The following is a 57,671-nucleotide window of genomic DNA, read 5'->3' on the forward strand; positions in this document are numbered from 1 at the left end:
TGGGCGAGATGGCTGAAGGGTGTGTTCCCGGCGATCCGGGTGAACCGCTGCACGGAGTGCAGCCCCGCGAACACCACCTTCGCTCTGCCGGGCGAGTCCTCGCCGAGTCCGCGCAGCCGACGGGTCTCGGTGAACTCGGGGGCGTCGGCCTCAAAGAAGCGGTCACACTCATCCAGGAGAACAAGCAGCCGCCGTCCGCTGTCCTGCTCCAGCCAGCGGGCGATGCCGTCGGTGACCCGCCGCCACGCCTCTCTGCCGCGTTCCCGATGCGTGGGTTCGGCGAGGACCTCGACCTGGATCAAGGCCCGTTCGAGCGTGGGCCAGATCGCCTCGGAGCCGATGGCGGTGCCGCTGCTGATGCCGACCTTGTCGAGGTTGAGATACAACTTGCGGTAGTGGTCAGGGCGCTGCCTCTCGAACCTCTCTCCCGCGTCGGCGAGCAGCGCGGACTTGCCGAGCCCGCGACCGCCGTAGATGATCTGTGTCCCGTTGTGGGCGATGATGCTCTGCCGTTCGGCATCGCGTCCGTAAAACATCTCCCAGCCGATCCGCCCGCGCTTCTCCTTGATGTACGGGTTCACGGCTGAGAACGGCAGCAGTACTTTCGTCGATGCGTCGGCCCGCCGGTTTCCGTGGGCGACCAGGTAGGCCAGAGCGGCGTCGTCCACGACCACGACCGGTCTGCCTCCCCGCGCGGCGACCGCGAACTCGTTCCTGGTCCGGGCGCTCATGGTGCCGAAGTACACGACGAGCAGGCTGCTGTCGTCTCGGTCCTTGGCAATGCACGCGTGCAAGAATTCCGCGGTGGGACGGTCCCAGACCAGCAAGGCCCGTAGCTTGCGCCCATTGTCGGCGATCTGGGAGCCGAACGCGGGGGCCCAAGCGCGGCCGGTGACCTCGACCTCGGCCAGTTCGAAGAACCGGTGGTCCTTTCCGTACGGAAGGTCGGTCAGTGGGCGGGCGCGCTTCGCCCCGTATCCCAGGAGCAAGAGAGCCGGGTTGAGATCCTCGCGCGGATTGATCTGCCCGCGGCTCCGCACGGATGCAATCTTATGCCAGCCCCGCAGCGCGCTCGCGGCATGTGCGGCCTCCTCCTCGGTCAGATGCGCGTAGTCGAGCAATGGGTGATCCTCGTACCTGCTACGGCTGCATACCGCCTCGATCAGCTCCTCACCGAGGCCATGGGGCAACGCCTCGGGCACTCCCGGGAAGAACGCCTCCAGATGAGAGTCCTGGGAGTGGACCTCGGGGACGGATTCGCCCAGTTCGAGGAAGTACACCAGCTCGGCAGCGACGGCCAGGTTGTCGATCTTCACGTTGTGCAGGACGCGATCACGGTCCGCATCAGTCACACCGGTCAGACTGTCGAGCCTCTTGAGTAGCCGGTCAGCCGCCTCTCGCCGGTAGCCGGGCAGCAGCTCCGCCACCTGGTCCAGACCCGCGCGTACGGCGATCAGGTCGCACCGTTCGCTGTCGGCCAGTCGCAACTCGGCGTCCGCGAGCGTCTCCTGGAGCCGGACATCCTGCTCGACGGTGAGCGTGCCATCGGCTTGGGCCCGGCGGAGGTCGGCGGCCAGCTGACTGGCACGTGTGGTGAGGACTTGGTGACGGCCTCGCTCCTGCTCCGCCAGGCTGGTCCGGCACGCGCCGTCCAGCGTCAAGGTGTGCCGCTCGGGCAGGACTCCAGCGTCAGCGAGTTCGATGACGCGGCGCAGCGCGGCGAATCCGTCGCGCCGGACCTGAAGCTCGACCGCCTCGTCCCACGTCCGGTCCACCGCCAGCAACAGGTCGGACGCGTCGACGTCTCGGCCAGGCGTCCGCTCCACCTTGTGCAGCTCGGAGTCCAGGATGTCGTCCACCGTCAAGGTGGAGTCGGTGGTGCCTTGGGGCCGGATGCCCTCCTGAAGCTCGGTGAAGATCTCTCCGAATGCCACCTTGGCGTGGAGGGCGGAGGCCCGTGTCAGCGGAGTGGTGCTGCGCGCGGCGCCGACCAGATCCTGGTCCACCCTGTCCTTGAGGGTGAGCAGGTCCTGCCGCAGCGCCGTCACTGCTTCGTACGCCCACGCGTTCGCCTGCGTGGGCGTGGCGGCCAGCTCACGCCGTGCCGAGCGCCATTCACCTACGCTGTCCCGTACCCGCTCGAGGAGCTGGCGTACGCATGTCCGGCCGACACCGTCGATCCGGGCACCGCCACTACCCCGCAGGGCAGTGTCCATCTCGTCGATCAGCGACTCGATCCTTGCACGGGAGGCCAGCTTCTCCAGCAATTGCTCCGCCTGTGCCTCCGCGGCGGACGATCCCTGGACGATCGAGGTCAGCACCGAGCCCAGCAGTTTGTGGGGCTTCAGCCATTGTTGGGCCATACGGGAGGCCCGCTGGAAATTCATCCGCGGCGGGCTGAGCTGGGCGCGGCAACTCTCCACCGCCTCTCGTAGCCGGTTCTCCGTCTGAGAGACGTCGGAGATGACCGTGTGGGGCGGCACGCTCAGTAGAGCGGTGGACAGCGCCCGCTCCGCCACTGCAGTGGCCACCGTCTGGAGATTTTCCGGCAACTGCGGTGCCATCGCCTTGAGATGGGCGCCAGCCACCGGAAGTCCGGTCAGGAGCGCCGTACGGACGAGGACGGGCAGCATTAGCAGTGCTACGCCGTGGGGTTCAGAGCCCTCGTGGGGCTCCCAGTCCCGTAGCTCCAGTTCGAGGGCGAGGGCGGCCTGCCGCGACCGGGACGTGAGCAGCGCGGAGACAGCGGACATGCGAAGCACCCCGCTCTCGGACTCGGGCCGGGCGGCTGCCCGCGAAATGTGAGCGCCGAGCCCGAAGCGCTTCTCCTCGATGAGGCGCGCGAGTACCGCGTCGATGTGCTGTGTGGATAGATCGTCGTGACTCTCGGACCTCTCGTGGCCAGAGCCGGCGGAAGTGTCGGACGCGTCGGTCCCGGCGGCCGGCTCGGAACCCGGGGGCGCGTCAGAGTGCTCTGTCCGGTCAGTGCTGCCCGCTGTCGTGGGCACGGTTCCGCTGGGGTCCCCGGGAAGGATGTCCAAGGCCCCTGCTTCCATTCCCGGTTCCGGCTTCATGCCGCTGTCCGCCCCATCGGCGACGGCCGACTCCTCGGGGGCCTCGGCGCACTCTCCCGATCCGGGCCGCCCGGGATCCGGCTCAAGGGCGTCCGACGCTGGAGGGCCGGGGACGACAGGCTGGGCGTCAGGGCTGGGTAGCACTTCCGGCGCGGCAGACGCCAGGGTGATCTGCTCGTGCAGGACCGCCGCCACGGCGTACCGCGCGTTCCCCTCCCCGATGCGCTTCATGATCTCTTGCCGGCGCGCCTCCTGCTGTGGCTGGTCCCGCAGTTCGACCAGTTCGGCGAGGAGGGCCAGGAAGGCCGCCTCCTCGCGGTCTCGGTCGTCCCAGGTCTGTTTGCCGAGCAGGCTGTCGGCCCGGGAGCGAGCGTCGTCCAGGACGTCCGCTACCGCTCCGCCCTGAGGGCACCTCAGGGCCAGAACACTGTCGAGTGCGCGGCGTGCCGCTTCCTGCTCCCGCGCAGTCCGAACATGTGCGTCTACGGCGGTGGCGACCGCTTCGAGGCTGCGCGGTGGCCTGGCGACACCGGCGTTGTCAAAGGCGCCCTCCACCGCGTGAAAGGCGGGAGACACTGCTCGCAGCGTGTCCAGGTCTCCCTCGTCGGGAGGAAACCCCGCCTCCACCGCGTCGCGGACCTGCTGGGCCGCCGGGCGCGCCTGGGCCAGTGCCCTGGTGAGCTGCTCACGTGCCGTGGTCAGCATGAGTACGTTTCCCTCCGGGGCAGGTGGCGCGGCGGGTTCCTGGTCTGCGGCCTCGGGAGAAGCCGTTACTTCAGGGAGCGGCAGGGCAGACAGCCCGGCTGTCTGCGCCGCGGCCATGTCCGTGGCGGGGGCGGGCGCGCCGAACCCGGGGATAGCGTCGATCACCGCGCAGGCTGCGTCGCGCGCGGCCCGCCCCTCGGGGGCGTCGCCCAGCCAGCCCTTCTCCGCCAGCCATCGGACGAGGTGGGCGTGCAGGGCCGAGGAATCAACGTCGCAGAAGACGGCGATCCGCAGCAGGGTGGGGCCCCATCGGCCGACTAAGTCGCGTGCGTCTGTGCCCGGTTCGCCGGAGAACACCTCTTCCTCGATCTCGTGCCGGATGCGCCACGTGATGTAGGCGATGGCATCTTTGCGTTCCACTTCCGTGGGACGAGCGCGTAGCCGCTTGAGAATCTGCTCGGTGAGCACTGTGCCGAAGCGGCGCGGCACTACCTGCCGGAAGCCGAGGTTGCGCATGACCCTTGATCGATGTTTGGGCTCAAGCGAGTTCAGCGCACGCTCCATCTCCGCACCGGTCAGCGTAGCGAGATCCGTCGCGAACACGGGACCGAGCCCGGAGAGAGCGGTGGCGAGGCCCTTGAGCAGATCGACGGGAATGTCAGGCGGGGAGTTCGGCGACTCGTTCCGCACCGGGTACATGGAGTCCATCGTTTACGTGCTCCGTTCGTACAGTGCGACCGCACGCGGGGTGCGCCGGCTCTGTTGGCGGGATGATGGCGGTGGGTGGGTTCAGCGCCTGCGCGAGTGTCCGGTCACGAAGGTGTAGCCAGGGGGAAGCTGCCAGCCGTCGGCCTTGCCGAAGCTCTGGCAATGCGCGCGATAGGCGGCCTGCTGACCGGGGGTGGGTTTGCGGCCGGGTGGGAGCTTTCGGATGAATCCGGCGACCGCGTACTCGACGGCGGGGCGGCGCCGGGTGTCCTGGCTGCCCTGTGGCCGGGAACGTGGAACCGGCATGGGGGCGGGGTCATAGCCGATCAGCCGAATTCGGGGCCAGCCCGGGCGGGCCGGATGGTGCGGGACACCGTACGGGTCACGGCTGCCGTCGGCCTCGTACAGCCGTCGCTGCGCGACGAGTTCATCCGTCGCGAGTTGCAGCAGTTCGTACTGGGACCGCCTCGCCTCTGCCCCGTACACAGCCTGCGGCAGAAAGTCACGATCCAGTAAGGCATGACCGTCGGTGGTGAGGTGCCCACAGCGACGCACGGTGCGCAGAACGATGTCCTGGGCACTCAGCCCGCTCGCGTGGTCGCCCTCCCGACCGCTCCCGGGAGCTCCTTCGCGGATCAGAACCCGGGGATCGTAGCGGTAGGCGACAAGAGTCCCGTCGATCTCGACGGGGGTTTCCAGCTCGATGGTCGAGACTCTCACCACCCCACCCCCACGCGGCCATTGAACATGCAGTACCAGGCCGGGGAAGAAGTCGATGGGCCAGGCGATGCCGGACAGCAGCCCACTGTCCCCTGTGGGGGCGACGCTCGTCTCCTGGACCTCCTCCGAGGGCTCGGCGTCACCTCCTGGGTGGTGCAGTTCGAGCCGTACCGTGTGAGCGCCGGGGCCGGTCCGGGGCAGGCCTTCGAGAACCAGGGGGTCCAGGGGAAGAGTGCCCTCAATGAGGTGCTTGAGCCGCAGTGGCGCCTGCCAAGCGACTTCGCTGTCGATGGCCCGCAGGTCGTACGGGACGCCGAGTCGGTGGTCGTCGTCCAGCGGCGCTTCCAAGGGAGCCGACGGCTCGGGGCGGTCGGCCAGGTCCTCATGGTCGGCCGACGGGGTGGAGCTCTCCGCCTTCCGGGGCCCGAGGTACGTGCTACGCCAGATTCCGCCGTCCTCGAACGCATCGACGAGTTCGACACGCACCCCGTTGGCCAGCACGCTGTCCTCCGCTTCGCTGGAGACGAAGTCGGCCATGGCGAGATTGGCCCGGCAGACGGAGACCGCGTACTCGACACCGGTGAGGAGGCTCTCCGCCCCATGCACGTCACGAAGCCAGGGGCCGATACGCGTGTCCATGGTGGTCAGCACTGTGGACCCGTGGCGGCGTCGGCGTCCGGAGGGGATCGGGCCCGCCCCCAGAGTCTTGGCGAGGGCGGCCAGGTCGGCGGCGCACAGTGGACCGTCATATGCGAGCCCTTGGGCAACGCGTTCCCGGGTCAGCGTATAGGGGCCGACTCTGCGTAAGTAGTCGCTGGTATTCAGGACATACGCGACCGTTGCGAGGAGGTGACCGAGAGCGGCGCGTAACCGCTCGGGACGACGACTACCGGCGAGGTGGACTACGGAGTGGGGAACAAGTGGGTCCAGGAGTGAGTCGATCTGCGTGCTGAGCAGGTGTTGGGCGAAGGCGGCTGTGTCATCAAGGCCAAAGAGCCAACCGCTGGGATAGCGGGCGTCGACGGTGACGTGTCCGTCCTGGCCGAGCCATCGTCCCCGGGAGCGAAGCCGCTTGACCTGCTTCTCATCAAGTGCGAGACCGGGACCGAAAGCATTCAGGTCGGGCACGAGCAGTTCTGGTCGCGTGACGCTGCCCTCCGCGGTGTGCCCGAGTGCGTCGTGCACCGCACCACGGCCCTCCTTGTAGACGAGTTCGGCATACAGCGGATCGGAGCCGGTCGCGATGCGAACGAGGGCACCGACGGGGAGGGCTGGTATCTCGCTGTCGAGGGTGAGGACGGGGAAGGCGTTGAGGTCGAACGCGCCGTTGCCGTAGCCCTCACCGCCAGTTTCGAATCCGAAGTAGGCGGCGTTGAAGGCGACCGCTGTGTGCAGAGGGCCGGGGCGGTCATGGGCTACCGCCTCCAAGTAGATCCGCAATCGGTCGAGTTCGGCTGTGGAGACGGCCGCTGGCCCCTGCGCCATGGCAGGGGTGAGGACAGGATCGCTTTCGTAGGGCTTCCACGGTCGCATGCCAGTCTCCGGCTCACCATGAGTCGTAGTCGTCCGGTCGTCCGCCATGGTCATGCCCGCCCACCCCTCTTCTGCTGCTCATTGGTGACCGACGTCGTGCTGCGCACCACGCGGACCGCGCGCCACCGCCCGTGCTCCGTTTCGACGGCGGCGCCTACTCCGGCGAGACGCTGGAGACTCTGCCCGACCTCAGCCCAAGGAAGATCGGCGCGACCGCCGAAGTGGCGGCTGTCACGGACTGCTCGCGGGAGCGCGACGACCTTGTGAGAGGTCGGCAGGTACGCGGATTCGTCGCCGCGTAGGGCGTGCCAGAGCCGCCGAGGATGCATGCCCTGGGGCTGAAGCTGCAGCAGCCTGTACACCTGGAGATCGACGCGGTGCGCGCGCTGCGCGCTGTCGCTGTCTCCGCCGTCGCGGGGACGCGCGCTCTGGAAGGCCCTCGCCACGGCTGGGCGGCGCTCCTCGACGGGCCACTGTCCGCTGTCCCAACAGGCCGAGCAGCGGCAGCGTTCAGTAGTGCAGCAGCCATCAGGGAGTTCGGTGACGCCGAAGTAGTCGGCGAAGAGACGTTGGGCGCAGACAGTGGGCGCCTCGAAGAAGTGCCGGAGTGCTGCGAGTTCGGCGGCGGCGCGGGCGGAGCCGCGGGTGAGGAGGGCGAGGTAGCCGTTGGGCAGCTGGCGGGTCCGCACGGTCAGGCCGGTGACGAAGCGGCGGCTGGGCGCGGCCGACACATCGAGGAGTCCCCGGTCGTGGAGGTCCGCGAGAAGTTCCCAGGTCCCGGCCGGCCCGTCGGCGATCTCACGGTAGTCGGGGCAGGTGGCCGCGAGGTGCTCGTCGAAGCGGCGCACGTCAAGCCTGCGGGGGGTGTCCCAGGACAGAGCGGAGGCGATGAGGAGAAGTTCGGCGCGGGTGAGCCATCCGGCCGCCCGCTCGTCCGTGGCGTCCGGACCAAGTTCGCCGGGCGCCACCGCGCAGTAGGGCGGGTGATCACCTCTGTCGGTTACGGCGCCGAGGTCGGCCAACGCGCTGAAGGCACGCATGACACCGCCCTGATAGCGCTCCTGGGTGTGCCGGTCCTCGCATTCGGCCTCGGTGAGGGTGCCGTCGGCGGCGTCCTGGTTCATGAGGAGTTCCGCGAGGGGTACGGGGTCCAGGGTGCCGCCCTCCCGTGTGAGGACGAGAGCGCCCATGCGCCGCAGCAGGGATGGCGCCAGTTCCTGTCCGGTCATGAACCGCACAGTGCGGAGCCCCTTCCCTGTGACGAGAGCGAGGGCCGAGTTCACCGGGCCTTCGTCCAGGGTGGAAGTGCCCGCGCTGTCCCGTCCGGCGCGTCCGATCTGTTGGTAGAGCGCGGCAAGGTCCGTGGGCGGAGAGACGCAGAACACGGTGCGTACGTCGGACCGGTTGACGCCGAGCCCGAAGGCGGAGGTGGCGACAGTGACGACCGGTGCGAAACCATCCTCGCCTGCGCGAGGAGCCTCCCGGAACTCGGACATGGCGGCGGTCTTTTCGGCCTCGGTGAGGCGGCCGTGGAAGCGCAGGACACGAGTAGCGCCGTCACCTACGTACTCGCGGAGGTGGGTGTAGAGGGTGTTGACCTCCTTGACGGTGAGGCAGTAAAGGATGGCGTGTCCTTCGAGGGCATCCACGACGCGCTCTACGAGCCCGGCAGCCCCACCCTGTCCGAGCTGGTTCAAGGAACGACGGAACACGGCGAGCTCGGGCCTGATCGGGTTCTCGCGCACGGTGATGAGACTTCCCTCCTCCCGTGCAGCCTCGGCCTTCTCCTCCGCGGATCCCGGCTGCGGCACTGCGGCGGGGAGCCCGAACAGCCCTTCGCGCAGCGCTTCGTGGACGGTGCGATTGGCGGTCGCGGTCACGGCGGTGACGCCCACGCCATGTTCCTCGCGCAGCTCGCCGACAAAGCGCGCGGCCCGGCGCATGCTGGGTCGGAAGTCCTCCCACTGGGCGATGGTGTGCGCTTCGTCAAAGGCAATCCGGGTGAGGCGCCCAGTCGCTGTCGCCTCGCGGACGAGCCCCTGGAAGCGACGCTGGCAGAGCCGCTCCGGGCTGACGTACAGCAGGCGTATGCCGTGATCCTGGCGGCCCAGGAGCTGCTCGGCGACCTCGGTCTTCCCGGCCCGGCTGCTGGATTCACGCAGCGGCGAGATGAGTGCGCGCACGGCGCCGCCGATGGACTGGTTGAGTTCGAGAGCCTGGTCGTGCATGAGTGCGACCAGCGGACTGACGACCAGCGTGACACCGGGCAAAACCAGGGCGGGCAACTGGAATGTGAAGCTCTTACCGAAGCCGGTGGGCAGCAGGCCGAGCACGTCGCGCCCTTCGGCAACGGCGGTGATAACGGCTCGTTGGGCGGGCTTGAGGCTGACAGGGGCCTCGGAAAGCTTCAGCAGCCCGCCGACCCGCGCGCATCGCTCGCCGACCTCCTGCACAAGGCGTCCTGCCGCGCGCAGAGAGGTGACGTCGGCCGGAGTGAGGGTCAGCTCACGGATGCGCCTGGTCTGCGGGAGAACGGTGTGCTCCGCCAGAGCTCCAGGGGCCACCAGCTCAGCAGCGCGCGCGGGCTCGATCAGTGCCCGGGCAGCGAGGAATTCCCAGATGCGCCGCCAGCCTTCCGCCATGGTGACAACGTTCCCGGCGTGGGCTTCCCGGGTGTCCGGGTCGGAGCGTACAAGGCCGTCGTCGAGGCTTCCAAGGAAGGCACGACGGTAGCTGCGGCGTAGCGCGCTGTGCCCGGCGAGCTTGCGGTCGCTGATGATGATCACGCCGCGGTGCCGCTCGGAGCGGATGAGCCGCCCGACGGCCTGGCGGAGCTGGAGGGCGGCCAGCGGCAGGTAGTAGCGTTCAGTGGCGGCCGCATCGGGGTCGGGATGTCCGGCCTGTTCGGCACGCTCGCGCACGGCGGCGCGCCGGGCCTCGACAAGAGGGGCAGCGAACGGCGCGAAGGGGAGCTTGTTGATCCAGACGAGGCGGAGGCGCTCCTGATCGGAGACGTCGACGCCCTGCCACAGCCCCCTGGTGCCGACGAGGAAGCCGCCGCCGGACTCACGGTCGGTGAAATCGTCGTATGCCCGGCTGTTGCCGAGGGTGAGGGCCTCATGGACAGGCGCCTGGTGCTCCCGGGAGCGGAGTTCGGCAGCGAGGTAGGCTCCGCTCCCGGCGGCGGTGGCCCAGGCGGTGGTCAGGACCATGGCACCGCCGTCGAAGCCGTGGCCGTCCTCGCGAAGCCGGACCATTTCGGCGGCGTAACCGGCCAGCTGGTGGGCGACGGTGCGCAGGGCACCCTCCTCCTGCTCCGCCCAGGAGGGGAAGTCGGAGAAGCAGACGAGCTCAGCCTGGCTGCGCAGGTCGAACGGAGAGGCGAGAGCGAGAGTAGGCAGCCCAGCAGAGAGCCCGAGCCGCTCGCGTACGAAGTCCCAGCGCCCGGCGACGCGCAAGGTGGCGGAGATGTAGTGGACGCGGTCGAACGCCTTCAGGAAGCGTCGCCAGTCGGGATCGGCGGGCAGCTCCAGAGGGCTGTCGGCGATCCGGAAACGGTAGGCACGCATCTCCCCGACGGGCTCGGCGAGCTCTTCGAGATGGACGACGCGAGAAAGAGATGTCCCGTCGAGGGTAGGAGCCGGGTCGAGGAAGGCATCGGTGTCAGCGCAAACGCGGTCGAGGGCCGTGGTCAGGGTGTCCGTGCGGGCGGCCAGCGCGTCGAGGCGTTCACGGACCAGCCTGTCGAGGCCCTCCGCGTACTGGGCGGCGTGCCGCTCCAGGGCGATGCGGCATCCGGTGGCGGCAGCGGAGATCTTCGCGAGAAGTACGGAGAGTCTGCGGGCCGTCCTGCCACCGCCGGTGCCCGTGTACGGGCTGGCGAGGGTGGCGGTCCTGCTGCCGATGCGTACGCCGACGCCCTTCGCGTGGGCGTCGAAAACCTGCGCGGCGAGCCGGGGCAGCCGCTCGTCGTCGAGGAGCCGCTCGAATTCGCCGATGGCGGTAGCCGCACGCTGCTGTTCAGGGCCTGAGTGTGCGCTCGCGCACCAGGCGGCGTAGTCGGCAAGGAGGGTTTCCAGGTCCTGGTGGTCGACAGCGACGGTCAGCGCGGAGGTGGCCGCGTTCTCAAGCTCGTGCGCTTCGTCGAGTAAGACGAGGGTGCCGGGCCCCAGCGCCGCCATGTCGTCAAGGTGTGTCAGGGCGAGCGCATGGTTGGCGAGGACGAGACGGTGCGCAGCGAGCGCCTCGCGCACGGTGTCAGTGTGAACGGCGAGCGGACTGTGCGCGCCGGGACCGAAGTCCCCGTCCCGCTGTGAGAGCGCTTCGAGCCAGCGGGGCAGGGAGCGGCCGGTGTACGCGGTGAAGAACGCAGGTACATCGACAGGGTCGACGGACCGGGCGGTCCAGGTGTACGGGGCCCCCTCGGCGGCCAGCAGGCGCAGCGTGAGGTAGACGAGCAGCTCGCGGAAGCGGGAGTCGGCGGTGGGCCGGGCACGGTCGTGGACGGTCGGCCCCGTCGGACCGACGTACCTGGTGGCGTCGGCGAGTGCGTGCGTGAGCGCGGCGAGTGAGAGCCGGTTGGACTGCCCCTTGACGAGGTCGGCAACCCCGAGGAGCCCGGGCAGAGCCCGTTCGACGTCCCTCAAGTCCCGGGCGAGCTGGCTCTGGAGCTGCTTGGTGTACGTGGCGATGACGGCGGTGCGGTCCTCGCCACCCGCCAGCCAGTCGAGTGCGGCAGCGAGGATCGCGTAGCTCTTACCCGTTCCGGTGGGAGCTTCGAGCAGTCCGCTCACTCCCTGGTCGGTCCAGGTGTGGAGGGTGGCCGCCATCTCCTGCTGGGCAGGGCGCGGTTCGACGTGGGGGCCGTGGACGACGCGGGCCAGCGCTGTGGGATCGACCCGCCCGTTCGCGCCGGTGAGCCCGCCCGGTATGTGCAGGGCCGCGCGGCCGGACGGGCGTTCGCCGGTGGCGCGGCGCGGGGTACGCCCGCCGAGCCGGTCGCCGAGCAAGGCGCCAACCTCGGACTGCTCCCACCCACGTGGTTCACGCACTGCCGATCGACCGATGGGAGCCATTCGCCGGAGTAGGCCCCACCCTTGGGAATCCGGGCAGACGTCGGCGATCAGCCCGGCCAGATCCTCACCGCTTGCGACCAGTTCCCGAGAGGCCCGCTCCAGCAGGGCGGCGAGGAGCGTCGCGTCATCGGCCGCCCGGTGGTCGTGCAGCCCAGCAGCAGGTATGTCCAGCTCCCGGGCAAGGGCGTGCATGCGGTGGGCGGGGGCAGTGGGCCAGAGGCAGTGGGCGAGATAGAGCCCGTCGACGAGAGGGACATCGGCGAGCGGATCGCCTGCTCCTGCGCGCTGCGCCGCCTCCCGGATGACCGGGAAGTCGAGCGCGGTGCCGTTGTAGGCGACGACAAGGTCGGCGTCGGCAACACGGGCGGCGAGTCCCGCCCACACTCCGGCCGCCCCGGACTCCTCCACACCCCTCTCCCGTACGGCAGCGCGCACCCGTGCGTCGCGGAGTTCTTCCTGGTCGTGGGGGAAGCGCAGGTAATACTCCCAGCGCGGCTCGTCGGCTATCCACTCGGGATCGGTGCCGAAGCGGACGGCGGCGACCTCGTATACGTACCGCTCGACATAGGGGGCGCTGGGGACCGTGCGGACGACGCTCTCCAGGTCGAGGGCAATGGCCCGCACTGCAAGGTGTTCCCCGCCCTCTCCTCTGGGATGAGGCGGGGACGCCGTCACGGCCTCCGGAGGCCGGTAGCGGCCGTTACCCAAAGCCAGCAGTCCGCCTTCGACGCACTCAGCGAGAAGTCGCTCCAGCCGGGGTGCGGGCAGCCGGGGGAAGAGCCGCACCGCTTCTCGGTGCAGTGCGGCAGGGTCGAGTCCACCGTGCTGGGCGCGGACGATCTCGGCGATCTTGCGGGCCGCTCCCGAAACCTCGCCGACTTCCCCGTGTGCCATGTGCGCCCCCGGCCCTGGTACCCAATCGTGGTCATTTTAACGGTGCATGCTGCGTTTTATATCTGAATCGGAGCAGTTCAGCAGCAAAATCTCCTCCCGCTCGTCGTCGGGCTCCGTCGCCAGGCCAGCGGCGTCAGCGCAATGCTGGACTGGTTTCCATGGCTGGCCACCGAGCACCGCGTGGTGAAGTGAGCGTTCCATTACCCGGCGGCTCAGGACTGCCTCGCGAACTACCGCGAAGACTGGGCACAGCCGTTCCTCTCGCAAACCCGTCTCGCGATGGGCCTCTACCAGACCGCAAGGATCTGTCAGCACTCCATGACGAGAACCTCACCGTGAACGAGGAGGCACGGCCGCTCTGCTCGTTGGTGTGAAAGCAAGAGGCTCCACTCGCCCACGACCACGGAGACATGTATCGCGTCCGCCTCCCCTACCACCACAAGAAGTGACCGCTCACATCTGCCTCTTCACCCCGCCGCCCGCTCCGGACATGCAGTTCGTTTTGCTCCGGATCCCGCAGTCGCGAGCCAGGCCAGCGGCCGGTTCCCTCGGCAGGACACTGCAGCCACGACCTCACTGTCCAGCGAGTCGGGCAAGGCCCGTAGCGGTCTACGGCCGTCTTGATCGACTCGTGGCCGATCCGGGCCTGAATGACTGGGGTGCTACAGCCCTCTCTGACGCGTGGTGCGGGAACGCCGGTGATCAGGTTCCCGAGGCGCTCTGCGCGTTCGCCTCGTCGTCGCCCGTGTCCGGTTCGGCAGCTAGACCGGCCGCATCGGCCAGGTCGGGGTCTTCCACGTCTTGGCCCGTGGTCGGCTCCGCCTCCTCTGCCTCGGGGAGTCCCTCGCTCGACGCCAGCATCGGCAGGACGTATGCCTGGGCGAGCCCCGCCAAATGGAGGGGAAGCGGTAGGGACAGAGCGGCGGCGTAGTCCGGTGCCTGGCGCAGCTGGTGCACGGCAAGGGCCAGCGCTTCTGCGTCATCGGGTTTCCCCGGTACGTCATCCGCGTGGCAGCCCAGTACCGCGATTTCCACTAGCGTCGGATTCCAGGCGCCGGTGCCCGCCTGTGAAGTGAGGTTACCGGCGGCGTTGACCCTTGTGGCCAGCCGGTCCAGTGCGGGCGAAATCGAGTGCGTCGCTGGACGTTCCGTGGTGCTGTAGAAGACCCGCTCATCCCTCGAGGTGCCGTCTCCCTGCTCCCGCTGCTCAGTCCAGAATCCGGCCGGCTGCCCGTGAGACTTACCCGGGTCGGCAAGGCCCCACCACTGTGCGGTCTCGCGTCCGCCGCGCCCGCGCACGCGTACCAGTCGAAGTTCGTCGTCGAGACGGCCAGCGGGAGCATGACCGGCCCTGAGCAGGTCCCGTTCGGTCTGACTGTCTTGCAGCCACGGCCAGTGCAGCCTGCTGTTCTGCGCGTGAGTGATCAGTGCGGTCGGCTGTCCGCGCAGCGAATGCAGCATGCGCTGGAGGAATCCGGCAGTCTCTCTCCGCTGCTGGGCGAGGTTGGTGCGCCACTGCTTGGCGGTGACCCAAGGTGTTTCAGTCTGCGGACCGTCGGCCGACGATTCAGGTTCCGCGAACACGTCGGGATCGATCTCGGCTTGCTTGACGAGGCCCAGGAGAAATTGCGGATAGGAGACCCATTCCCCGGTGCTGTCGTCCCAGCCCTGTACGGATGCCATGCCTTCCCCTTCCGGGAGTGGAGTCACCAGGACGGCCACCGGCAGGTGCTTGGGCAGCCGGGTCGGGCCGTCCTTGCGGCGCTTCACCATCCACACCGCCGCGAACTGCAGCCCGTCCGGGAGGTCGTCGCCGAGCGTGTGCTGGGGCAGGACGCGGACTCCGAGCTGGCGCAGTCCGTCGAGCCAGGAGCTGTGCGCGCGATGTCCGAGACTGTCGGCGTTGTCGATCTGCTTGTCGGTGGAGGGGGTGACGACGAACTGGGTCAGCAGACCTGCGTCGGCGCATCCCAGGCGGATGGCGAACTTGGGGTCCGTCGAAGCCGGACGGAACGTACTGCGGTGTGCGATCTCTACGAGTGCGAGTGCCGGGTGGGACGGATCGGCGCCGTCCGCATGGAGCCATTCGCGCAAGGCACGGCGACGTGTGGTGACGGCTGCCGCGAGCGCCGCACCTTTGCCCTTGACCGCGGGGTCGGGGACGAGTCGGTCACCCAGCCCGTCAGCCAGCGGGATGCAGCGGAGTCGGAACGTCAGCTCCGGGGTCTGCCATTCCAGAATGGCGGGGGCACCGGGCCTCGCCTCGTCAAAGTCCTGGTCCGTCAGATGTGCTGCGGCGAGTCCTCCGTCACCGTCAAGGCCGAGAGCCTTGGCGAACTCCGCCACCGCTTCCTTGCGCGTTTCAGGAGACTGCCACAGCAGCCGCGCCTCCACCACGGCCGGGGCACCCTGTCCCCGGCCGTCACCGACGGTCCGGTGCTGCGTCTCGAGGGCGACACGCCGCGCGTGTGTCTCGCGCACCATCTCTGCCTTCTTCGCCTCCTCGGTCCTCGGCTTCGGTCGCCGGTTCTCCGGGGCCCCGATGCCCTTGCCGCGTCCGCGCACCAGGTCGGGTACTCGGACTACCTCGTCCGGCAGGGCCTGTTCCGCCCATTCCGTCAGCTGGGCACGCTGGTTGGGCATCAGCCCGGCGCCGACTTCGTGCTTGCCCATCCTGGTGCTGTGGACCACGGCCGCCCGCACGCCGCTGCCCTCGCTGATCCAGGAGACCGGCTCCGACAGCAGCTGTTCGGGATCGGGGAAGTTCCCGGCGAGGCTCAGCCTGCGGAGGATGCCTGCCGTGTCGTTCTCCACCCAGGCGAAGGAGTCGGCCACACGGTCCCGGCGCAGGCGGGCCAGTGCGTAACGGTCGGTCGTCGGTGCTCCGGCCAGCCAGGGGATCGTGGGTCGGAGGTAGACCGTAGTGGCCTCCCTGTACGGGAGATTCAGGCGCTTGGTGGTGGCCCGGGGATGAGTGGCCCAGCGTCGGACGCCCCAGTGCAGGTGGAGGCGGGGTCGAGGATCGAAGGGCGTGGTGTGCAAGGAGATGTTCAGCACGACGGAGAACCACCACTCCTTGCGCTTGATGGTCCGGAGCAGGGGTTGCGACATGAGCTCGGCGCCCTGGTCGCGGGGGCCGCGGGGGACGGCCCGGAAGTTCAGTTCTCCTCCGTCGAACGGGAACGTGTCGAGGGCCAAGACACGGCGTGCCAGGGCGTCGGTGGCTAGTTGGAACTGCCGGGACTCCGGGGCGGCGGTACCGCCCCCGGTGGCCGGCGTGTTGAGGAGATCCACGCCGGTGACCGGCTGCCATCGAGGCAGATTCCGCTTCAGGTCGGCGCTGCGCTCCAGCAGTAGGGACCGGAAGCGGGGATTCTCGGCGGCGCCCTTGGGACCGAGCGTGCGCAGCCAGGCGTCGAGCAGTTGCCCGAGCGAGCGGCCCGGCAGGGGGTCGGGGACCGTACCCGGGACGTACATCCAGAAGTCCTCGGCGGCCAGCGGACCGGGCTCGACCGGTGTCCTGGGCCTGGGGCGGACGATCACGTCGGGAGCGAGAGTTTGGAGCACGCCGTCGAGGCGGCGGGTGGGGAGGGACGGGCGATGCTTCTCCTCGTCGCGCTCGTGGTTGTGCAGATCCAGGAGCCCTGGGTGCCACTGCTCGGGGAAGGGGATCGCGCGGAAGTCCTCGGTCCAGGGCACAGCGACGTCGGCCAGGTGGTAGGCGGATCGGCGGTTCTTCTTGTACATGTGGGGTCTCCCTGTGAGGGCGTTCGGGATCGGGGCGTTCTCGGTTCTCATCTGCCGCTACGTCTCGTTGAGCAGTTGAGCCGCTTCAGTCCACAGCTCGTGAGCCGGGCCCGGCGCTCATGGCGCACAGCGCCTCGTACAGCGGGCGGTAGAGCAACTTGACCAGTGCCGTGTCGGCAGGGTCGGCGAGCGTCTCCGCGGGGGCTGAGTCCGTGAAGTAGGGGTCAAGGACGTCCCGCAGGCGGATGAGCAGCCCTGGGTCATAGGTCCGTCGGGTACGGCGCTCCCGTCCGGCGACAGGGGCTCCCGCCTCGGCGAGCCCTGGGGCGAAGGCAGCGTCGACGAAGACGACGCGTGCGGACACTCCGCCGCGCACCAGGCGTCCGATGACCTGCCAGATGGTGACGAGCTGGTCCCAGACGAAGGACTTCTTCTCGTCGTCGGACAGGGCCGAGTAGATGTAGGGCCGTGACAGCACGTGCCGCCAGACACCACGCGCGGTGGTCCGGAAGTCGCTTCCTGCGCTGTCCAGGCTGTCGGCCGCGGCGACCAGCGTGCTGAAGGTCCCTTGAGGCAAGCCCGGATGGTCGCGTACGAAGCGCGTGGCCCAGTCGTTGATGGCGAAGACAGCGAGCGACAGATCGTCGGGGCGAGGGTGCGGGCGCACCAGGAAGAACACCGTCCCGAACGCCGCCACTCTCTCCTCGCCGGCCCGCTGGGGGACGGTGAGGATGTTGTGCCCTCGCTCGACAGCGAGGAGCGGTGCCACCAGCAGTTCGGCGTCCGGATCGTCGGCGAACGAGGCGAGGTCGCCGCGCCGCACGGGGCTCGGTCCCGGCGCCTGGCCTCCAGCTGGTGCCGCGCCATCGATGGCGGTCTCCAGTTCGGCGTCGTCGGCGGCCAGTACGCGCACTCGTCCTCGCCAGCGCGGGATCTCGTCCAGGAACCCCGCGGTCACCTTGGCCTCGCGGTAGCTGCCCACCAGGAGCAGGGCACGTTTGCGGCGCTGGTCCTGGATCTGGGCGAGCTCGCTCTGCAGGGGGGAAGCACTCCCGTTCCGCCCCGACCTGGCGAGCCGGTCCATCATCAGACGCAGGACATCCTCACGCTTCTCCGGGTCCTGCCCCGACAGCCGGATCGGCTGCCCCGCGTCGTCGTAGAGGAACTCGGTGCGGAAGACGGTGTCCCGGATCGAGTCCAGCGCCTTCGGCTGGGGTTTGAGAACGGCACGGACGGGAGCGAGGACGTGTGCGCGGGTGGAGGTGCCGGCCCAGCTGGTGCCTGACATCAGCAGGACGTGCGGGCCGGCCTCGCCGCTGCCCGGGTCCGCGCCGAGCCGGGACAGGTTCAGCAAGAGCTCGCGGCCTACGCCGGCGCACCGGAAGAAGCGCAGCGTTCCGGTGCGGTGCCCGTTCTTGTTGCGGGCGGCGGCCCGTTCGTCCACCAGGTACTGGAAGCCGATCACATTGCCCATGGGGGCCTCGGGCAGCAGCGGCGCGTAGTCGAGGGGCGGGCGCCGAGTCAGCTCGTGGCTGGTCGAGTCCAGCCGCAGCGCGGCCTCCACCTGGGGCCACAGGAATGTCACCCGGTCGAGGCGCTGGTGCAGGGCGGCGAGCACCAGGGTGAACTCCAGGCGCTGTGCATGGAGATTCCGCCATTCCTCGCTCAGGGCGACCTCCTGCGGAGCGGGCTCCTTGCTGCCCTTGGTAAGGGGCGGCGGGCGCTGCCCTGGCCCTGGCGCTCCGACAAGGAACCGGTCCAGCAGCACGCGGACACGGCGGCGGGTCTGTTTCTCATCGAGGGTGTGGAGAACGTCGTGGGTCAGATCGGTCAGGTCGTCGGTGGGCGTTCCGTAGGGGCCGCCTCCCCCCAGTGGGTCGTCGCGGAACTCGTCGAAGAAGGCGGTGATCTCGGCACGGCGTTCGGCCCAGGGGATGGCGGGTGGAGGAGTGGTGGTACCGGCTTGCCCGAGTGCTTCATCGTCGCCGTACAGCGTGCCTTCGTCCTCGATGCCGTACTCATCCGGGTCGGCAGGGCGGTCTGCGGACGGGCCCGGCGTCGGCGGGTACCAGGCGTGCAGCAGCTTCTCTTGCAGTGTCCAGGCGCTGAAGTAGTCGATCTGGGCCCATTCCCGCAGGCCTTCGTCGTCGATGAGCATGGCGTACAGCCGGTCCGCCGCCGATCCGACTACGTCCAGCGCGGCGGACCACCGTTCCACATCCTGGTCGGAGAGCGGCAGCCGCCCCTGCTGCGCCAGTTCCGCGATCTCATGGGTCTGGAGCTGATCGAGCCAGGAGTCGGGTCCCGTGGTGACCAACGTTGCCGAGGGGGCGAACATCTGGTCGAGTTGCATCTGTACGCGGTCCACCTCGTCGACGATCATGATGTCGCTGCGCAGACAGGCCAGTTCCAGGTAGCGCAGACGCTCCGCGTTCAGCTGGCGGGGGACCGCCGTCTGCACGAGGCTCGCGGGGTTGGCCACCCAGATCAGCGCGTCCACCAGGTCGCGCGCCGCGGAGTGACGCGGGCAGGTGCTCCAGAGCGGGCAGCCGTGCAGGGTGCCCAGGTCCTCGCCGTCCTCGATGTCGTCCGCCGAGGCTACGGGCCGGGCTCCGCGGGCGCGTTCCAGCGCGCGGGTGGCGCGTTCAGCCGGTGACTCCTCTGCGGCTTCCTGCCGTTGCACGGGGTGGAGTGCTCCGCAAGGCGCATCGGCGTAGCGCAGCGGCTCGGACGCGTCCAGTCCGCGCAGGGCATCCAGCGGGCAGGCGGTGCTGAGGTGGTTGAAGACAGTGCCGGTGTGGGACAGCAGCGAGTGCTCGCCGCGTGCCGCAAGCCTCCGGTGCAGGCGCTGGGTGTGCTGTGGCCGGGTCGTGCCGCCCTGGACAGGGGCGGCGCTCAGGCCGAGCCCACGGAACAGCTCGGTCAGATTGAGCTGTTCGGCAACATCCCCGACGACGAGCGTGATGCGCAGTCCCTTCTGGTGCGCCCAGACGGCGACCAGCGTCATCAGCGTCGACTTCCCTGCGCCGACCATGCCCACGAGGTGGGTGAGCCCATCGAGGGGCAGCGCCTCCGTCGGCGCGAAGCCTGTTCCGTCCTCCGTGCGGGCATCCAGGTCCAGGTGCTCCAGCCGCTCGACCCAGTTCCCGGCCTTCAGCCCTCGTGCCTGTTCCTCCGTATCCATCCACCTCGCGACATCGGCGAGTTCATCGAGCGGTACGTCGAGCGGGCCCGCCGTGCCTTTGCGTTCGGCAGGGAGTGCATGGGGAGGGAAGGGCTCCTGCACGAGTTCGGCGGGGATCGTGACGGAGGTGCGCCGACCACGTCGGTCCACGAACCGGTGCTCGCCCTCTGCTGCCTGAGGCAGTGGGTTGGCGGAGTAGCCGGGGAGGTTCCCGAGCGCCGCGTCGTAGATCGCGATCCGGTCCGCCGCCACACGGGGGCTGACCCGGCGGGCAGGGGCCCCGGATGCGGGGACGCGGTAGGCACGCAGCCTTTCGGGCAGGCCAAGGTAGGCGTCCAAACTTTGCTGCCACATGCGCCGACGGCGCATCGGCCAGAGCAGATGGCGGGCCGCGGCCAGCGCGACCTGGTCGGCGGGGCCGATGGCGAGGCCTGCGGCCTGGGCGAAAGGGTATCCGCCGAGGAGAGTCCACGCGCCGTCGGCCGCGTGGCCGGGGGCCACGGATTCCATCAGCCGCAGGCCGAGTTCGACCTGGCACAGCAGGGCGGGCTTGGTCCGGCTGTGCTCCTCGGGCCAGGGGGCGAGTGCCCCGATGACAGGCTGGTACCAGCTGCTGCGGTCACGCATGGTCGATTCCGTTCTTCCGTGATGCTGTACGTGGCGTCGTCTATGGCGAATTTGTGGGTGCGATTGATGCGTCCGGTCCCCGTTCGCCGCGCAGCCGCTGTCGTGCGGCACGCTTCAACTGATCGTCTGTCAGCAGCCGCAGGCCGCCGGCACGGTCGTTCCGTTCGCGGGCGAAGATGTCGAGGTAGTCGCGACGCATCCGGGCTCGGAAGCGCGGCACCACCCAGCAGGCCTGGTCGTACGGCGGTTCACCTCGTACGGCGGTGGCAGACCGTCCGAGCAGACCGGGGTGGGCCCAGTCCTTGACGTCGACGGCCCAGACGTGCCCGTCCGGGAACGTGATGCGCAGGTCGTACGCGTCGAAGCCGGGCCACATCTCGACCGTGAGCCCCATGCCGCGCAGCTCCCCCTCCAGGGAGGACTCCGCCTGTCCGGGCCCGGTGACGAACTGCCGCAACGGCTTGCGCAGTTGTCGCAGCTCACCCACCTCGGAGGCAACGAGTCTCCGTCCGGGCGGCGGGGTCCCGCGGTGGCGGCACTGATCCCGCTCGCACCACCACTCCTTGCCGGAGAGCGGGGTGAGCAGCGTCAGGCAGCGGTGGCAGCAGAGGTACGAGCCGTCCCGCCGGTATCCGAGGGGGACCGGGGCGTAGATCTCCTCGATCAGGAAGCGAACGGGATCGAGATGGAGGTCGGTGCTGACCTCCATCCAGTCGTCCGTGGTGAGGACCGGCTGGGTGACAAGGAGTCGGCGGAAGGCTGTGTACGACTCCGGTGACGACATGGCGCGGCAGGCGCGCAGGGCCTCCTGGATCACCAGACGGTCGTACTGCCGTCCGGTGCTGCTGCCGTATCCATCGACGGCCAGTTCGTGGCAGAGCTGTGCGGGCTCTCCGGACTCCTCATCGATCAACCGGTCGCCCGCACCGAACAGATCCGTGGGCAGCCGGTCGAGCGGCCAGCTGCCCAGAGGCCGGGCCCGGGCCCAGCGGATCATCTCGGGCACCCCGGCCGGTGGACGCGACCCGTTGCGCAGACACTGGAGCACCAGGGCGTCGAGGGCTCGCTGGGCCGAGGCCGGGTAGGGCAGTGTGAAGGAGTCGAGCTGGTCGACGCCCGCGAGGTGCACGACGGCGGTGGCGATGTCCCGCAGGAGGACGACGTCGGGGTTGGACAGCCAGTCGGGGACGAGCTGATGTTCAGGCATGGGCGTCTCCCCGGTCTGTGGCCCCGGCTCTGGCCCTCAGAGCCGAACCGCCCGGTGGCGGGTGGTCCGCGACGTACGCGGTGCCGGGCCGGCACCAGGTCTTCGCCTGGCAGCCGTGGCAGTGGCGCCCGGTCCTCGGCTCGTACGTGGTGTCGTCCAGGAGTGGCTGCGCGAGTTCGGCGATGACCGCACGGGCTTCGTCGACGGTCTTGGCGTGGCCCGGATCGATACGTTCGAGGCGGCTCTCTCTGTGGCCCGCACGCAGGTGTTCCAACTCGACCCAGGAGCGCCGGGGGTCGCTGCCGAGGGCGCCCGCGTGGAACAGCAGGACTCCGAGCGCGAGTTGGGGATAGGAACGGAGCAGCGAATCCCTCTCCCACAGCGGTCCCGCCGCCGTCTTGGTTTCTCGCCAGATCCACCGGCCGCGCTGCGTGTACACCAGATCGGGCACGGCGAGCACGATGATGTCGAGTTCGGGAATGTACGCCGTCACACGGTGCTGTACGCGTACCTGCTCGTCGGGTGCGAGCCCGTCGAGCGGGCAGAGCAGCCGGTGTTCGCCGAGCATTCCGGCGGCCTCCCGCGTGGACTCGTCGTCGAGACCCGTCTTGGCCCGTATCCCGGCGGCGTCCAGCGGCTGACGTTCGCGACAGCCCCTCACCGGCCGCTCGCCGTGCCGTTCGTTCAGCAAGGCGTCGACGGCCCGGCCACGCAGCGCGCCCCGGCCCTCTTCAGCCAGGTCGTTCAGGTGCAGCTGCCGGACCAGGTGGTATTGGGCCGGGCATTCGCCGTGCAGGCGCAGATCCCAGGCAGAGACGGACCGGCGCTGGCGGGCGACCGTCTGGGGCTTGCCGCCCCAGAGTTCCGGGGTGCGCTTGAGGTCCGCGCATCCGGCGATGGCCTTGCAGCCGACGCAGCTCTCGCCCGGCCGCGTGCCGCCTCCCGTCGCAGCGGCTTGGAAGGCGGGTGCTGCATCGGTCCGGAACCGCTCCTGCGCCTGGGCCCGGCCTTCGGTGAGAAGCGGGAAGTGACTGCCGTCCGCGCATCCGAAATCGAAGACGCGGACCAGGTCGGGGAGGCCTGTGTTGTCGGTAGCGGTTGGTGGGGGCTCGCTGCGTGCCTTGCGCCTGGGCGTGGGCGCTCCGTACGCCATGACATGGGCCACGGCTGCCAGTTCCGCTGCCGGACGGCTCTCCTTGGCGTGACCCAGGGAGGGGATCCACAGATCCCTGACCGATCCGTCGGCGGAAGCGTACGCCCGCCCCCAGACCGTGTGCTCGTACTGTCGCGCACCACGCGCGTCCGCGACATCTCGCCGGTCGGTCCGCACCGTCCACTGCTGCTTGACAGGTGCGGTCGGCGGCAGTCCCGCCGCATTGGCGGCGGTCTGCTCCAGGGCTCGCGCGGCTGCGTAACGCTCCAGCGCGTGGGCGGTCCAGGCCAGCAGGGCGGGGTGAACCGGCGCGCCCCATCCCTGGAACGGACCGCGGGTGCCGCGGAGTTCCTCGCGCACCTGCTCAAGGGACCAGCCGCTGTGCTCCCACAGGTCGAGAGCCGTGAAGAGCGGCCCGAACGCGAATTCCTCACGCGGAGAGGGGCGGTAGGGCACGGGTGGGTCTGCCACCAGCAGGGGCCGCATCGCGGTGCGCTGGTGGGTGGGACAGGCCGCGGCATCGGGCCTGGCCATGCGGGGACTTGCCTTGATCAGCCAATCGTGGCCAGCGGTGCCGGGCGGTTTCTGCATGGTGACCCCCGTGGAGGGCGGCATGGACAGGAGGAGCGCTGTCCCGGAGCAACGGGACTCCGGGTACTCTCAGAGCATGGCATACATCTGTGAACTAAGTCCACGCACACCACATCCCCCGAGTTCTTCACGCTACTCTGGTGCGCGAGACGATGCAGGCGTACGAAGGGGTGCGCGGTGAGCGCAGAGGAACACAGGCCCGGCGCAAGGGAACTGGTCGACGGGCGGTACGAGTTGGACACGCCCCTGGGCCGGGGCGGCATGGCTCAGGTATGGCAGGCTTGTGAGGTGTCCACCGGCCGGAACGTGGCGGTCAAGTTCCTCCGCCTGGACTCAGAGGACCTGCGCCGACTCGACACGCGCGAGCTGCGGGCCGAGCTCGCTGTGCTTTATGCGCGGTTCCGGCGCGAGGCCGAGCTCCTCAGCAGCCTCGACCATTCGGGCATCCCGGAGCTGTACGGACATGGCCTGCACCGGGACATGCCGTACATCGCCATGCGCTTGGTGACCGGTGTGACGCTGCGGTCCTTCCTCGACGAGCACAACACCCTCCCTCTCGCCCCGGCGATCGCCGTCGCCGCACAGGCGGCGGAGGCGCTAGCCTGCGCGCACACCCACCCTGTCGTGCACCGGGACCTCAAACCGCAGAACATCATGATCGACGACGAAGGGGTGGTCACCCTCATCGACTTCGGCATCGCCAAGCCGCTGCGCGCCGACGCGACGCGGTACACGGCGCACGGCTCGACACTGGGCAGCCGCGGATACCAGGCACCCGAGCAGATCATGGAGAAGGAACCCACTGCCCGGACGGACATATATTCCTTCGGCTGTGTCGTCTACGAACTCCTCGCAGGCCGCCCACCGTTCCCGCTCGGCGAGGACTCCGGCCTGATCGGCAAGCACCTCTATGAGGACCCTCCCCCGCCGGGCGTGTACACCGCTGGGGTCCCCGAGGCCCTTGACGATCTGGTACTGCGCATGCTCGACAAGGTCCCCGAGCGGCGCCCCGCCATCGGCGAAGTCCTGGACGTCTTCGCACCGTTCTGCCCCCGGCCGGGTGATCCGGAACCTCGCCCCCGCACCCACCCGGACCCTACCGCCCCCTGCCGGCGACCGAAGGACCGATCGGTGGCCTCCCGGCCGGTCGCCGCCGCGCCTCCGTCTCCTTCCAGTCCGGGCCAGGACGAATGGCTCGACGTTCGCGTGGTGCAACAGCTTTGCGCAACGGCCGAGCAGGAGCTCTATGAGGGGGAGCCGGGCGAGGCCACCCGCAGCCTCCAGGGGATGACGGGGCGCGTCCGCCAAGAATGGGGATCCCGTCGTCCTCTCGTTCGCCGCGTGTGGCGGCTGGCGGCGGACGGGCTCCGGTTGGCCGGTGACTTCGGGGCCGCGGCACCTCTCTACCAGGACATCGACAGCGGTCTCCTGCACGGTGAAGGGCCGGCCGAGCGGGCCGAGCGGGCTGTCCTCCGGCTACGGGTCGCGGAGTGCCGGCTCGCCTTCGGCGAGATGGCGGCGGCGATCGAGGCGGTCCAGGCGGCAGGGCATACGGCCGCTGGCCTGCCCGCGCCGTACGCGACGCGGGTGGAGGACGAACGACGCGCTGTGGACGAGCAGATCACGGCCCGGCTCGCCGACCCCGAAAGCACGGACCTGTGAGGGGCGGGCGCGCGTTGCGGGGGCGCGCGATGCATGGAGCCCGGCACGCGAACGCGGACAAGTGACGAAAGAGCCCGGCGCTTCTACTCCCCGCCCGACAGCCGTCCGGCCGCCAGCTCGTCACCGAGCCCGCGGGCAAGTCCCCTCCCGAGAGCGTGTGTTCGAAGCACCATCTGCTCGAACTCGGCCAGTTCCCGGAACGCCGCCCCGTAACGGCGCTGCTCGACGAGGGGCACCTGGCGGACCTGTAGTCGCCGGACGTCGATCCGGGAGGAGCTCGTCGTGTGCGTTCCGGCCTGCCTGGCGTTGGCCGGGGCCCGCAGTGAGCCGGCCAGGAACCAGGCGTCGAGCTGATCGGGGTGCACCCGTACGGCGTGCAATTGAGGGCCGAGTACCGTCGGCTGCCCCTCATGGACCCAGGCCGAGAACGCCCGTGCCACTCCGACGACCACGACCTCTCCGGGTTCGGCCACCACGGCCCCGGATGCCCGCACGTCCTCGGGCGCGAGCCAGCCGCGGGACTCGCCCTCCGTGTACAGGTCGGGGACGGTGAGCAGGGGGACTCCGTCGCCGGGCGGCTGCCCTTCGCCCACTGTTCCCTCGGGTGGTTGCTGACCGCTGCGGAGAGTGAGGGCCCCGGCACGGGTGAGTTCGGCGACTGTGGTCGCCGTCGGCGTCTCCGTCGCATCGGCCGTGAGGTTGAGCGCCGCGAGCCGGCCGCAGGACGTGCCCAGGTCGGTGACCAGTTTCCCGAACTCCTGCCAGGATTTCGCCAGTCGGAGTGCTGTGTCCGAGGAGGACGGGGCGATATGGCGCCCCGGAGTGAGGTCGACCTCGTGGTCGAGAAGGTCGATCACGGGCACTCTGGTCACGTAGTCGGAGGCCCCGGCCTCGGACTCCCCCCGCGAGTCCCGCGAGTCCGGCGCAGCGAAGGCGTCGCGCACGAACGACCCGATCGCCCCCCAGTCCGGGGTGGCCTCGCGGCCCGGGGTACGCGGGAAGCGGGAAGCCGCGTCAGCCAACAGGAGCCTCTCTCCAGCCCGCGGTCCTTCCTTCGGAACGGGGGTTCTCAGAACCCACAGATGCAACGAGACGCTGTGCGGCGCCGCGCACCCCGGTGGCAGCGCGACGACGGCCCGCAGGTGTCCGGTGCGCAACAGCGACCCCCGGATGCGCCGGCCCGCCTTCCGGGCCGCCACCGCGGGGGGCAGCAGCAGTACGGCGCTCCCGCCAGGCCGCAGCCGAGCCAGGCAGTGCTGGACCCAGGCGAGTTCGGGTTCGGTGCGCGGGGGCAGACCGTGGCTCCAACGTGCATCGGTGGCCAGCTCCTCGTATCCCCAGTCGCGTTCGTTGAAGGGGGGGTTGCACAGAACGATGTCGGCGGCGGTGCCGGCGAAGGGGTCGGTACGCAGGGAGTCGGCGGACCGTACATCGATCAGTGGCGCAGCCGCTTCACGGGCCGCGAATCCGAGCCGTAGGCGCACGTCCGTCAGCGCGGAAAGGACCGGGTCGCGGTCACCGCCGATCAGGGCCGCAGCGCCCGCCACGGCAGAAAGCAGATGGCCGGTGCCGCAGGCCGGGTCCATGACCGTCACACCGCCTCCGTCGTCCAGCGGTCGTGTGGCCGCACGCAGGGCCAGGTCCGCCATGAGGGTGGCCAGCGGCGCCGGGGTCGTCACGATCTGCCGCACATGGAGGTCGAGCCATCGGCGCAGCAGGAACTCGAAGGTCTCCGTTCCCCCGTCGCGCCGCCCGGCCTCCACCGCCTTCTCGATCAGACAGCGCGCGTCATCCGGAAACCCACCGCCCGCTGCCCCGAGCCCAGCGAGCCGACGCCCCACTTCCGTGATGGCGAACCCGGTCTCGTCACGTCCTCCGAGCGCCTCGAACTGGGGCCAGAGCCACTCCCGTTCCGCGGACTCCTTGAACTTTCCGTTCTCGCGGAGCCATGCCTCGACCTCGCCCATGGAGAATTGCGGACTCACATCCGTGCCGCTGATCCGCTCCGGGAACGTGGCATGACGCCGCCGCCAGTTGCTCACCGCGGCCCGCCCCACACCCGCGAGGCGGGCGATTTCGGCCAAGGTCACCGGTACAACACGCGACGACGACATCTGCACTCCCAGGCACTTTCGATCGAGCGAGGACCATCCCTCTGCGAGGGGCTCAGGATCAAGCCACCCATGCCCTCCGATGCCGTCAGGCTACTATGCCCATTGACTTTGTTCACAGGCCGTACACGACGGTCGCGCACCCCCTCCACCCCTACGGCCCTTACTGTGCCGCCCCGCGCTCACCTCACTCCGTCGAGGAACTCGCTCGGCCGACCGCTGTATGACGCGTAGAGCCCCTCCCTGGCCCGGGTGCAGGCCACGAACAGCAGACACCGCTCGGCCGCCAGGTCCGTCGCATGCTGCAACCGGTCCACTCCGAGCGGCGTCACCGCGGCCTGGAGCGGAAAGGCGGAGGCCGTCACCCCGGCCACGGCCACACAACGGAACTCCAGCCCCTTGAGACTGTGCAGGCTCGACACCCGGACCCCCACCGTGTCCTCCGGGTCACCGTCCTTCACCTGTACGACCGGCAGCCCGGCCTCGTCGAGCCGGTCTCCCAGGCGCGCGGTCCGGGTGTGGAAGCGGGCGCAGACCGCGATCTCGGAAGGGGCTACACCTGCCTCCACCCAGTCGAGGACGCGCCGGACCACGGCCTCGTCCTCAGCCTGCTCCGTGCCGTGCCCCTCGCACACGGGCTGCGCCCCGTGCAGCAGCGAGCGGTATCCGGCCAGTGAGTCCCGGTCGTCCCCGGTCAGGTCGGCGACCGGTTCCCCGTCGAGCAGCGCCCGGGACCAGCGCAGGATCTCCTCCGTGGAACGGTAGTTGAGCCGCAGCCGGGCCCCGCGCCCGGTGACGGAGATCCCGAGTGAGCGCAGCGAGACCCGCGCGTCGTAGATCCGCTGGTGCGGGTCGCCGGTGACGAAGAGGTCGTCAGGACCCTCCGGGACCAGGGCCCGGAGCAGACGCCACTGTGCGGGGTGCAGGTCCTGCGCCTCATCCACCACCACATGGTCGTACGCGGGGCCCTCGCCGGGCTTGTCCCGCAGCAGCCGTGCGGCCTGGGCGCACAGCTGGAGCCAGGTGCAGGCCCGGTCGCGGTCGAGCTCGTCCTCGAACCGCGCCACGGCTTGCCATATGCGCTCCCGCTGCGCCCGCCCGAGGGCACTGCCGCGTCCGCGCCGCAGACAGTCGCGGTACTCGCTGTGAGCGCGCAGGTCCTGCGCCAGGACGACGTGCCGGTACTCCTGGGCGAGAAAGGCGTCGTTCCAAGGTAGTTCGAGCGTGCGGGCCAGTCGCTGCCAGCGGAGCCGCTCGTCCTTGTCGCCGAGGGCCGTGCCGGGATTGCCGCTCAGCTTCCGCACGGTGCGCTGGGCGAGCGCGTCGACGGTGGTGACGGTGACGCGGCCGAGGAGCGCCCGGTCGTGGTCGAGAAGGAGCGCGAGCCCGCTGCGCAGCGAACGGGCAAGTGCGCCGGTGTACGTCGTGAGCAGGATGCGGGAGTCGGGCGAGCGGCCGAGGAGGTGCTTGACCCGGTGCAGGGCGACGACGGTCTTCCCGGTGCCGGGCCCTCCGGTGATCTGGGCGGGGCCCGCGTAGCTGGGCCGGTAGGCGATGCGCCGCTGGGCGGGGTGAAGAAAGACTCGCCAGGCGTCGAAGGGCTTGGCGAGGATGTCGGCGAGTTCCTCAGGCCCTGTGACCAGGGCGATCCGGCTTCGGGTGCGACCGACGGCGGTGGCCAGCTCGCCCTGTGCCGTAGCCCCGTCGTCGGACGTGCTCTCCCGGGCGGTGACGGCGACCAGGTCGCGGTAGATGTCTTCGGCCTTGAACCCCTCGGCGAGCAGCCAGAGCGCCTCGAACTGGTCCTCGGGCATCAGCGAGCCGAATGCCTCCAGCTGCGCTTTGCCGGTGATGGTGCGGGCGGCGCGAAGGGTGACGTCGTCGACGCCGAGATGCCCGAGCACGCTGTCCGACCAGGAGGCGAACAGGAGTTGAGGCGCGGCCTCCGCCTCCTGCGCGAAGAGCGGGGTGACCTGTTCCATGGCGGTCAGATCGCGCACTTCGAGGCAACGCGTCACGGCATTGACCGTGTAGAGCCGGCGCTTGGCCCAGGAGTACGCCTTGTCGTGGGAGACCACGTGCACGAAGACGAAGACGTCGCTGCCGTCGTCGGGGGCGAGCAGTACGATGCGCAGCCCGTCGTCGACGCGGATGGTACGCATACGCGGGTCGCGCGAGCCGACCACCGACTCCAGGTGAAGCCCCTTGTCCGCGTGGAGCTGATGGGTGGTCAACTGCTGAAACTTCCCCATCGCCTTGTGGACCCGGGCGCGGGCCGGCTTGTCGAGCCGGTCCACGCCCTCCCAGAAGGTGTTGGTGATCGCGATCTGCGGCATGCCCCACTCCTTCGCCAAGGTCCGCCATCAAGGCGGGCGTTGACTCAGTTTACGCACTCGCGCCACTCTTTTCACCGACGGCACATGGCCCACACGGTCTTCCCGCCCGGATGGTGCGCCCGCACTCCCCAGCCGTCCGCCAGTGCCTCGACGAGGAACAGTCCGCGCCCCGACTCGCCCCCCGCGTCCGGACACTTCACCGGCTGCTGGCCCCTATGGGCGTCGGTGACCTCTACCCATAGCTCCGTCACGTCGAGCGTGACGACGAGCCGCGCGTCACGGCCGCGCACCTGGCCGTGCAGGGCGGCGTTCGCCGCCAGCTCGGCGATGAGGAGGGACGCGGTGCCCGCGAGATCGCCGTCGCCGGACTCCTCCGGTGAAAGCTGATCCGCGAGCCACCTCTCGGCGGCGTGCCGCGCGCCATGGGCGCCGAGCCGGGTGGTGCGGAAGAGGCTGCTGAAATGCATGTTGCGCGCGGCCGTGCGGGGTTCACGGGTAGCGGGCACAGATTCCTGGTTCACCTCACCGAGCGTGACGGAACGACTCTATGGTGGCGAGTAGCCCATCCAGTACGGAGGGTGACTGTCCGGTCATGCAGGCAGGCTGTCCGGGCGGACGGGGATGTTGTACGGGATGACGACCGTGACCTCGGTCGACGGTGGTCGGTAGTCGGACCGGTGACAAGCACAGAGCGGGTGGTGGGTGGGCGATGGCGGCACGACCGGAGTGGGACACCGAGGACCCGGCGGGCTCGGAGGAGGTGGCGGACCTGTTCCGGGCCATCGGCCGACAGATCAAGGCCGCACGCGAGCGGGCCGGGATGAGCCAGAAGGAACTGGGCAAGCGGACCGGGTACGGCGAGGAGCAGATCTCGTCCATGGAACGGGGACGCCGCACACCGCAGCCGGAGTTCTTGGTGGCGGTAGATGAACTGCTGAACTGCGGTGGGTTGTTGGCGGTCGCGGCGGAGGATGTGGAGCGTGCGAAGACACGGCGGCGGGTGCGGCATCCGGAATGGTTCCGGGACTATGCGAAGTTGGAGACGAAGGCGGTCGAGCTGTGCTTCTACAGCACGCTGACAGTGCCGGGACTTTTGCAGACGGAGGCGTACGCGCGGACGACGTTCGCGGTACGGCAGCCGCTGCTCGACGAGGAGACCATCGAGCAACGGGTAGCCGCGAGGCTGGAACGGCAGAGCATCTTGTCGAACTGGCCTCCGCCCATGGTGACTGCGGTGATCGAGGAGTCCGTACTCCACCGCCTGATCGGTGGCACGGACGTGCAGCGCGGACAGCTGAAGCATCTGCTGGAGCTTGCCGGTCTACGCAACGTGTCCATCCAGGTGCTGCCGATGAGTTGCCAGGATCATGCGGGCATGGACGGCCCATTCATCCTGCTCACGCCCAAGGGGCGGCCACAGCTGGCGTATATGGAAGTTCAGCACGTCAGCAAGCTGGTCACAGATCCGGACGAGGTCCGTATCCTGGCGGCGCGATACGGCAATATCAGAAGCCAGGCATGCACTCCACACGAGTCCCTGGACCTGATCGAGAGGATGCTGGGAGAACGATGACCTACGAGCAGCCCGCACGGCTCCACTGGTTCAAGAGCAGCTATAGCGGTGGGGAAGGCGGCGAGTGCGTCGAGGTCGCCGCCGACCGGGCCGCGATCCATGTACGGGACTCCAAGGAGCGCGGCGGCCCGCAGCTCGCCTTCGCCCGCGCCACGTGGGCCGGATTCGTCGCCGACCTCGGGCGGGGACGGTCCAACTGACCGTCCCCGCCCGTGCGTCCTTCGCTCAGGCTTCGTGGCGAGGCCCCTTGCCCGGCGGCGGGTCCAGCAACGTCTGGTACGCGCCGCCGGTCTTGCGGGCCTCTTCCATGCGGTCGTAGGCGTCGAGGATGAGGTCGCGAGTGCGGTAGGTGCCGTGGGCGGCTTCATCCTCACGCTTGACCACGGGGAAGGTCCCCATGATGTACGCCGCGTCATCACAGCCGACGCCGTACAGACGGAACAGAGCGGCATCCAGCTCCGCCCGGAGCAGTTCACGACGTTCGCTGTTCCACCGGAACGGCAGGCCGGTGTAACCCAGTTGCTTGGCCAAGTCCGTCATGTCTCTGCTAGTCCAGGCCAGCTCGACCACTCGGTCGATGAACCAACCGGTCCCGCCGTACGCCTCGGCGAAGTCGGAGAGCTCAGGAACCGGTAGCTGGTACAGGTAGCCGTATGTCAGGTGTGTACCGGCGATCTTCTGTCGGATCACGTAGTCGAAAACGTACGACGACAGGCACCCCTGCAAGAGGACTGCGGCCTCAGCGTTCGTCGGGAACATGAGTGGGGTGGTGTGACCGACACCGTATGGCGGCAGCATCGTGGCCATGGTCGTCCGCGTATCTGTCGACCGCGCGATGTCTCGCCACCCCATCAGCCATCCGTTCCACCACTCCCGCTCAGCAAGCCGCGACCTCACCCCCAGCCACATGATCCGGTTCCCCTTCTTGTCCCGCTTCCCTGAATCCACGTCGAGCTCCGGCACCCAGTACCGGGGCAGCGGGGCGAAGTCTCGGTCGTCGTGCTGTTCCGGAGTCACCCGCGGCAGGGTGCCCACGTTGGCCTGGGCCTCGGTCTGGCCCTCGTACGTACCCAGTCGGTGGTCGAAATGGTGGAGCATCTTCGCCTCGTACAGCGGGAGATAGCGCTGGCTGTCGGAGGGGTGGGTGAAGACGTTCCCGGTGAGCTTCCAGCCCTCGGCCTCCAACACCGCCTTCCCCCGGAACAGGTGCGAGTCGTTGGACATGTCGAACATGCGCATGAAGGTCAGGCCCCACGGGTTCGTGGCGCCCTTCCCCCACTCGTCCGGCTCGCGCTTGAGGACCGGGACCCTCCGGTAGATGCCGAGGGTGATCTCCGCGTCGCGTCGGGTGCGGAACACCGGGAGGGTGCCCGTGTTGGGATTGACGCGGAGGATCTCCTCCGGCGGCATGGCGAAACGGCGCTCGTCGAGGTCCGCCATGTGCCGGGTGCCGAAGGCGAAGGATGCCTGGTCCACCGTCTCGCCGCGCCCTGTCACGGTCAGCAGCGAGAAGCGGACCCGGTGGTCCACGTCCCGGCTGAGGATGAACGCCTCGTTCTCGAAGTCCAGGAACGAGGCGAGCCGTGCGGTGCGGACCAGGTCGGAGAAGAACGGTGCCGTCGTTGCGTCCGTGGCGATGCCCGTCGGCAGGACGAGGCCGAAACGTCCGGTGGGGGCGACGCCGAGCGAGGCAGCCTCGGCGAAGACCGCGTACGTGTTGACGTCGCCGCGTCCGGCGAGCGGGAAGCGGCCCGAGGCGCGCAATAGGTGGCTGACGCCCTCGGAGACACGGCGCGCGGCGATGAACTCGGCGTGCAGCCGCCGGTCCGCCTCCTCCTCGCTCTCGGCGAGCGCGTCGATCATGCGCTCGCGGGCCGCCTTGTTCGCCGCTGTGGCGATCTTCTCGTCGCGGGTGGCGAAGAACTCCTGTTCCTGGAGCTTGACCCGCTCCCACGGCGGATTCCCCAGCACACAGCTGAACCCGCCCTTCCATCCCACCCGTTCGTCCACCCCCGGCGCCGCCGGGTCGGCCGGGGCGCGGAACACCTCGGGGAACTCCAGGTGCCAGTGGAAGAAGCGGTACTCCTTACGCAGCCGGGTCACCTCCTCCACCGTGCCCTCGGGCAGGCTCGCGCCGCCGTCGGCGGAGTGCAGAGCGAGCAGGGAGTCCGTGGTGAGTGCGGGAGGGGCGGCCCGCTCGGTCTTCCGCCAGACGAACGCCGCACACCACGCGTCGGCCAGACCCAGAGCGCGGACGTAGTCCTTGGAGGTGGTGAGTGCCTGGTAGGCGCGGGCCTGCCGCTGGACGTCCTCAAGTTCCTCGGAAGTCGCGTGCGTGATCGCCGAAACCGCCTCCCCCAGCTCCGCGTTGGGGTCGGTGAGCACGTCGGCCTCGGCGAAGAGCGCGTCCTGGCTGGCACCGTGCCGCAGCGCCGCGAGCCACCGCTCCCGCTCGTCCGCGTTACGGGCTTTGAGGTTCCTGACCCACTTGGACTCGTCGCCCTCCAGGACCTTGAACGCCTCGTCAGGGAGGCCGCCTGCCAGAAGCTTGGGTGTCGTCCCGAGCAGGCCGTTCCCGCACTTGATGTGGGCATCGAGGAAGGTGAGCGGGCGGCCCGGTTCCATGGCCTCGATCCACAGCGAGACCTTGGCCAGCTCGACGGCCATCGGGTTGAGGTCGACGCCGTACACGCAGCGGGAGATGACGTCGCGCAGGGCGTGCCGTACGTCTTCGGCCCCGGGCTCCGGGTCGTCGGCCCGGATCTCCGCGAGACGGCGGGCGATCCGGCGGGCCCCGGCGACCAGGAAGTGGCCGCTGCCGCAGGCGGGGTCGCAGATGGTGAGGGCGAGCAGGGCCGCCTCGCGTTCCTCCTTGGTGGTGCCGGAGCGGGCAGCCTTGTCGATGACCGGGTCGAGGGCGGAGTCGAGGAGGCAGTCGATCAGCGGGGAGGGGGTGTAGTAGGAGCCGGAGGTCTTGCGGTCGTTGCCCTCCAGCTTCTTCAGGATGTAGGCGCCGGCGTCGTCCTGGCGGGGTTCTAGTTCGAGCAGGGACTCGTAGACCGAGCCGAGCTCGTCCGCGCCCAGGTGCCGGTAGTCGACCTTGCGGGGGCGGCCCAGCTTGACGTCGAAGATGACCGCGAGGGCCTTGACCGCCTCGTACAGGGACTGGTTGGTGAGGCTGAGGCCGTCGAGGCGGCGGTCGGTGTCGGTGGGTTCGAAGAGACCACCGAGTGCGGGCAGGCCCAGCTCGGGGCGTCCTCCGGGCTCACCGAGGCCCTTGAAGACGAGGTTGAGGGCCTCCCACTGGTCGCCGTGGGGGGTGCCGGTGCGGCGGGACAAGCGGCGCAGCCGGGCGGTGGAGAAGTACTTCTCGTAGGTCTCCCGGGGGTCCTTGCCGGCTTCCGGGTCCAGGAGCAGACCGCGGTCCTCGGTGACGAAGAGGAAGAGCAGCCGGTAGACGAGGCGGAGGAGGGCGGGGTGGAGGTCGCGGACCGTGGTCCGGCGTGTGCGGAGTTCCTCGCGCAGCGGCGCGTTGTCGGGGTGGGTGAGCAGCCCGTCGCCGATCACGGTGAGGGCCGTCTCGACGCCCTTGCGGAGTTCCTTGAGGGCACGGGTGCCGGAGTCGATGGCCTCGGTGCGCCACTTCTCCAGCGGGCAGCTCGCGGCCGGTTCGCCCTCGAAGCGGGTGCGGTGCAGCAGCCGCCACAGCAGGACGAAGTCGTCGGAGCGGTTGCCCTCGAAGATGGCCTGGAGGTCGAACTCGATGTACGCGGCGCCGGTCAGCGACGCGGACTCGCGCAGCAGGCGCAGCTGACGACCGTTGGACAGGACACCCCACAGGGTCCGCTCGCCGGAGCGGTTGAGGTACTCCTGCGCCATGGACTGCGGGGCCTGCGGGGCGACTCCGGGGGTGCGGCTGTCCAGGGGCACGTTCCAGCCGGTGAAGTGCACCGGCACATGTGCCCACGCGTGGCTGACGGGGAAGTCCTTCACCTCGTCGTGGGAGGGCAGGCCCGGCAGGGGCACTGCAGGGAGCGCGCCGAAGCCGAGCTGCTCGAAGAGGGGCAGCAGCCAGCGCTCGGTGGTGAGGCCGACCGCGTGCACGCCCGGGTCGGTGTCCGCGCCGTCGCGGGCCAGGGCGTCCTGGTAGGCGGCCCAGACACCGCGCAGGTAGCCCCAGGAGCGTTCGGCGGCGTCCCGGACGGACTCGCCCTTGGCGAAGAGGCGGTAGTCGGCGGGCTTGCTGCCCGACTGCTCCTTACCCTCCTTGATCCGTACCAGCAGGTCGTACGGGAGAAGGCCGCCGACGGTGGCGGCGGTGTCGGTGACCAGGGTCCTGGCGAGGCTCATGCGTCCGCTCCCAGCTGGATCGTGGCGGCCGGGCGGTAGAGGAAGACGCCGAGGATGTCCGGGTCGCCCTGCGGGGTGACCTTGAGACCTGCCAGGCGGGCCTTGGAGGCGCTGCGGACGCGGTGGTGCGACGCTTCGAGGTCCTTCGCGGCGGCGGCGGACCGGATGCGGAGTTCACCCATCAGGTCCGCGTCCAGGGCGGCGAGAATCCCGGTGATGTGGTCGGTGGCGAACGCCGGATCGGAGTTGCCGGTGGCGCGGGCGTCGAGGAGCGCCAGGGCCTCTTCCTCCGAGAGCCACTGGGGGGATTCGGGCCTGCCGTGGAAGGCGACCACCCGGGCGTCCTCGGCGAGTTGGGGGTGCACCCCGCCCGCGCGGGTCGGCAGGTTCAGCTGGAAGCGGTGCCGGACGAGCAGCATGGTGGTGGGCCGCGTGACGGCGGTCGTGCGGACCACGCCGCAGCGGCGGGCCGGGCGCTGCCAGGTTGGAAACTTCTCGTCCAGGGCGGCGTCGAGGACGAAACGCGCCGTGGCGGCCACCACCGGGTCGGTGCGGGTGAGGGCAGCCTCGCCGGGCGGGGCGCTCGGTGCGTCGTGGAAGACGACCGGTCGGGGGTGGCGGGGGCCGAGCGCGGCGGTGACGGTGTCCCGCAGCCCCTGTGGCAGCGCTTCGGTGTGTGCGGTGAAGCCACCCTGCTTGCGGTCGGCGGGCACGCCGCGCAGGGCACCGAGCGCGCGGCGGGTGAAGTCCCTGACCTCCTCGCCGGTGCCGAGCGCGGCGCGGATCTCGGCGACTTCGGCGGCCACTTCCTCCTTCTTGATCGCGTTCTGGGCGTAGCGGGACCGGGATGCCTTCTCGTTCTCCGCAGAGGACTCCCAGGCGATCTCCAACTGCTCCGCGGCCTGCGCCTGCTCCCTTTCGAAGAGTCCCTCCTGCTCGAAGGCGGGCGTCTCGCCGTGCAGGATCAGTTCCTCGAAGACCGCCTGCATGGCGCTCTCGGCCTGCTGCGGTACTGGGACGGAGATACCGGTGGCCCGGCGGATGTGCTCGTGCTTGCGCAGCAGCACCTTGAGGACGATCTCGTCGACGGGGTTGTCGGCGCCGTACAGGGTGAGCGCCTTGACGGTGTCGGTGCGTTGACCGAAGCGGTCCACGCGGCCTTCGCGCTGCTCGTGCCGGGTCGGGTTCCATGCCAGGTCGAAGTGGACGACGGCGTCGAAGGACTCCTGGAGGTTGACGCCCTCGGACAGACAGTCGGTCGCCACCAGGACGCGCCGCTCGGGCGCCGGGTCGCCGTTCTCGTCGGCACCGGTCAGTTCGGCGATCCGGGTGATGCGCATGTCGGGAGAGAGCTCGCTGGTGACCGAGGCGACGGCGACCTGGCGCTTGGCTCCCTTCTTGTTGAACGTCTTTTCCAGGTGCCCGGCCACGTAGTCGGAAGTCGCGATGTAACGGCAGAACACGATGGGCCGGTAGCCGTCATCCAGGAGATCGGTGACCGTCGCCACCAGCTTCTTCAGCTTGGTGTCGCGGGTGGGCCCGGCGAGCTTCTGGGCGGCCTCGGCCATGGCGATCAGGCGGGCCCGCTCCTCCTCGCCGATGGTGTCGCCCTCAGCGTCGTCCGCGACATCGGCGGTGTCTCCGGCCGTGTCCTCGGTGGCCTTCGGCAGGAGGGTGCCCGGGACCTCGTCCGCGGACTTCTCGGCGTCGCTGTCGGCCGGGTCGGACACCGTCTGCTGCCCGGTGCGGTCCGCCTCGTCGGGTGTGCCCGCCTCCTGGACGCCGGCGCGGGTGTGCAGGGAGCGGACGGCAGCCGCAGGCGAGGAGGACAGCGTGCGCAGCAGCGCCAGCGTCGACCACCAGCGCTGGCGCTGCTGGAGCGCGCCGTCGGCGGATCGTACGGTCTCCCGGGCGTACGCCAGGACCTCGCCGAGGAGCCTGCGGTAGTCGCGGTGCAAGGAGTAGGAGACCTCTGCGGAGTCCCGGGTGGACGGGAAGTGCGCGCCGTCCTGGAAGTCCTCGCGGATGTCGGCGCGGCGGCGCTGCACGAAGAACTCGGCGAGCAGTTTGCGACCCGCCACGGTGTCGAAGCTGACCGTGGCCAGCTGGGGATCGAGCAGCCCGAGCAGCCGGCGGAAGGGCTCTTCCTTTCCGCTGTGCGGGGTGGCGGTGACCAGGAGCAGATGCCGGGCGTCGTCGTCGGCGAGAGTGCGCAGCAGCCCGTACCGCTGCTGCGAGGTGCGGGTCGGCGTCCGGGCGGTCGAGTCCGCGACGCAGGTGTGTGCCTCGTCGGCGATCACCAGGCCGGGACAGTTGCGCAGGAAGTCCTCGCGGTGCCGGGGCGACTTGATGAAATCGGTGGACACGACGTACGTGCCGTCCGGACGGAACACCGACTTTCCGTACGGCGTCTCACGCTCCAGGCGGCCGATGGTGGCGGGCAGCACCAACTGGGCTTCGATGCCGAACTTGTCGTGCAGCTCGGACCGCCACTGCTCGGCGAGCGCGGGCGAGCAGAGCACCACCAGTCCGTGGGCGTCGCCCTGGGCGAGCAGCTCGGCGGCGATCAGCCCCGCCTCGATCGTCTTGCCGATCCCCACGTCGTCGGCGATCAGCAGCCTCACCGTGTCCTGGCGCAGCGCCATCATGAGCGGCACGAGCTGGTACGGACGCGGATCCACCGCGATTGACGCCAGCGACCTGAAGGGTCCGGCCCCCGCCCGGAACCCGATACGCAGGGCGGTGCGCAACAGTCCTGCTGTGTGCTGGTCGCCCAGGTCGGAAGGCGTGGGCGGCGCGAACGTGGCGGGCACCACGGTCTCCAGGCCCGGTAGCACGCCCGCGATGTCGACGTCGGCTCCGCCCAGCGGACGCAGCACGAACAGCTCTGAGGTGGAGTCGGGCAGCACCACCCACTCGCGGCCCCGGGCGTGGACGAGGGAGCCGACGGCGTAGGGCGGAGCCGACTTGGCGGCGGTGGTCATACGGGCCTTCCGGGGCGGATGTCGTGGGCGGGAGACGGGGTGGAGCGGAACGGGGCGACAGACTGGGCCGGGCCACGGCGCGGCGGGACGGGCGCAGGCGACGGAAACGGCACCGCCCGGCAGGGTACGGACCAGAGCCCGCACCCTGCCCGGCCCCGTTTCAGCGGCGCGCTTCGCCGAACACCTGAGGGTACTCGGCGACCTTCTTCGACCAGTCGTCGTCGTAGCGGATGCGGATCACGTCCCAGCCGATCTCCTTGAGCCGCTCGGCCGCCTCCTCGTCGCGGAGCGTGATGTCGGAGAGGTCGTGGTGCGGCCCGTCGACGAAGACCGCGACCGGCCCGAACCCCGTGTCGTACACGAAGTCCGGCTTGGACAGCGCGGCGCTCACCTTGATCTGCTGATGGTCGGGGAGTCGGTGGCCGTGGGACCCGAGATAGTCGACAAAGCGCGCCTCCAGGCGGGAGTCGGCGCCCTCCTTGAGCGAGACGGCGTGTTCGTCCCGGGTCCGTCCCGGGGTGCTGTCGCCGACCGATCCGTCCGCGAATGCCTGGAGCAGCTCGCCCACCAGGCGACGGTCGATGGAGCGGTGATGGCGCTGGTTGCCGAAGGAGAGGAGGCAGTCGTAGCAGCCCTGCACGCAGGGGTCACCGTTGGTCTTCTCGTCGCCCCGGTCGCGGCCGTGCTGGTCGAAGTGGGCAATCTCCAGGGCCTTTCGGGCGGCACGAGCCAGCGCGTCGGACTCGGCCTGGAGGCGGCGCAGCACCCCCGCGCCGCCCTCGGCGCTCTCGATGAACAGCAGCCGTTCGCGCGGCCCCTCCCAAGGCGGCAGCTCCTCGGTGTCGAGCTCGGAGTCCTCCAGCTGGAACTCCGCCTCGATGCCCCGCTCCAGGGCGTACTGGAGGGTGACGGCGGTGTCCCGGTCGACCGGCTCCGCCAGCTTGACGACGAGGATGTTCCGGGTGTCCTGCACGTACGGGATCACGGGAACCTTGCGGTTGGCCTTCTCCGCGTCCGCGAGGCCCTCCTGCTCCTCGGGGGTTTCCCGGCCGGGCCCCGCCCCGCCCGGCTTGGAGGTGGAGCCCGCGAGCCACTGTCCGCTCACCGGGTCCATCCAGAAACCGATCTCGCCCTTCGCGACGGACCGGCGGTAGCCCAGGTTGGTGAGCCGGACGGTGGCGCTGTCGCCATACGCGAGCTCCGCGAGGCTCTTACCGGAGATGTCCTGGGCCTTGGCCTGGAGCGAGCCGTCTCGACCGTCCTCGTGCCTCTTGAACCGGTAGGAGATCTCCACCCGGTAGCCGGTGCGCTGGCGCTCCTCCTCGTCGGAGGAGATCCGGTCGCGGCGGTGGGTGAAAACGGTGTGCAGGTGCAACAGGCCGGTCCGCGCGTCGCCCAGGGTGCTGGTGCAGCCGGGACAGGTGTCCTCGCGGAGGTCCTCAGAGGACAGATATCCGCAGCGCCCGCAGACCTTGGCGCTCTCTGTGGTCAGTTCACCGGCGGTGTCCGGCGGAAGCTGCACACGGTCCACCTTGTAGCGGCTGCCCTCGTGGTAGATCAGTGCACCGGGACCGAACTCGCGGATCGCGATGAACCGGGACCGTTGCAGGTAGTCGCCGTCGTAGCCCCGGCTGTTGCGACCAGTGCCCGGGATGAAGGCGGCGAGCGGCAGACGGGGGAAGGAATAGCCGGGCAGGAACCCCTCGGAGGCGAAATACCGGTAAGGGTAGAAGTCGGACATCACGGTGCGCTCGCCGCCCTGATCGTTGCGGAGCAGTCCGAGCTGGGCCTCGGCCTGGGCGCGGCGGCGCTTGGCCTGGTCCTTGGAGCGGCCGGTGGCGGTGCGGTTGAGGATGTTGTCGTGCTGGATCTCGCGTTCTTCCAGCGCCCGTTGGAAGAGGGTCGTCCAGCGCTCGGTGGCCTTGCGGAAGCTGCCCGGCGCGGTCTCGACGGTCTGCTCCAGCCACTGCTCGTGCCACCAGGAGGTGGAGCGGAGGACATTGAGGCATCCGGCCAGCACCGTGCGGGCCCGGACCAGCGCGCGACGCTGGGCGTCACGGTTGTCGATCTGCTCGGCCACGGAGGGCAGCACGGTGAGCGAGGGGGTCTTGCCGTCGGAGTCGAGCAACTTGGTCATCGAGCGCCCGAGTTCCAGACCTGTCTCGGCGAGCCAGATGGCGTGGACGTGCGAGGCGAGCAGGTCCTCGTTGCCCAGATCCAGGCGCGGTGGCGCGACGGCTCCGGCGACCATCTGATCACGCCGGCCGAAGTAGTACTGGTCGTGGCTGTTGCCGGTCGCGCAGTACGTGGTGACGAGGGCGGGCTGGCCGCTGCGTCCGGCGCGGCCCGAGCGCTGTGCGTAATTGGCGGGTGTGGGCGGCACATTGCGCAGACTGACCGCGTTCAGGCTCTTGATGTCGACGCCGAGCTCCATCGTCGGCGAGCAGTACAGCAGCGGCAGCCGGGTACCGCGGCTGAACAGGTCCTCACGTTCCTGGCGCAGCTCCGGGTGGACCTGTGCGGTGTGTTCGGCGGCGTGCAGCCCGGCGAAGGTGGCGGCGATGTTCTGGTAGAGGCCCTTGAAGAACCCGTTGACCCGCGGGCCCCGTTCGTCGCGGTAGGTGCGGCGCAGCCGGTCCACCGCGCCGTGCTCGTCGTCGCGGGCGTGCCAGCGGATCACCGTGTGATTGATCTGGTATCCGGGCTCCTCGCCCCTGCCCTGGGAGATCTCGGTCAGTACGCCCCCGCCCGCCAGGACGGTGAGGAGATCGCGGATCACGTCCTGGGCCTCGTCGAGGGAGAGACCGTGGCCCCACTCGGGGAAGGTGGTGGGCTTGCGGACGTGGCGGCCGAAGGCGCCGCGACCCGTGAGGTTCAGCTCGCTGCGGCCACGGCCTGTGCGTCCCGGACGTCCCGCGCGGGGAACGGCGACACCGGGCGCGGGCGGCGCGGACTCGGTCTCGGCGACCGCCCAGGCGTCGTTGAGTTTGGCGGACTCCTTGCGCAGCTCGGCGAACTTGGCCTCGGTGAAGTACGGGGTGTCCACGGCCCGCTGGCGGCGCAGCTCGTCCATGAGGATCTTGGACAGCTGCGCACGGACGGTGGGCGCAGCGCTCCGCAGCGGGCCTGCCGCGTCGTTCCACCGCTCTTCGTCTCCGGCGATCTCGTCCAGTCCCGCGTACTCCAGGCCGAGCAGACCGGTCTGCTCCAGGTTGGGCATGGTGACGCGCCAGCCACGCTCCAGGTCAAGGAAGAGCCGGTACTCGGCGATGGCGGCCAACGCTTCGAGGGTGGCCTCCGCCAGCGATTCCACCTCGGTCGGATTGGCCGCGTACTCGTGGCGGGACAGCCCCATCACCGCCACCACTTCCTCGCCGAGCCGCTTCCAGCGCAGCCCCTTGTCACCGGCAGCGGCCATCGCACGGTAGAGGGCGCCCCGCAGCTGGGTGACCATGACGAAATCGTTGAAGTGCCCCGACTGCAGGCTGGCGTCCTGCCGGTTGTCGACGAAGGTGAGCAACTTCCGTGCGTCTGTGTCGAGTTCCGACTCGGGAAGGCTCTTGAGGTGACGCACGATCGAGGCGCTGACGACCGAGGTGGCCGTGGAGCGCCCTTCCTGATCGAGGGTCATGAGCTTGGCGAAGTCCCGCTCCTTGACCTGTTCGTAGCCAACCCCGCACTCCAGGCAGAAGAGGAACGGAGCGGGCAGGTAGGCGGCGTACAGGCCGCCGTTCGTCCGGTCCCCGCCCGTACCGTCCGGACGCACCCATACCGGCTGCGGCGCCCGCTTCCGGCGGCTGGCGGTGAGCGCCGGTGCGCCCTTCTTCTCGTCGAAGGTGAGCCAGCTGTCCGGGAAGCGTCGCTGCTCGATGGCGTCCCCGACCTTCTCGGGCCAGGGGTTGACGGAGGAGATGTACAGGTAGCCCTGCTCGTCGTCCTCATCCTCGCGGGTACGGAACAGCACACCGCCGTCGTCGCGCTGTTCACGGGCCACCGTCAGGTACTCCTGCCCGCACTCACGGCAGAAGGAGAGCGGGAGCAGCAGCTTCTCGGGAGCGTTCGGGACGCGCTGCTGATAGGTGCGGGTGATGTGGCGATCACGTTCCTGCTCCAGCGAGACGTAAACAGAACCGCCTTTGGACAGGAACTGGTGCAGCCGGAAGGCGAACAGCGGGCGGTCGCTCGCAGGGGGGCAGGCACGCGAACCCGCCTGGAGCGTGGTCCGAATACTCTCCGTGCAAGCGGTGTACCACTTTTCCTCGGGGTCGCTCTCCTCGATATCGAAGGCTTCGGCGCGAAGGCGCCGGGCGGCGGCCTCGACGGTCACAGGCTCCGCGCGTACCAGCAGCCTGCTGCCGTCCTCGTCCTCGGTCTCGACCAGCCCGAAGGCCCTCTCGATCCAGCGGGCCAACGCATCATCGGCAAGCTGCTCGTACTCCGTCGGCGGAGCGTTATTTCTTACGCACGCGGCGAGTTCGGCCGCCGTCGGATCAGTGTCGCTGGTGGCCCGTACGAGGGTCTCGCCGACGACATTCTCCGGCAAGATCTTCTTGTCGAAGAGGGTCGAGGCAACATCGGCAACGTCACGGCGGCGCGAGGCAGGGGTGCCGCCGGTGGCCATGGTGGCGGAGGTGCCGACGCACTGGAGGTCTGGTGACTCGCACGCCTCGCGCACCCGCCGCACCAGCAGGGCGACATCGGCGCCCTGCCGGCCACGGTAGGTGTGCAGCTCGTCGAGAACGAGGAAGCGCAGCCCCTTGGCGCGGCCGATGAGGTTCATCCGCTCTCCGGGGCGGGTGAGCATCAGCTCCAGCATCACGTAGTTGGTGAGCAGGATGTCCGGCGGCGAGGCGAGGACGGCGTCCTTGTCGGCCTGGCTCTCCTGGCCGGTGTAGCGGGCGTAGGTGACCGGCTCGTTCCTCTCGCCGTACCCGGCGGTCAGGAACTTCTTCAGCTCGCGCTCCTGGCTGTTGGCCAGGGCGTTCATGGGATAGACGATGATCGCCTTGATGCCGGGGGCCGCACCGGCCTCCTTGTCGCGCAGCACTCGGTCGACGATGGGCACGATGTAGCCGAGGCTCTTCCCGGAGCCGGTGCCGGTCGTCAGGACGAAGGAACACTTCGACCGCGCTGCCTCGATCGCTTCCCGCTGATGCTGATGGAAGCGGATGGGGCGGTCCGTGCCGTCCCGCTTCTCCTTGCCCGTCCGGAAGATCTTCGCGCACTCCGGGTGCAGCGGTCCGGAGTCGGCCGCGAGGTCGTCGACGGAACCGCCGGGCGCGAAACTCGGATTGAGGGACAGGTAGGGGTCGGGCCACTGGTCGCCGTCGGCAAGCGACTTCGACACCTTCTCGTCGATCCGCGGATCGTCGATCACCACCGAACCGGAGGTGTACTCCTTGTAGTCCCGGATGAGCCGCCGATGCACCTCGAAGACGTCCACGTGATCCTCACTCGCTCCCGTCACGGTCCGCACGTCACGCTAGTCGCCGGCCGACCATTGTGCGCCGTACTCGCATTGATCGATGACGCACATGAGACCATGCGACTGTGAACTGAGTCAATGAATATTGAATGGGACGGCATCCGCATACGGCCGGTGTCCGTGCCACACTCTCCCCCCAAGGCGTCCGCAGTGCGGGCACGTTGGGGACGGACCAGACTGACCAGACGGAGTCGTACCGCGTATGGACATCGGACCTGTGGTGGCAAAGCGCTACCGGATCAAGCAGGAGATCGGCTCGGGCGGGATGGGTGTCGTGTGGCTCGCCCACGACGAACACCTCGGTCGCGACGTCGCGCTCAAGACCATGAACGTGACCCCCGGTCTCACCGAAAACCAGCGTGCCCGCGACGCCGAGCGGTTCCAGCGCGAGGCACGGGCCGCCGCTCGCCTTGACCACGCCGGTATCGCCACGGTCTACGACCTCGGCGAGGAGCGGGGCACCCGATACCTCGTCATGCAGTACGTAACCGGCATCGACCTTGATGACCGGATCGCCGAGCAGGAGCGGCTGACCATCGAGGAGTCCGCATCCGTCGGCGTGCAAATCGCGTCCGTCCTCGGCTCCGTACACGCCCGCGACGTCGTTCACCGGGATCTCAAGGGCAGGAACGTCATCATTCGCACCGACGGAGTCGTCAAGGTCCTCGACTTCGGCGTCGCTGCCTTCCTCGACCCCGACACGGCCAAGCTCACCACCACGGGCGAGCGGCCGGGGAGCCTGGAATGCATGGCGCCGGAGCAGGTACGGTGCAAGCGGGTCGACCACCGCACCGATCTGTACGCACTCGGATGTCTGCTGTACAGAATGCTCGCCGGTGAACCCGTCTTCGAGCACCGCTCGGAGCTGATGCTCCCGGGCCTCATCCTGGACCAGCCGCCCGCCCCATTGCGCGAGCTGCGCCCCGACGTCCCTACCGACCTGGAAACTCTGGTACTCCAGCTCCTCGCCAAGAACCCTGATGACCGTCCTGCCCATGCGGGCGAAGTGTGGCAGCGGCTTGCTCTGTGGCTGCCAGAGCGCCGCGATCCGGCCACCGCGCTCACCCCCTGGGCAGAGGTCGACCCGCTCCGCCCCTTCCAGCACCCGATGGGACCGGATGCGCGGCCGGTTCGCGCGTGGGCCAGCTCACGCCGATCGGGCACATGAAATGACCCGCGGCCCGCGCCCTGGAAGCGATCGACACCCAGGCGTCGGTAAGGCCAGATCCAGGGAGCGCGGAGCGGCAAGGATACAGAGTCGTCCATGGGCCTTGACCCCTGCTCTTGGACACACGAGACACTGGCTCCTGAGGATCTGAGAACGGACATCTCGTGGTCATGAAGCACTACCCCGCCAAGCTCAAGGCGGACGCAGTCGCGCTGCACCCAATCGCGCCCCGGAGCAACGACCAGGCAGGTTGCTGCTGATCTGGGAGTCAAGCCGGAGACGCTGTGCAACTGGGTACGGGCGGCCGTCGCAGAAAAAGCCCCTGCCCATCTTGCGTCGTTCCATGGAATTCATACCGAAAGGTGTTGTACCTACGGCATTGGCTCTCTCTTGCCTGCACCTGCACGCTGAGGGACCGGCATAAAGCGGCGGGCTGACAGCAGGAGTCCGCGATGATGAGCGTGCGCTGTGCCTGTGCGCGTGTCAGTGGTTTCGGTCGCTTGGCGAGCGTCCGCGCAGGGCGGTGAGGACGAGGCGGCCGTAGCGGGTGGTGAGGAGTGCGGCGGTGGCGGCGAGGGCGGCGCTGGTGGCGGTGACGAGGTGCCAGGGGTTTTCGTCGCCAAGTACTTGGAGCACGCCCAGTGCTGTGCCGAGGGGGAGACCGAGGATGGTGAGGATGCCGAGGGCGCCGCTGATCTGTTGGTTTTCCTGGGTCTGGATGAGCCTGTTGTGGTCGGCGGCCTCGGCGAGGATTTCGGTGAAGCGGTCGGCGAGGCGGTATTGCTGTTGGTAGGCGATGAGGAGGTCGTTGGCGGTGCCGTGGGTGGTCAGGTGCTGGCGCCAGTAAGTGCTGCGGAAGTGGGCGATCTGGTGTTCGAGGCTGGACAGGCGGTTGGCTTCGCCGGGGCCGGTGAAGACCTGGGCGAGGTCTTCGGTGAGGTGGTCGATGTGGGTGCGCTGGATCATGCCGAACAGGAGGGCGTCGAGGTAGATGCTGCGCATATGGAGTTCGGCGTAGCCGTAGAAGGAGTCGGTGGGCCCGTGGTCGCGGCGGTGGCCGATGAAGGCTGCGCCCTGGCGGAGGACGAGGGCGCTCCAGTCGGCGGATATGCGCAACGCGCCGGCGGTGAGCTGGGGGACGGTGGCGGGGTCGGGTGGGTAGTCGTCGGTGTTGGTGCGGGAGGCGAGTGCCCAGAGCCATTGCTGGGTCGGGGGCCAGAGGCGGTGGTCCTGGTCCCGGTAGAGGCGAGGCAGGGAGCGTCGGCTGGGGGTGAGCAGCGTGACGGTGTAGGGGAGAGTGTCGGGCTCGATGGTGGCGTGGCCTTCGAGGAGGGTCTCCGGTCTGGTGTGGGCGTGGCCCTGCAGGAGGGCGGTGAGCGCGGATCCAGCGGCCGACGGGCGCGCGGTGGTGCCGGGGCGGCGGGCGAGGGAGCGCACAGTGTCGAGGAGTTCCGGGCCGGTGACGGTCAGGTGGAGGACAGCCAGGGCACGGTCGGGGTCGTCGTCGGTGGGAGTGCGCAGGAGTTCCATGCCGTCGACGGTGAGGGGGCCGTGGGTGTGCTGAGCGTGCCGGTGCCAGCGTGTGGGGTGTTGGGGGGTGCCGTAGAGGACGCTGGCGGCGGCGGGGGTGAAGTAGGTGCGGCGGGTGTCGGTGGTGGTGGTTCGGGCGCCGTGGGTGAAGGGCAGGGGGCCCTGGGGCCAGGCTGGGTCGGTGGGCAGGCGTGCGGGCAGGACGATGGCGATGATCTGGCGGACGCCGGTAGGTGCGGTGCGCGTGTGCCTCACTCGTAGAACGCTTCTGGAGAGGGCTGGTTGAGCCGGATGACGAATTCGGCTCGCCAGTTGTCGGCGGGGGCGATGTGGAAGCGGACGCGTTCGCCGGTGTGCAGGGTGCGGAAACCTTCGGTGACGATGTGGGTGTAGTCGAAGGTGTAGTGGCGGCCGTCTTCGTCGTCTTGGACGATGTAGCTGCTTGCGCGGCCGTGGATGCCGCCGCCGTGGGGGCGACGGTCGACGACGCGGCCGAACCGGGGCGCGTCGGCTGAGGCGGGCTTCTGAGGTCGGTCTGCCGTCATGAGTGCGCTTCCTCCTTCTCGTCGTCACCGGTGATGGGCGGTAGCTCGGTGACGCAGCGGAAGCCGACGGCGTTGCTGGCTCGGGAGCGGCGGAACAGACCCTTGGCACTGGCTTGAACGGCGCGCAGTGGGTTGTCGAATGCGCCGCCGCAAATGACGGCTTCGTCTGGGTCGTTGACGCTGGTGGAGGTCCATTCCCAGGCGTTGCCGACCATGTCGGCGATGCCGTAGGGAGAGCGGTTTGCGGGGCGGGCGTCGACCGGGGTGACCCAGGCGTGGCCCAGGCCCTCGCGGTCGAATTCTTGCTTGCATGCCTGGTAGGTGACCAGGGGGCGGCCGGCCCAGGCGTCGGCGCAGTTCACCGCTTGGAGGTCTGGGGTGTCTCCCCAGGGGAAGAGGCGGCCGTCGGTGCCGCGGGCGGCGGCTTCCCATTCCAGTGAGGTGGGCAGGCGCTTGCCTTCGAAAGCGGCGAAGGCGTACGCGGCCCACCAGCTGACGCAGATGGCCGGGTGGTCGTCGTAGCGGGGGTCGTCGTAGTACTCCGGGGCACGCAGCCGCTCGGCCCATGGGGCGTGCGTGGTGCCGGGCGGCTGGTCGGGGTGGTCCCAGGGTGAGGTTCCGTCGGGGCGCAGAGCTTGGAGGAAGGGGCGGTAGCGGGCGACGGTGACCGGGTGGCGGTCGAATCGGACCGGCTGGTGGACGCGGCGGAGCAGCAGTCGTTCGGCTGGGCCGACGAGGTGAACGCCGGGGTGGAGCACGCAGTCCTCGGCCGGGCCGGGATGTGGAGTGTCGGTGGGGTGGGCGGCGAGAAAGGCGCGGACTTGTTCGGTCAAGTAGGGGGTGCCGGGCAGGTCGGCCGCCTGCTCGCGGCCGTCTGACGTGCTGAGGTAACGGGCGGCAAGTAGCTCCTGGTACGCGGAGTGGATGAAGGCCAGTTCCTGGGGGCCGGCCGGCCGGAACAGCGGGGCCAGACGGAATGCCTCGGGCGTAATGCGGCCTCCGTCGAAGGCTTGCGGTCCGAGCGCGTTGTGCAGTTCGAGCAGAGGGAAGACCGTGCGGTCTTCCAGGAAGGCCCGGCCGCAGGTATCAGCGAGGGCTGGGGCGAGTTGCGGCAGTCCGGCGCTGGCGAGGACGTGGTCGATGTGGGTGCCGATGAGCTCAGCGACCGTGAGGGTCCCCGCCATGTTCAGGGCGGTCTGGAGGTGTCGTGCCAGCGGCGTGGAGGGAGCGGCGGCGGCGTCACCCGGGGTGGGTTCGCTGTCGGTTGGGGCGTCGGTCAGGCGCAGCATGCTGAAGCGGGGAACGCGTTGGGGGTCCACGCCGTTGGCGTACATCTGCTCGACCAGTTGCTCGGATACCGCGCTTGAGCAGTCGAGAAGTCGCCGGATCTGCGGGGAATCTGCGAGGAAGGAGACCCGGGAGCTGAGTACGACACAGGACTCGGCGGACAACACCGATGCCAGGTCTGCGAAAAGGCGCAGGAACCCCTCGGGGCTGGGTTCGTCGACGGCCTCGTCGACAGCATCCAGGACACACAGCGCCGAGCCGGAGCGGATCAGGAACAAGAACAGGTCGAAGGCGCGTGCGCGTTCACCCGGCATGCAGGGCGCCAGGATACGGGCCACGTATTCGGCGAAGGTCTCATCCTTGGGCTTCAGACTGAGGTCGAAGTAGAAGCGGAAGCGGCGCGCCGTAGCGGGGGTGTCGTTGACCAGGGAGCGCAACAGGGTGCTTTTACCGCTTCCGGGCTTGCCGATGACCAGGACGTTGGCCGACTCCTGCATGAGCCGGGTCAGGAGTGGTGCGGCGTCTTCCACCTCGGTGATGCGGGATTCGCCGGTGTGCGGGTCGCTGGTGAGCAGTGCGCCGGGCAAGGGCAGGCACTCGCTCGGCATCTCCGGCGTGGCAGTGGCGCAGGAGACCAGGTGGGTCTGAAGGTCGACAATGGTGTCGATGAAGCCTTCATAGCCCACGATTCGGTAATCCTGCCCCAGCAGCGGGCGGACCTGGTCCACCGCGTCGTCGAGGATGACGAACCGGGTGAGCTTGGGCAGCCGGGTCTTCAGCAGCTCGCCGCCGGTGGTCTCCAGCACGTTGCGCAGCTCGGCAGCGTCCTTGGACAGCAGGAGTTCGACGTACTCCAGGCGAACGCCGGACTCGCGGCAGAACAGCTGATAGACGGTCTCCGTCGAGAGGACGAAGCGCTTGGAGACCCGATACCCCAGCGTCAGGTAGAGGCCGGCGAGGAACTCCACTCGGCGCGCAACCTCGGGTTGCATCCGCGGGTCGTCCCCAGTTAGGGCCGGACTGGCGGTGCTGGTGAACCAGGCCAGCACATCGACCAGGCGGCGCACGGCGAGCAAGCCGTCTTCCTCCGCGATCTCATAGCCGTCGTGCGTGGAGCGGTTGCGCAGGCGCTGGATGTCGGTGAGCGCGTTGAGGACCGTTGTGCTGCGAATGTGCGGACGGCAGCCCTTGATCAGCTCGCTGAGCATGCGACCGGACGGGTCGCCGGCCACCTCATGGTGCCGCCACAGCTGCTTCAGCAGTTTCTCGGTGATCTTGCCGACCAGAGCGATGGCATTCTCGGGATAGCCATCGTCCAGCGACCGTAACGGGCGCTCCAGATCAATCCCGAGGCGCTCCGCGACCCGGGAGTGATCGTCCAGCTCGTGCCGTAACCGGCGCAGACGCTCGTCCACCGGAGCGGTCACCGCGCACCCCCGCCCGGGGTGGTGGTGTCAGAGGAATCCTCACGGACACCAAGGACGAACGCGAATCGGTCGGGGAAGACAAGCTCTGGTTCCGGATGGCGGGCTCGGATCTCCTCGATCCCGGTGTCGAGCTCCTCATCGCTGAAGGTCGACAGCACGGACATGTACCGGGCCCTGACCATGGCCAAGTAACGCTCCTTGTCCAGCCGCAGCTCATGCTCCACGAAGGTCAGCTCGGCCCGGAGCCCCGCATCGGTCAGGTGCTGGGCGATGCCAGCGGGGTCGGGCTGGCGCTCTTCATATCGCTTGAGGGCTTCGGCGAAGAGTGGGTAGGCGATGGTGGTTGGCAACATCGCCACCAAGAGCCGCCCACCGGGCGCCAACAGCCGGGCCAGGCCGCCGAGGGTGGCGGCGGGATCGGTGACGTGGTGCACTGACTCCTTCAGCCACATCGCATCCAGTTGCTCATAGGGCAAGGTCACCGTCTGGTTGGCGATCTCCTCAGCCGAGGCCCCAAGCGGTGAGAGAGCAGGAGATGAGGGAAGCTGATCGAGCATCGCCGTTGAAGGGTCCACACACAGCAGCGGGCGATGTGGGTGAAGAACCTCAGCGATTTTTCTGGCAAACAGGCCAGTACCGCAGCCGATGTCCGCCATACGGTCGTCCGCCGACAACTCCAGCGCCGAGGCGATCTGCTCGGACATCCACCGGATGAAGGCCGGACTATACGCCCAGTTGTCGTCGTACGCGCTGGCGAGATTTTGGTAGTGCTCCCCCATGTCACGCCGCACCGACGCCTCCTGACCCATTCTGATCACTCACGCTGCCCCGACTTGCCAGACTACCCAAATGAGCACACCCAGCAACTGGGGCGTATGCCGAGCCGATGGCGTCAGCCGACCAGCGCTGACGCCATCCGGGGGCTCATGGCTACATCGCTCCGGCGCTGCTGGCTGTCGACTCGTGCTGGCCCCTTGGAAGCGATCCGCGAACGGATCCCCGCCCGGATTCTCCCGCGCCAGCAGGACGACACCTCCTCCGGCTATGCGAGCACCTTGGTGTATGCGACGACGTGGGGCAGGAGACCGATACGGCTTTCTGCTGGAACCGGTGGCGCCCCCGTCAATAAGCGCAGGCTCCACTCACCGTCAACGATGCACCCCTGTATCCCACTATGGGTCATAGCGTGCCCGTGAGAGCAGCGCCCCGCCCTGTTACCAGAGTGAGGGCCTGGCTACACTCAGGCACTTCGGCGCACTGGGGTTCGAGTGCAATCTGGGCCGTGTGGCGTCGCCGTCCCCCCACTCTGGAGTTGCGCACGATGAGCAAGCGAACGTTCCGTAATGCCTCGTTCGTTGCGATAGTCGCCGCCACCTCGCTCGGTCTGACAGCCTGCGGCAGCGACGAGAGCGGCGGCAAGAGCCAGAAGGCGGACCCGCGCACCTGCACGTACGACCTGACCAAGGCCGAGGGCGGTTACGAGGTCGATTCCCAGGGCACCGACTGCAACATCACCTATCAGCGCACCTCCGGCAAAGGACGCAGCTATCCCTTCAAGGCATCACTCGTATGGGACGTGACTTGGACCGACACCGCCGGACCTGACGGGCCCCCGATGCGCGATCCCGCCCTCGCCGACAGCCAGTCCACATTCGAACAAGACGTCACCGTCGAGGAAATCCAGTCCATCGTCCGCGACTGACCATCGCACGAGGTTTCATGTCTCACCCCGAACAGCCCCCGTCCACGCACATGCAGTTGAACCACGCGACCACATCCGACTACGGGCCCGGTGCGGGCAAGGGTGGGAAAGTACTGGGGATCGCGGTTCCGGAATTGAAGCTGGCGGCGCCAGTCTTCAGCAAGCAGAGCCGGAAGCTGAGCCGGGCGCTGACCACGTTGATCACCACACTGGACGGATTGGGCACTCCGTGGGGGGACGACCCCTCGGGTAAGAACTTCGCGGAAAAGTACGAGCCGAGCCAGCGCTCCATCGAGAGAGCCACGGGGGTGCTGGTGCTTGGGCTGGTGAGCATCCACGAGGCACTCGATGACATGAAGGACGGGCACCTCGACAACGACGACCTGGTCGAGGGAATGTTCACCAAGATCCCCCGCGAGCACGGAGAGGCTGGCAAGGCCGGCAAGGATGGTGGCGGCGCGTGAGCGTGGTGGAGAAGGCCTGGGAAATCCTGGAAGGGATGGGCCTGATCTGGCCGGACGCCGACGAGGGCAAACTGCGGGACGCGGCGCGCGCGTGGCGGGCCTTTGCGAAGGACGTCGAGGAGGTGCGGGGGGACACCAACAACTCGGCTCACCGGATCATGGAGGCCAACAGCGGCGAGGCCATCGATGTCTTCGAGAAGTTCTGGTCCCGCTATGTCGGCAGGGGAGAGAAGGGCTGGCTGCGCGACCTGCCCGAATCGGCCCAGGACATGGCAAAGGCGCTGGATGAACTCGCGGATGACGTCGACAGCACGAAGAAGCAGATCCGCAGCGAGATCGTGGGCAGTGCGGCACTGATCGCGGCCGGGGTGGTATTGACCGGTCCCACCTACGGGGTATCCGATCTGGCGGCCGGCGCGGCGGCGACCAGGATCGTCACCCTCAGCATCGAGAAGTCCACGTCCCTGGCGACCCGTGCGGGCGCGATCTTCACCCGTGTCGCACGGGGTGCCGTGTTCGCCGGGGTCGGCAGCGTCGCGATGGACCTGGCCGTGGCCCAGCCGGCGCGGATCATGGCCGGGCAGCGGGATGGGTTCAGCCTGGAGGAGGTCAGCAACGCCGCGAAGTACGGCACGCTGTTCGGCGGGATTTTGGGCCCGTTCACTCCAGGAACGGGTGAAGGGCCGGGGGCTAGAACGCCGCCGATGAAGCGCCCGCCCTCGCTGCGCGAGAAGCTCATCCCGGGCAAGTCCTCGCGGCCGACCAGCAAGGTGCCGGGGACGGGGGAACCGGTCGACGTCGCCACCGGTGCGATGTACATGGAGCAGACCGACCTGGAACTGCCCGCCTCGCTGCCGCTGCACTTCACCCGTACCTACGTGTCCTCTTACCGGGCCGGGGTGTGTTTCGGCCCGAACTGGTCCTCCATCCTGGATGAACAGGTCCAACTCGACCAGCAGGGGGTGGTGTTCGCGGCGGCCGACGGAATGCGGCTGGTCTACCCGATCCCCGAGCCCGGCCTACCGGTGCTTCCGGACAAGGGCCCGCGCTGGCCGCTGGAATGGGACGGCAAGCCGGACGGCGTACTGACGGTCACAGACCCGGACAGCGGAGTGATCCGCGCGTTCACCCACCCCGGCCCCACCCAGGACGAGGCGACCGTACGGCTGCCGCTGGAGTCCTGGCAGGACCGCAACGGCGCCCGCATCGAGGTGGACCGCGACGCAGACGGGGTACCTACCGCAGTGCGCCACTCCGGCGGCTACCACCTCGCCGTCGAGACCCAGGACCAGCATGTCACGGCGCTGCGGCTGCTGGACGAGGCGCCTTCGGCATACGACTCGCCCGAGGGAGCGGCGCAGCCCGCGCCCAGCACGCTGGTGATGCGCTATGGCTACGACGAGGCAGGCAACCTGGCCGAGGTGGTCAACTCCAGTGGGAAGGCATGGCGTTTCGCCTACGACGGTGAAGGCCGCATGCTCTCGTGGACCGACCGCAACGGGGTGTGGTGCCGCTTCACCTATGACGACGCGGGCCGCACGATCCGCACGGCGGGCACCGAGGGCATCTACAACGACACCTTCACCTACGACGAGGACGCCCGCACCACCACCTACACCGACGCACTCGGGCACCGCACCGTCTTCCGCTACAACGACGACGGCCAGGTGGTGGCCGAGACCGACCCGCTCGGCAACACCACGCACACCGAGTGGGACGCGCGAGGCCACGACCGCATTTCCCATACGGACAAGCTCGGCCGCACCACGCGCTACACCTACGACGAGGACGGCAACCTGACCGAGGTATTGCTGCCGGACGGGTCACGCGCGTCCGCGACGTACAACGCGCTGCGTCAGCCGGTCACCGTGACGGACCCGGGTGGCGCGCGTTGGCTCCGCTCCTGGGACGACCTGGGCAACCTCACACGCTCGGTGGACCCGACGGGGGCGGTCACCCGCTACGCGTACGACACACACGGGCATCTGGCCACCGTGACGGACGCGCTGGGACACACCCGCGAGATCACTCCCAACGCGGCGGGACTTCCGGCCACCGTGACGGACACGCTGGGACACACCACCCGCATCGAGCGCGACGCATTCGGCCGCATCACCGCGATCACCGATCCCCTGGGCCACGTCACGCGCATGTGCTGGACGGTCGAAGGTAAACCGCGCTGGCGCAAGGACCCCATGGGCGGCCAGGAATCGTGGACCTGGGACGACGAGGGGAACCTTCTTAAGCACACCGATCCCGCCGGTCACACCACGTCCCACACCCCGGGCCCCTGGGTTGTGACGGCTGCCCGCACCGACGCGGACGGCGCCGCCTACACCTTCGCCTACGACACCACGCTCCGTCTCACCCGTGTGACCAACCCCCAGGGCCTGCACTGGGATTACACCTATGATGCGGCCGGACGCCTCATATCCGAAACGGACTTCAACGGCGCCAGGCTGACCTACGCACACGACTCGGCTGGCCAGTTGACGGCCCGTACCAACGCGGCAGGCCAGACCGTTCGCTACACCCGCGATGTGCTCGGCCGCGTGACCGAGAAGCACGACGAGGACGCGGCCACGGTGACAACGTTCGCCTACGACGCAGCGGGCGAACTGATCCGGGCGAGCAGTCCGGACGCGGAGATGGCAGTCGAGCGCGACGCGTTCGGCCGCGTGCTGACTGAGACAATCAACGGCCGCACCATCTCGTACACCTACGATGCCCTGGGCCGCTGCACCGAGCGCGTCACCCCTTCCGGCCTCGCCTCTACATGGACCTACGATGCCGAAGGCCAGCCCCTGGAGCTGGCCACCGACCACGGCACTCTGGCCTTCGCCTACGACGCGGCAGGCCGCGAGACCGAATGTCGTACAGGCGACGTCACCCTGGCCCAGCACTGGGACCAGGCCAGCCGCCTCACCACCCAGGCGGCGACAGCAGGCTCCACGCTTCTTCAACACCGCAAGTACACCTACCGCCCCGACGGCTACCTCACCGAGATCCGCGAACTCACCACGGGCACCCGCCGGTTCGACCTCGACTCGCTCGGAAAAGTCACCGCCGTCCATGCCCATGGATGGCGCGAGACCTACGCCTACGACCCGGCCGGCAACCAAACCACCGCCGAGGCCCCCGGCCACCCTGCCACCGGAGAACGCCGCATCGAAGGCACCCTCCTCCACAGCGCGGGACGCACTACCTACACACACGACGAAGCAGGCCGCCGAATCGCCAAGACGAGCCGACTGCTCAACGGCGAGAAAAAGACCTGGACCTACACCTGGGATGCCGACGATCGCCTCACCCAGGTGACCACCCCGAACGCCGAGACCTGGACGTACGCCTACGACCCGCTAGGCCGCCGCATCAACAAGACCGCCCCAGATGGTCAAAGGATCCACTTCACCTGGGACGGTACTCGCCTGGCCGAACAAACCACGCACGACGGCGTGACAACCACCTGGGACTACGCCCAGGGCACCCATCGTCCCCTCACCCAGACCGACCACACGCCACTGTCCCGGAAACCGGGCGAGTCCCTCCTCGCCAAACTCACCGGCCCCACTGCCAGCCACCCTCGTTTCCACGCCGTCCTCACCGACCTCACCGGCACCCCCACCGAACTGATCGCCCCGGACGGCCATATCGGCTGGCAACACCGCACCACCCTCTGGGGCACCCAGCTCCCAGGACCACCCACCCAACGGGCAGAGATCACCTGCCCCCTCCGCTTCCCCGGCCAATACGCCGACCCTGAAACCGGCCTGCACTACAACCACTTCCGCTACTACGACCCCGAAACCGCCCGCTACCTCACCCCGGACCCCCTCGGACTCACTCCGGCTCCCAACCACCACGCGTATGTCCACAACCCACTGGCATGGACCGACCCACTGGGGCTTTCGCCTAGCGGAAGCGATGGACGGAAGGTGGGCGACGACGGCACGTCACCCCGCACCCCAACTGGCCGCAGGGGTACTCAGTTCGACGTCGCCCTCCCGAACGGCAGGACTGCCAGCAACTCTCCCGGCACGATCAACGGGCGGGACTACAGCGGCCATGCCTTTGATCGGATGCAGAAGCAGGGGATAATGCCCAGTGTCGTCGAGCACGCAATCACACCCAACAACATGGTCATCGGAAAACGCGCAGGAACTACCGCCTACCATGACCAACTAAACAACTTGACCATAATCACCGATTCGACCACAGGGCGCGTAATAACCGCCGACTATGGCATCATAAGACAGTGAAGGAACTTATGGAAGACAAAGAGTATGCGGAAATGCTCAGGAGGTCCATTAAAGCCTACAGAGAGGGAAGTATGCCCCTGGGGAGACTAGTTGGAGATGTGGAGTCGATTGCAGATTCCATGTCCGACTCTGAGGGTCGCGAGAAGATTCGAAGCGAATGGTGGACTCTGGAACAAGTATATGCGGTTGAAATTCTAGACCGGGAGGCGGGAGAACTTCCCGAATCTGCCATCAATCAAGTGACCGATGCGCTGCAACGGCTTGACGAAATCGCCACTTCGTTGGGATGACCGTGCTGACTCAGCAGCAGGGATCGGAACTATCTGCACAATTGCCGCATCCGGGTGAACATGAAGCTGCAACCTGACGGAAGTCGCAGGCTTTCCACTGTGGTCTTTCGAGGAAGTGGACCGAGGGTGAGCATCGAGGGAGTCTTCCCCACTGGCAGCCCTATTCCTAATCGAGTGCGTGGAGGTGATTGCAGCATGTACCGCAATTTATTGTCCCGGAGGACTTCGAAATCATTGCAAAAATTGAAATCTTGCTAGAATAAGAGGACGAGGGGGTGCGGCGTCTCGTCTTCCGGCATGAAGGAAGAGGAACGTCTTCTTCACGTACGATGCATTGGGCATGTCAGTGCGTTTGCGTTGGGTTGATGGATCGGGCGAGGAGGTCGTCGATTTGTTTCGTAAAGGGGCGACGCTCATGGAAGTCGAATCCAGTGCGTCGCGAACAGCGATCTCCGTCACGTTCAACGTGAATGAGTGCTCCAGCTCTTAGTACTCCAGTTGTAGATCCCGATCTTGAGTCGTTGGTCCCCTTTGCGCCGGTGCGGGTCGTAGGGCTGCGGCAGACTGGTGCACCCCCTACGGAGAGGCGCGCAGGTGCCAACGGATCGACAGCCAATGGACCTTGAGGGGTACGTGGAGCGGACCCGAAGTGGCCCGTGCTTTGTCTGTGCGTTCCTGGCCGGGAACCCGGACTACCCACATGCGACGGTTTTTGAAGATGCCGATCACGTGGCGTTCCTGGACAGGTGGCCCACGGTGCCGGGCAAGGTCCTGGTCGCGCCGAGGGCGCACGTCGAGCACGTCGTGCGCGACCTGGGCGAGGCGGCCTACGGCCGACTCATGCTGTTCGTCCGGGAGATCGCCCTCGCCGTCGAGACCGTCAGCGAGCCAGAGCGCACGTACCTGTACTCGCTCGGCAGCCAGCAGGGCAATGCCCATCTGCACTGGCACATCGCCGCCCTGCCGCCCGGCGTTCCCTATGCTGAGCAGCAGTTCCACGCTCTGATGACGGAGAACGGGGTCCTGACGCTGTCGCCGGAGCAGGCGGCCTCGATGGCCGCGCGTCTGCGTGAGGCGGTCATCGCCCGGGGTGTGCTCAAGCCGGGCTGACCGTCGGCGTCCGGCTGTTTCCAGTCGGCCGCCCACCTAGCGGTCTTGCTGGTCGGGAGCGATCGGCACGCGGATGCGGCCACCGTTGATCATCGGCGTGTGAAGACAAACGATCAAGCGGTGGCCGCAGGTCACAGCGTAGACCTTGCCCGCTGGCAGGAGACGTTCGA

Annotated in this window: 26 protein-coding genes and 1 pseudogene (1 of these 27 running past the window's edge); 10 read left to right on the forward strand and 17 right to left on the reverse strand. The window is 68.8% G+C overall.

Annotation, left to right across the window (positions count from 1 at the left end; all coding sequences use genetic code 11):
* From OHB04_RS08315 to OHB04_RS08345, 7 genes are all read right to left on the reverse strand, one after another.
* A protein-coding gene (locus OHB04_RS08315) for a hypothetical protein (RefSeq protein ID WP_326807181.1) crosses the window boundary here: on the reverse strand, positions 1-4,487 show its 5' portion. 1,549 nt of this gene lie to the left of the window's left edge; 4,487 of the gene's 6,036 nt are visible here — the first part of the coding sequence; its start codon is at positions 4,485-4,487; its stop codon lies beyond the left edge, outside the window.
* 81 nt (positions 4,488-4,568) lie between these two features.
* A complete protein-coding gene (locus OHB04_RS08320; protein ID WP_326807182.1) occupies positions 4,569-6,740 on the reverse strand; it encodes a hypothetical protein in 2,172 nt (723 codons plus the stop codon).
* A 50-nt stretch (positions 6,741-6,790) separates the two neighbouring features.
* A complete protein-coding gene (locus OHB04_RS08325) occupies positions 6,791-12,709 on the reverse strand; it encodes a DEAD/DEAH box helicase (protein ID WP_326807183.1) in 5,919 nt (1,972 codons plus the stop codon).
* A 702-nt stretch (positions 12,710-13,411) separates the two neighbouring features.
* Entirely contained in the window at positions 13,412-16,456 is a 3,045-nt protein-coding gene (locus OHB04_RS08330) for a pPIWI_RE module domain-containing protein (protein WP_326807184.1), read from the reverse strand.
* 85 nt (positions 16,457-16,541) lie between these two features.
* Positions 16,542-20,267, reverse strand: a complete 3,726-nt coding sequence (locus OHB04_RS08335) for a hypothetical protein (RefSeq protein WP_326807185.1) — start codon at positions 20,265-20,267, stop codon at positions 16,542-16,544.
* Between the two features lie 40 nt (positions 20,268-20,307).
* Positions 20,308-21,474 (reverse strand): restriction endonuclease-related protein, encoded by a 1,167-nt coding sequence (locus OHB04_RS08340; protein ID WP_326807186.1) that lies wholly within the window; start codon positions 21,472-21,474, stop codon positions 20,308-20,310.
* Positions 21,467-23,161 carry a PD-(D/E)XK nuclease family protein gene (locus OHB04_RS08345; protein ID WP_326807187.1) on the reverse strand — a complete coding sequence of 565 codons (1,695 nt, stop codon included), beginning with the start codon at positions 23,159-23,161 and terminating at the stop codon, positions 21,467-21,469. Before OHB04_RS08345 ends, OHB04_RS08340 begins: the two co-directional genes overlap by 8 nt.
* 234 nt (positions 23,162-23,395) lie before the next feature.
* Between OHB04_RS08345 and OHB04_RS08350 the strand changes: the two genes are divergently transcribed.
* On the forward strand, positions 23,396-24,880 hold the full coding sequence (locus OHB04_RS08350) for a serine/threonine-protein kinase (protein ID WP_326807188.1): 1,485 nt from the start codon (positions 23,396-23,398) through the stop codon (positions 24,878-24,880).
* 83 nt (positions 24,881-24,963) lie between these two features.
* Here the strand turns inward: OHB04_RS08350 and OHB04_RS08355 are convergent, their stop codons facing one another.
* The 3 genes from OHB04_RS08355 to OHB04_RS08365 all read right to left on the reverse strand — a co-directional run bounded on the left by OHB04_RS08355 (position 24,964) and on the right by OHB04_RS08365 (position 29,848).
* A complete protein-coding gene (locus OHB04_RS08355) occupies positions 24,964-26,994 on the reverse strand; it encodes an N-6 DNA methylase (protein WP_326807189.1) in 2,031 nt (676 codons plus the stop codon).
* Positions 26,995-27,173: 179 nt separating this feature from the next.
* Positions 27,174-29,327 carry a UvrD-helicase domain-containing protein gene (locus tag OHB04_RS08360; RefSeq protein ID WP_326807190.1) on the reverse strand — a complete coding sequence of 718 codons (2,154 nt, stop codon included), beginning with the start codon at positions 29,325-29,327 and terminating at the stop codon, positions 27,174-27,176.
* A gap of 71 nt (positions 29,328-29,398) precedes the next feature.
* Positions 29,399-29,848 carry an ATP-binding protein gene (locus OHB04_RS08365; protein WP_326807191.1) on the reverse strand — a complete coding sequence of 150 codons (450 nt, stop codon included), beginning with the start codon at positions 29,846-29,848 and terminating at the stop codon, positions 29,399-29,401.
* Between the two features lie 188 nt (positions 29,849-30,036).
* Between OHB04_RS08365 and OHB04_RS08370 the strand changes: the two genes are divergently transcribed.
* Both OHB04_RS08370 and OHB04_RS08375 read left to right on the forward strand, forming a co-directional pair.
* Entirely contained in the window at positions 30,037-30,900 is an 864-nt protein-coding gene (locus tag OHB04_RS08370; RefSeq protein WP_326807192.1) for a helix-turn-helix domain-containing protein, read from the forward strand.
* Entirely contained in the window at positions 30,897-31,100 is a 204-nt protein-coding gene (locus OHB04_RS08375) for a DUF397 domain-containing protein (RefSeq protein WP_326807193.1), read from the forward strand. Before OHB04_RS08370 ends, OHB04_RS08375 begins: the two co-directional genes overlap by 4 nt.
* A gap of 25 nt (positions 31,101-31,125) precedes the next feature.
* Here OHB04_RS08375 and OHB04_RS08380 read toward each other — a convergent pair whose 3' ends face one another.
* From OHB04_RS08380 to OHB04_RS08390, 3 genes are all read right to left on the reverse strand, one after another.
* Complete coding sequence (locus OHB04_RS08380; RefSeq protein ID WP_326807194.1) at positions 31,126-35,250, reverse strand: Eco57I restriction-modification methylase domain-containing protein; 4,125 nt, start codon at positions 35,248-35,250, stop codon at positions 31,126-31,128.
* The gene (locus tag OHB04_RS08385; protein WP_326807195.1) at positions 35,247-38,234 is read right to left on the reverse strand and encodes a helicase-related protein; all 2,988 of its coding nucleotides are present in this window, start codon (positions 38,232-38,234) and stop codon (positions 35,247-35,249) included. The genes OHB04_RS08380 and OHB04_RS08385 overlap by 4 nt, the downstream gene beginning before the upstream one ends.
* Positions 38,235-38,394: 160 nt before the next feature.
* Positions 38,395-43,677: a DEAD/DEAH box helicase gene (locus tag OHB04_RS08390; RefSeq protein ID WP_442815081.1), complete on the reverse strand. Its 5,283-nt coding sequence runs from the start codon at positions 43,675-43,677 to the stop codon at positions 38,395-38,397.
* 244 nt (positions 43,678-43,921) lie between these two features.
* Between OHB04_RS08390 and OHB04_RS08395 the strand changes: the two genes are divergently transcribed.
* A complete protein-coding gene (locus OHB04_RS08395; protein ID WP_326807197.1) occupies positions 43,922-44,887 on the forward strand; it encodes a serine/threonine-protein kinase in 966 nt (321 codons plus the stop codon).
* 237 nt (positions 44,888-45,124) lie between these two features.
* A pseudogene (locus tag OHB04_RS41760) lies at positions 45,125-45,298 on the forward strand (hypothetical protein); the annotation flags it as partial.
* A 72-nt stretch (positions 45,299-45,370) separates the two neighbouring features.
* On the opposite strand, the gene OHB04_RS08400 reads toward OHB04_RS41760, so the two are convergent.
* From OHB04_RS08400 to OHB04_RS08415, 4 genes are read right to left on the reverse strand one after another with little or no spacing between them, the layout of a single operon-like run.
* Complete coding sequence (locus OHB04_RS08400; RefSeq protein WP_326807198.1) at positions 45,371-46,672, reverse strand: hypothetical protein; 1,302 nt, start codon at positions 46,670-46,672, stop codon at positions 45,371-45,373.
* Entirely contained in the window at positions 46,669-46,962 is a 294-nt protein-coding gene (locus tag OHB04_RS08405; protein ID WP_326807199.1) for a hypothetical protein, read from the reverse strand. Before OHB04_RS08405 ends, OHB04_RS08400 begins: the two co-directional genes overlap by 4 nt.
* Positions 46,959-49,676 carry an SUMF1/EgtB/PvdO family nonheme iron enzyme gene (locus tag OHB04_RS08410; RefSeq protein ID WP_326807200.1) on the reverse strand — a complete coding sequence of 906 codons (2,718 nt, stop codon included), beginning with the start codon at positions 49,674-49,676 and terminating at the stop codon, positions 46,959-46,961. Before OHB04_RS08410 ends, OHB04_RS08405 begins: the two co-directional genes overlap by 4 nt.
* Positions 49,673-50,467 carry a class I SAM-dependent methyltransferase gene (locus OHB04_RS08415; protein WP_326807201.1) on the reverse strand — a complete coding sequence of 265 codons (795 nt, stop codon included), beginning with the start codon at positions 50,465-50,467 and terminating at the stop codon, positions 49,673-49,675. Before OHB04_RS08415 ends, OHB04_RS08410 begins: the two co-directional genes overlap by 4 nt.
* Positions 50,468-50,997: 530 nt before the next feature.
* Here OHB04_RS08415 and OHB04_RS08420 point away from each other — a divergent pair.
* From OHB04_RS08420 to OHB04_RS08440, 5 genes are all read left to right on the forward strand, one after another.
* A complete protein-coding gene (locus tag OHB04_RS08420; RefSeq protein ID WP_326807202.1) occupies positions 50,998-51,378 on the forward strand; it encodes a hypothetical protein in 381 nt (126 codons plus the stop codon).
* Between the two features lie 50 nt (positions 51,379-51,428).
* The gene (locus OHB04_RS08425; protein WP_326809416.1) at positions 51,429-51,842 is read left to right on the forward strand and encodes a hypothetical protein; all 414 of its coding nucleotides are present in this window, start codon (positions 51,429-51,431) and stop codon (positions 51,840-51,842) included.
* Complete coding sequence (locus tag OHB04_RS08430; protein ID WP_326807203.1) at positions 51,839-56,101, forward strand: DUF6531 domain-containing protein; 4,263 nt, start codon at positions 51,839-51,841, stop codon at positions 56,099-56,101. The genes OHB04_RS08425 and OHB04_RS08430 overlap by 4 nt, the downstream gene beginning before the upstream one ends.
* Positions 56,098-56,391, forward strand: a complete 294-nt coding sequence (locus OHB04_RS08435; RefSeq protein WP_326807204.1) for a hypothetical protein — start codon at positions 56,098-56,100, stop codon at positions 56,389-56,391. Before OHB04_RS08430 ends, OHB04_RS08435 begins: the two co-directional genes overlap by 4 nt.
* A 615-nt stretch (positions 56,392-57,006) precedes the next feature.
* Positions 57,007-57,501: an HIT family protein gene (locus tag OHB04_RS08440; RefSeq protein WP_326807205.1), complete on the forward strand. Its 495-nt coding sequence runs from the start codon at positions 57,007-57,009 to the stop codon at positions 57,499-57,501.
* Positions 57,502-57,671: the final 170 nt, after the last annotated feature.

It is taken from the genome of Streptomyces sp. NBC_01775, from assembly GCF_035917675.1.
GTDB lineage: Bacteria > Actinomycetota > Actinomycetes > Streptomycetales > Streptomycetaceae > Streptomyces.

What these genes read in the sequence shown, in the direction of transcription:
- OHB04_RS08320 (WP_326807182.1), bottom strand. Translation starts at nt 6,740, where the DNA reads ATGCGACCGTGGAAGCCCTACGAAAGCGATCCTGTCCTCACCCCTGCC.
- OHB04_RS08325 (WP_326807183.1), bottom strand. Translation starts at nt 12,709, where the DNA reads ATGGCACACGGGGAAGTCGGCGAGGTTTCGGGAGCGGCCCGCAAGATC.
- OHB04_RS08330 (WP_326807184.1), bottom strand. Translation starts at nt 16,456, where the DNA reads ATGTACAAGAAGAACCGCCGATCCGCCTACCACCTGGCCGACGTCGCT.
- OHB04_RS08335 (WP_326807185.1), bottom strand. Translation starts at nt 20,267, where the DNA reads ATGCGTGACCGCAGCAGCTGGTACCAGCCTGTCATCGGGGCACTCGCC.
- OHB04_RS08340 (WP_326807186.1), bottom strand. Translation starts at nt 21,474, where the DNA reads ATGCCTGAACATCAGCTCGTCCCCGACTGGCTGTCCAACCCCGACGTC.
- OHB04_RS08345 (WP_326807187.1), bottom strand. Translation starts at nt 23,161, where the DNA reads ATGGCCAGGCCCGATGCCGCGGCCTGTCCCACCCACCAGCGCACCGCG.
- OHB04_RS08355 (WP_326807189.1), bottom strand. Translation starts at nt 26,994, where the DNA reads ATGTCGTCGTCGCGTGTTGTACCGGTGACCTTGGCCGAAATCGCCCGC.
- OHB04_RS08360 (WP_326807190.1), bottom strand. Translation starts at nt 29,327, where the DNA reads ATGCCGCAGATCGCGATCACCAACACCTTCTGGGAGGGCGTGGACCGG.
- OHB04_RS08370 (WP_326807192.1), top strand. Translation starts at nt 30,037, where the DNA reads ATGGCGGCACGACCGGAGTGGGACACCGAGGACCCGGCGGGCTCGGAG.
- OHB04_RS08375 (WP_326807193.1), top strand. Translation starts at nt 30,897, where the DNA reads ATGACCTACGAGCAGCCCGCACGGCTCCACTGGTTCAAGAGCAGCTAT.
- OHB04_RS08380 (WP_326807194.1), bottom strand. Translation starts at nt 35,250, where the DNA reads ATGAGCCTCGCCAGGACCCTGGTCACCGACACCGCCGCCACCGTCGGC.
- OHB04_RS08385 (WP_326807195.1), bottom strand. Translation starts at nt 38,234, where the DNA reads ATGACCACCGCCGCCAAGTCGGCTCCGCCCTACGCCGTCGGCTCCCTC.
- OHB04_RS08395 (WP_326807197.1), top strand. Translation starts at nt 43,922, where the DNA reads ATGGACATCGGACCTGTGGTGGCAAAGCGCTACCGGATCAAGCAGGAG.
- OHB04_RS08405 (WP_326807199.1), bottom strand. Translation starts at nt 46,962, where the DNA reads ATGACGGCAGACCGACCTCAGAAGCCCGCCTCAGCCGACGCGCCCCGG.
- OHB04_RS08420 (WP_326807202.1), top strand. Translation starts at nt 50,998, where the DNA reads ATGAGCAAGCGAACGTTCCGTAATGCCTCGTTCGTTGCGATAGTCGCC.
- OHB04_RS08425 (WP_326809416.1), top strand. Translation starts at nt 51,429, where the DNA reads ATGCAGTTGAACCACGCGACCACATCCGACTACGGGCCCGGTGCGGGC.
- OHB04_RS08440 (WP_326807205.1), top strand. Translation starts at nt 57,007, where the DNA reads ATGGACCTTGAGGGGTACGTGGAGCGGACCCGAAGTGGCCCGTGCTTT.